The following is a 50,470-nucleotide window of genomic DNA, read 5'->3' on the forward strand; positions in this document are numbered from 1 at the left end:
GAAACCCGCGATCGACGAATGGCTGGGTGAATAGCGCGATGCAGCGCATCGCTTGAAATCCTGCGTCTTTCCGCTATTTTAGAGCCATGGCCATTCTTCCCATCCTTGAGGCGCCGGACCCGCGCCTGCGCACCATTTCGACCCCCGTGGAGTCGATCGACGCCGATCTGCAACGGCTGATCGACGACATGTTCGAGACGATGTATGACGCGCCGGGCATCGGCCTGGCCGCGATCCAGGTCGGCGTGCCAAAACGGGTGCTGGTGATGGACCTTCAGGAGCCGGAATCGGACGCGGAGGATGCGCCCCCGGTCAGGAAGCCGATGGTGTTCATTAACCCCGAAATCCTCAAGGAATCGGAGGATCTGTCGGTCTATAATGAGGGCTGCCTCTCCGTTCCCGACCAATATGCCGAGGTGGAGCGCCCTGCAACGATCCGCGCCAGCTGGATGGACCGCGACGGCCGCATCCATGAAGAACAGCTTGAAGGGCTGCTCGCCACCTGCCTCCAGCATGAAATGGATCATCTGGAGGGCGTCCTCTTTATCGACCATCTCTCGCGCATGAAGCGCGACATGCTGATGAAGAAACTGACCAAGGCCCGCCGCGCCGCCTGACTGGCGCCCGTCATCCCGGCGAAAGCCGGGATTTCGCTCCTTCTGGCGCGACGCTGGAAAGACAAGGGAGATGCCAGCCTTCGCTGGCATGACGGGGTACTGTGTCAGCTCACCCCATCGGTATCCAGCGCATAGCCCGCCGATCGCACGGTGCGGATGATGTCCTGAAACTGGCCATCGCCGTTGATCGCCTTGCGCAGGCGGCGGATATGGACGTCGACGGTGCGCAGCTCGATGTCGCTGTCCTGTCCCCACACGCTGTCGAGCAGCCGCTCGCGCGAGAATACCCAGCCGGGATGCTCCAGAAAATGGCGCAGCAGGCGGAATTCGGTGGGACCAAGCGGGATCACCTGTCCGCCGCGCCGCACCTTGTGTCCCACTGTGTCCATCTCGACGTCGGCAAAGGTCAGCGTCTCCCCCGCCAGCGCCGGACGCACCCGCCGCAGTACCGCGCCGACCCGCGCCACCAGTTCGCGCGGGGAGAAGGGCTTGGTCACATAATCGTCCGCGCCCGTCTCCAGCCCGCGCACCCGATCCTCTTCTTCACCGCGTGCGGTCAGCATGATGATCGGCACATTGGCGGTGCCATTGGCGCGGCGCAGGCGGCGGCACACTTCGATCCCCGACAGGCTTTCCACCATCCAGTCGAGCAGCACGATGTCGGGCACATTTTCCTGCGCCATCAACAAGGCTTCCTCGCCATCGACCGTATGGGCGACCTCGAAATCCTCACGCTTGAAATGCCAGATCAGCAATTCGGCCAGCGCCGCGTCATCCTCGACCAGCAGCATTTTTGCACGGGCCATGGTCTTTATTCCTCCGCCGCCGCGCCGCCGCGGTCGCGGTCGGGCAGGGTCTGGCCCGTGGCCGCATAATAGACCATCTCTGCGACATTGGTCGCATGGTCGCCGATCCGTTCGATATTCTTGGCAATGAACAGCAGATGCGCACATTCGCTGATCGTCTTGGGATTTTCGACCATATAGGTCACCAGCGTGCGAAACACGCTGTTGTAGAAATCATCGACCACCGTGTCGCGCTCCACCACGGCCACGGCCAGATCGGCATCGCGCGCGGCAAAGGCGTTGAGCGCGTCATGCACCATTTCGCTCGCCACCTGTGCCATGGATGGCAGCAGCGACACCGGTTCCAGCGTGCGCTGGTTGGCGGTGATTTGCGGCACGCGCTTGGCGATATTCTTGGCATAGTCGCCGATGCGCTCGACCACGCCGACGATCTTGAGCGCGGCGATCACGTCGCGCAGATCGTTCGCCATCGGCGCGCGCAGGGCAATCACCTGAATGACCAGCTTCTCGACTTCCGCCTCGATCGCGTCGATGCGCTTGTCGTCGGCTACCACCTGCGCCGCCAGCACCAGATCCTGCCGTTGCAGCGCCGTCATCGCGCTTTCGATGGCCGCTTCGGCCCGCCCGCCCATTTCCGCGATCAGGCCGCGCAGCCTGTCGATATCCTCGTCGAACGCTTTGATCGTATGTTCAGCCATATTCGTCTCTCCCGCTATCAGCCCCAAAAATCAGCCATAGCGACCGGTGATATAATCCTTGGTCCGCTCCTGCGTCGGGTTCGTAAATATGTCGCTCGTCACGCCATATTCGACCAGATCGCCGAGGTGGAAGAAGGCGGTCCGTTGCGACACGCGCGCGGCCTGCTGCATATTGTGGGTCACGATGACGATCGCATAGCGGCCGCGCAGCTCGTGGATCAGCTCCTCGATCTTCGCCGTCGCAATCGGGTCCAGCGCGGAACAGGGTTCGTCCATCAGGATGACCTCCGGCTCCACCGCAATGGCGCGGCCAATGCACAGCCGTTGCTGCTGCCCGCCCGAAAGCGCGGTGCCGCTGTCATGCAGCCGATCCTTCACTTCCTCCCACAGGCCAGCGCGGCGCAGCGATTTTTCGACCACCACGTCCAGGTCCGCCTTGGCATGGGCCAGGCCATGGATGCGCGGCCCATAGGCGATATTTTCGTAGATCGACTTGGGGAAGGGATTGGGCTTCTGGAACACCATGCCGACCCGCGCGCGCAGCTGCACCACGTCCATCGACGGGGAATAGATATCCTCGCCATCCAGCGTGATCATGCCTTCTACCCGCGCGCTGGCGACGGTGTCGTTCATGCGGTTCAATGTCCGCAGGAAGGTCGACTTGCCGCAGCCCGACGGGCCGATGAAGGCGGTGACATGGTCCATGTCGACATCAATGGACACGCCCTTGATCGCCTGCTTCGCGCCGTAGAATACCTTGACGTCGCGGGCCGACATTTTTGGGTTGGCAATGGCCAGAGGATTTATTGCTTCGGTCATGGGTGCGTTTACCACCGTGTTTCAAACTTGTTGCGCAGATAGATGGCCAGACCATTCATCGCGAGGAGGAAGGCCAGCAGCACGATGATCGCGGCCGACGTCTTTTCGACAAAGCCCTTGGACACTTCATCGGACCACAGGAAAATCTGCACCGGCAACACCGTCGCCGGATCGCTGATCCCGCCCGGCGGGGTCGCGATGAAGGCGCGCATCCCGATCATCAGCAGCGGCGCGGTTTCGCCCAGCGCGCGCGCCATGCCGATGATCGTGCCAGTCAGAATGCCCGGCAGCGCCAGCGGCAGTACATGGTGGAACACCACCTGCACCGGCGACGCACCAATGCCGAGCGCCGCGTCGCGGATGCTGGGCGGCACCGACTTGATCGCGTTGCGCCCGGCAATGACGATGACCGGCATCGTCATCAGCGCCAGCGTCATGCCGCCGATCAGCGCCGCGGATCGCGGCAGGTGCAGGAAGTTGAGAAAGATCGACAGGCCCAGCAGGCCGAAGATGATGGAGGGGACAGCGGCCAGATTGTTGATCGATACTTCGATAATGTCGGTCCACCACGCCTTGGGCGCATATTCCTCCAGATAGAGGGCGGTCGCCACACCCACCGGGAAGCTGAGCGCCAGCGTCACCAGCATCGTCAGCAACGATCCCTTGAATGCGCCCCAGATGCCTACCTGGGTCGGATCGGTGCCGTCGCTTGCCGTCAGGAAGCTCCAGTTGAAACCGGTGGTCAGCAGGCCCGCCTTGCGCAGCCGTTCGACCGCCGCTTCCGCTTCTGGCGCGCCTTCATGCTTGGCGGCGAGGTCAATGGTGGTGGAGGCCGGGACGCGGATCGTCACCGTCCGCCCCAATATCGCCGGATCGGCCTTGATCGCGTCGCGGATGCTGATCCAGGCGGTCGATGACAGCAAGGCATCGGCGTCGGCACCCAATGCTTCCTTGGCGACCTGTCCCGTCACCATCGGCAGGTTGGCATTGGCCAGCGCCGCGTCGGTGATATTGGCCGGATCGAGCAGCAGCGGCGAGGCCGGGAAGTCGATCTGGAGCGCAATCTCGGTTCGGGTGAAGCCGCGCAGCCCGTTGCCCATCATCGTGAACAGCAGGAAGGCCAGGAAGGCGGCAGACAGCGCCACGGCAAACAGCCCGGCGAATTTGAACCGCCGCTCCGCCGCATAGCGCCGCGCAATGCGCTTGCGCATGTCGTCCGACTTCCAGTCGGTAGGGTTGCGAGTTGTCATGATATGCTTTCCCCGTTCGGGCTGAGCGAAGTCGAAGCCCTCTGTTGAGCGCAGCGAAGCACAGAGCCTTCGCTGCGCTCAGGTGAACCCTTCGACAGGCTCAGGGCGAACGGATGTTGGGTGTTGCGGCTCATTCGTAAGCCTCGCGATATTTCTTCACGACCCGCAGGGCCACGATGTTGAGCAGCAACGTGACGACGAACAGCACCAGTCCCAGCGCAAAGGCCGCCAGCGTCTTGGCACTGTCAAATTCCTGGTCGCCGGTCAGCAGCTGGACGATCTGGGTCGTCACCGTGGTCACGCTGGCAAAGGGATTGAGCGTCAGGTTGGCGGCCAGACCAGCGGCCATCACCACGATCATCGTCTCGCCGATGGCGCGGCTGACCGCCAGCAATACGCCGCCGACCACGCCGGGCAGGGCGGCGGGGATCAGCACCTTGCGGATCGTCTCGCTGGTGGTCGCGCCCATCGCCAGGCTGCCGTCGCGCATCGACTGCGGCACGGCGGCGATGCTGTCGTCGGCCATGGAGGAGACGAAGGGAATGATCATCACCCCCATCACCAGACCCGCCGCCAGCGCGCTTTCCGACGAAGCGCCATGGATGCCGATCATCACCGCAAAGTCGCGGAGGGCCGGCGCAATGGTGAGCGCCGCGAAATAGCCATAGACGACCGTCGGCACGCCGGCGAGCATCTCCAGCGTCGGCTTCATCCATTTGCGCACGACGGGCTTTGCATATTGGGTCAGGTAGATGGCGCTCATCAGGCCCAGCGGAATGGCGACGACCATGGCGATGATCGCGCCGATGAAGATGGTGCCCCAGAACAGCGGCACCGCGCCGAACGCATCTTCATTGCCATAGCCCATCGCGGCTGACTGCGGCGACCATTTGGTGCCGAACAGAAAGTCCAGCGGATTGACCATGGAGAAGAAGCGGAAACTTTCCCACAGCAGCGAGGCGACAATCCCCACCGTAGTCACGATCGCCAGCAGCGACGCGACCAGCAGCGTCGCCATCACCAGCCGCTCGACCCGTGTGCGCGCCCGGAAATCGGGGCGGACGCGGGTGAAGGCATAAGCGCCGCCGGCAAAGGCCAGCACGATCGCCAGCACCGCGCCCGCGACGCCATATTTGTTGATCGCAGCGCGATAGGGTTCGACCAGTCCCTGCGCCAGCGGGTTGAACGCCCCGGCCTGCGCGCCCGTCGCGATCGACCGCGCCTCGCCCAATATGGCGGAGCGCGAGAAATCGTCCATCGGCAGGCTCTGCGCCGCCGGATCGGCCAGCACCGCCTGCGTTACCAGACCGGGCGCGATATTGGCCCAGACGGTGAGGAACAGGATGGCCGGGGCCAGCGTCCACAAAGCCACATACCAGCCATGATAGCCCGGCAGCGAGTGAACGGCATCACGCCGCCCGGTTGCCCGCGCCACGGTCTGCAAACGCAGCGCGCGGGCGCGGGCGCTGACCCAGGCGATAGCGCCCAGGCCAGCGAGCAGCAGGAAAAGTGCGGGACCGGTCATTATGGCCCTTACTTCAGCTTGGAGCCGTCAAGCACGGTCAGCGCCTTGACCGTTTCGGCACTGGCCTTGCGCACATCTTCGGGTGCCGCGACCATGCCGCGCTTGGTCAGCGCGCCGTCGGGCGACCAGTTGGCGGCAAAGGCGTTGAGGAAGCCCTGCAAGCCCGGAATGGCCGCGATATGCGCCTTCTTCACATAGATATAGAGCGGACGCGCACCGGGATATTGGCCGGTCGATACCGTCTCATAGGTCGCCTCGACGCCGTTGATCGGCACGTCCTTGAGCGTATCCTTATTCTCTTCCAGGAAGCTGTAGCCGAACACGCCGACCGCATTGGGGTTTGCGCCCAGCTTTTGCACGATCAGATTGTCATTCTCGCCCGAATCGACATATTTGCCGTCCTCGCGGACGCGGGTGCAGGTCGCCTTATATTCGTCCTCGTTCTTTTCCTTCAATTCCTTCATCGCCGGGTCGGACTGGCATCCCTTTTCCAGGATCAGTTCGGCCAGCGAATCGCGCGTGCCGCTGGTGGACGGCGGGCCAAAGACGGAAATCGCGATGGCGGGCAGGGTGGGATCGACATCCTTCCACGTTTCCGCCTTGTTCGGGCCCTTGCCATAGGGGTTGGCGGCCAGCGCCTCATAGACGATCTTGGGGGTCAGCTTGTAGCCGGGGCCGTTCTTGGCTTCGGCAAAGGCCAGGCCGTCGACGCCGACCTGCACTTCGATGATGTCCTTGACGCCATTGGCCGCGCACATATCAAATTCGGACTTCTTCATCCGGCGCGATGCGTTGGCGATGTCGGGATGCTGCGCACCCACGCCCGCGCAAAACAGCTTCATGCCGCCACCGGTGCCGGTCGATTCGATGATCGGCGACTTCATGCCGGGATTGCCTTGAACGAACAGTTCGGCAACCGCCGTGGCGAAGGGATAGACAGTCGACGAACCGACCGCGCGGATCTGGTCGCGGGTCTGGCCTGCACCGCCGCTGCCGCTCTGGTCGCCACAGGCGGACAGGGAAACAACGCTCAATGCCGTTGCGGCGAACAAGGTGAATCTATTCACGGGAACCTCCATCATGCAAGGCCGCGATTCGCTGCTCGCCGCCCCCTTTGACCGGCGCTATAGGGCCGCTCCATCGCGGCATTGTGACATTCAGGTTGCAGTTTGATGACATAGCAAAAGGCGATGATGACAGGGCCGCCATTTTGGTCAAACCTGCCCGCCATCCGCCTCATGCATCAGCGGCAGCAATACGGTCACGGTCGTCCCCTTGCCAAGCACGCTCGCCACGTCCAGCCGTCCGCGATGCCGCTCGACAATATGTTTGACGATCGCCAGCCCCAGCCCGGTGCCGCCCATCGCCCGGCTGCGTCCCGAATCGACGCGATAGAAGCGTTCGGTCAGGCGCGGCAGATGATCCGGGCCAATGCCTTCGCCCTCGTCCGCGACGGACAGGCGGCACATGCGACTGCCTCCCTCGGTCAGCGTGACGCGGATCGGCGTGCCGGGGCGGCCATATTTCACCGAATTGCCGATCAGATTGTGGAGCAGTTGCGACAACTGTGCCCGGTCGCCCTGCACCGCCTGCCGCCCCGGCGCGACCTCCATCTCCACCTCGCGGCCCCGCTCGCCATGGCTGGAGCGGAATACATTGACCGCTTCGGCCACCAGTTCGCCCAGATCGACCGATGCGTCCGGCGCGCGATATTTTTCCGCCTCGATGCGCGAGAGGGAGATGAGATCGTCGACCAGCCGCTGCATCCGCCGCGCCTCGCCATCCATGATCTTGAGGAAACGCTGCCGCGTCTCGTCATCCTTGCCCAGTTCCGGGTCGGCCAGTGTCTCGATAAAGCCCAATATCCCGGCCAGCGGCGTGCGCAGTTCGTGGCTGGCATTGGCGACGAAATCGACACGCATCCGCTCGGCGGCATGGGTGCCGCTATGGTCGACCAGATGGACCAGGCGGCGCATGTCGGCCACTGCACCCACCGGCGCGACCCGCATCTGCCAGCGCTGATCGCGCGATCCCAGCCCCACCAGCTCGATCATGAACGGCTCGGCCAGCGGCGCGAGGCTCGCCAGCCGTTCGGCGGCGGCAGGGTGGCGGATGGCGATCCGCGCATCCTCCCCCTCGATATGCGCGCCCAGCAGGCGCAGCGCCGCCCGGTTCGCCCGCGCAATCCGCCCGCGTTCCACCAGCATCAGCGGATCGGAAATCCCCTCCAGCAGGCTGGCGAAATCGGGATGGTCGATCAGGTCCGGCTCGTCCATTGCGGCGTCCGGCACGTCGGGCGGTGGCGTTCCGGCATCCGCCGTAATGGCCAGGACGATCACCCCGGCCAACACCGGCAGTGCGATGGCAAAGGGGGATGCACCCATCATCAAGGCAGCGCCCGTACTCAGCAAGAGGACGGCGAAGGACGCGATGATCTGGGAAGGACTGAGTCGATTCATGGTTACCGCACTGGATTTGTCGCGTATTTGCTGCGATGTCAGGTCCAATAGCGTGCAATCATGACGCTTTGGCAAGCCCGATAGCGGATCAGGATCAGATGAGCGAGCCGATGACCGGACAGGATGATGACCAGCAGCCCGAATTGGCTGCGCCGGCCGATACGCCCGATCTGGCTGTGCCGTCGCGTCGCCAGCTGCTGATGGGGGGCGCAGCGGCGGCCTCCGCGATTGTGTCGATCCGCCCGGCGCTGGCCAATACCGCAGCTTCTGTCCTCAACTGCACCATTCCCGTCCCGGACGCCAGCCGGGCGGGCAATCTGATCGCCCCCAATGGCCAGCTGGTTCCCGTCGGGACGCCGGGTGCCTTTCCCGGCACTGGCCGCGCTTTCACTGGTGAGCAGGTCAAGCAGGCGCTGCGCGGCCGCCCGCTGCCCGGCACCAGCTATCAGCAGAACCAGGCCTATCTCAACTATATCCGCCGCCTCCAGTCCGGCACCAGCGGCTTCACCTGCTACGCCTCGCTCCAGATGCCACGTTAGGCACTTGGCTACCCCTCTGCGTTAGGGCAGGGCGGACGGTGCGAGGTGGCGATAGTGACAGCAACGAAACTCTATCGGCGGGACGGGGCGGACGCGGTGACCGCCTGCGCGCTCGACGATATCGTTTTGCTCTATCACCCCCGGTCGGGCCAGACCCATATGGTGATCAGCCCGGTCCCCGAAATTCTCGATCAACTGGCCGACTTCACCCCCGCCAGCGTGGCGCAGATCCATGACCGGCTGGCGCGCAGCTTCGACCTTGGCCCGGCGGACGACGCCATGCGCGAAATCGCCGCCCATCTCGACGCGCTGGTGGCGCTCGGTCTGGTGCGCCCGGCATGAGGCACCAACTGACCCTGCGCATTGGTCCTGCGACCTTCCGCATCGGCTCCGCGTGGCCCGCGCCGGTCAGCCAGTTGGCCAGCCTCTACGCCGCCTATCCGCAACCCGCCGACGCCATCGCAGACTTCACCGTCCGGCTCCAGCCGACCAGCCTGGCGCGCCGCTTCATCCGTCCGTCCATCTTCATCACTGGCGACCATGGCCTGGCCGACGCTGCGCCGATGAGCCTAGCCCATGGCCTGCTCGCGGCGGAAATGGGCATGAACCTGCAAATGGCGCTGGGCTGGCGGCGGCATTTGCTGCTTCACGCCTCCAGCGTGGAGAAGGATGGCCGCGTGCTGGTGATGACCGGCGAGTCCGGTTCCGGCAAATCGACCCTTGCCGCCTTGCTGGGGGAGCGCGGCTGGCGCTTCATGGGCGATGAATTTGCCCTGCTGGACCTGGACAGCGGCGCGATCCTGCCCTTTCCCCGCCTCGTCAGCCTCAAGAATCGCGCGATCGAGGTGGTGGCGGGCGAAGTCGGGGCGGGCCGCATGGGTCCGCTGCTCGCTGCCACGGCCAAGGGCGATATTCGCCACATGCTCCCCCGTAATGATGCGGTCGCGCGCATGGGGCAGGGGGCGATGCCCGCGCTGCTGCTCTTCCCCCGCTTCGGCCATGCCGCCGACATGCGTGCCGTCGGTCAGGCGGAAATCTTCATGCGCCTGACCCAAGCCTCGACCAATTATGTCGCGCTGGGCGAACCGGCTTTCACGGCACTGACCCGGTTCGTCCGCGATGTTCCCGCCCGCGCAATCGACTTCCCGACCGGCGAGGAGGCCATCGCCATGGTCGAACGGCTGTGGGAGGATATGGCATGAGCGCCGCGCTGCTGGTGCGGACGCTGCGCGATCCCGCGTCCGTCGCCGCGCTGGACGCATCCGGCTGGAACGGCCTGATCGCCGCCGCGCGTGCCGAACGGCTGATCGGGACGCTGGCCTTTCGGCTTGATGGGGTCACGGTGCCACCAGCCGTCACGCCGATCCTGTCCGACGCGCAGGCCGACGCCGCCCGCGAAGCGCGCCAAGCCTTGTGGGAAGCCGACCGCGCGGCGCAGGCGCTTGGGGCTTTGGGTGTCCGCGTCGTGCTGCTCAAAGGCACCGCCTATGCCGCTGCCGGGCTGAAGGCCGGGCAGGGCCGCTTCATCGGCGATCTCGATATTCTCGTTCCGATGGAGGCGATGGCGGCGGTCGAACAGGCGCTGATCGCGGCAGGCTGGGAATGGGTGAAGGATGATCCCTATGACGACGCCTATTATCGCCAGTGGATGCACGAACTCCCGCCGATGATCCACGCGACGCGCGACCGGATGATCGACGTGCATCATACGATATTGCCGCTGACCGCGCGCCAGACCCCGGACGCCGCCGCGATGATCGCCGATGCTGTGTCGCTGGCCGATGGCTTGTACATCCTCTCGCCCGAAAATCGCGTCGTCCATGCCGTCGCCCATATGCTGGCCGATGGCGATTTGCAGGGCGGCCTGCGCAACCTGTGGGACATATATCATCTGCTGGCCGACACTGACCCGAACATAGTGGCGACCCGCGCCGCCCATCACGGTTTGTTGCCCCATGTCCGGCAGGCGCAACGCCTCGCCGCCGCGCTCTACGGTCCCGGCGCGCGCCTGACGCTATGGGACCGCCTGATCCGCGCCCGCCTGCTGGCCCGCGACGGCTGGGGCCGCGAAACCCGCAAGGCGCTGGTGTTCGCCTTCTTCCTGCGCTCTCATTGGTTGCGGATGCCGCCGCTGATGCTGGCCCGGCACCTGTGGACCAAATGGCGCAAGGGGCATCGGCCGCAATAGGCGCACCTCACCCTTGTCAACAGGCGAGCGACGTCATATGTGTATAAATCCATAAATGGATACACATTATGCGCACCAATATCGTGATTGACGACGATCTGATGGCCCGTGCCATGCAGGCGACCGGGATCAAGACCAAGAAAGAAGCGGTAGAACAAGGGCTTCGTACCCTTGTTCGCCTGACCGAGCAGGCCGAATTGCGGTCGCTTCGTGGTGCCGTGTCGTGGGACGGTGATCTCGATGCCATGCGCCGCGATCCATGATCCTGGTCGATAGCAGCGTCTGGATCGACTATTTTCGCGGCATCCCGACGGCGCAGGCCGACCGGCTCGACGGGTTGCTGGGGCGCGAGCCTTTACTGGTCGGCGACATCATCCTGACCGAGATATTGCAGGGCATCGCTGCCGACCGCGAATTTGATCGCGTCCGGCGCCTGCTGCTGACCATGGACGTCATCGTCATTGGCGGCATTGGCGTGGCGATCGAGGCTGCCCGCCACTTCCGCCACCTGCGCGCGCTGGGCGTCACCGTCCGCAAGACCATCGACACGCTGATCGCCACCCGCTGCCTGCATGACGACCATGCACTGCTCTACAGCGACCGCGACTTCGATCCCTTCGTCACGCATCTGGGGCTGCGATCGGCGATGGATTGATCCCGTTGGCCAATATTGCATCGGATCATTGGTCGCGCATTTTCGGCATTCCTCCCCTGCAAGGGGATCATTGCGAAAATCACCATCCATAGAATTTCACGTCATCCCCGCGCAGGCGGGGATCCATCTCCTGACCTAAAATCAAGACGATAAGGTAGGAGATGGATTCCCGCCTTCGCGGGAATGACAAAGATTTGTAAGGCCAACCGAATTTCGCAACGATCCCCTTACAGGAGAGGATGTGGAGTCACTGAGTAAATCGACCCTCCTACCCCTTCTTCAATATATCCAGCGCCAGTACCGTCATCGCCTCGCTGGCCGACCCGATCACCTTGTCGGCTTGCGGCGCCCAGAAGGGGCTGTGGAGGGAGGGGAGGGTTGCCTGTCCGGCCTGCGCCGCCGCCATCTTGTCGGCAGGTACGCCGCCGACCCAGAAGATGAAGCTGTTGATGGCCTTGTCCGCGCGATAGAAGCGGCCGAAATCCTCGCCGCCCATCACCGCCGGGGTCTTGACCACCTGGCCTTGCGGGAAATGCCCCCGCAGCACGCCTGCCATCTGTTCGGCAAATTCGGGCGGGTTGTAGGTCGATGGCGTAAACTCATCCTTCACCGTCACCACCGGCATCCGGTCGTCCGGCACCCCCGCCGCAATCGCCTCACCGCGCGCAATCCGCTTGATCCCCTCGATCAGCTTGGCCCGCGTCTCGTCCGAATAGCTGCGGATCGTCAGCAGCAATTTCGCCTCGTCGGGGATGATGTTATGCTTGGCCCCGCCCTGAAAGCTGCCCACCGTCACGACCGCCGGGTCGGAAGGTTCCTGCTCGCGGCTCACCAAGGTCTGGAGCGCGCCCACGATCCGCGATCCCAGCACGATCGGGTCCTTGGTCGTCTGCGGATAGGCACCATGGCCGCCGACGCCCCGCACCAAAATGTCGACGCTGTCGACATTGGCCAGCGCATAGCCCGGCGTATAGCCGATCTTCCCCGCTTCCAGATTGGCCGCGTCGTGGAAGGCGATGGCGTGGGTCGGCTTGGGGAAGCGGGTATAAAGCCCATCCTCCAGCATCAGCCGCGCGCCGCGCCCGACCTCCTCGGCGGGCTGGAGGATCATCACCAGCGTGCCTTTCCAATCGTCCTTGGCCGCCGCCAGCAGCTTCGCGGTTTCGATGAAGGCGGTCATATGCGTGTCATGGCCGCAGGCGTGCATCACGCCGGTCTCCACGCCTTCGGGGGTCTTGGTCCGCACTTTCGATGCGAAGGGCAGGCCGGTCTGCTCCACCACCGGCAGGCCGTCCATATCGGCGCGGATCAGCAGCACCGGGCCGGACCCGTTCTTCATCACCGCCACGACACCGGTGCCACCGACCTTCTCGGTCACGTCAAACTTCATCGCTTTCAGGCGCTTGGCGAGCTTGGCGGCGGTATTTACCTCCTGCTCCGACAGTTCGGGATTGGCGTGAAGATCGCGGTAGAGCGTCATCAGCCCGTCCATATCCTTGGCGATCGTCGCGCCGATCGCGCTTTGCGGCGCGGCAATCGGTGCGGGGGCGGGGGCTGGAGCCGTCGGTTCGGTCTGGGCGGCGGCGATGGACGACAGGCTGGCGGCGGCCAATATGGCCGTGAGCGCATGGCGCATGGTGAAGTCTCCCTTGGTTGCCCGCAGCATAAGGGGATTTTACGCCTGTTAAAGGGGGCAGCGCGGCGGACAGCTAAAAAGCGGCTGCCCTTGTAAAGTCATGCAATCCAACCTATTTCACATGTGAAAGGAACGATCCGCCGCACTGCGCGGCCCCATGATCGTCCGCCCCCTTGCGACATGACTCATCTGCGCGTCCGATGAAGCGCCTCCTGTCGCCCTGCTATCCCGATTTTCCTCGTGCAAAGGAGCCTGCTCCATGGCCCAGACATCCGCCTTCTGCCTTGCCCAGCAGTCGATCCATCACGCCCGTTCTTTGTCCGAAACCCTGCCCAACGCTCGCCGCGTCGCGGTCGCCGCCGCCAACGCCTGGGGCCGCGAAGCCAAGCTCGCCGCCAGCGCCGAACGCCGCCGCGCGACGCGCACGGTGGAGACGGAGGATGAAGCGATCGCCGCAGAATTCCGTGCCGAGGATGATGCCGAAGCGGCGCTGCTCTCAGCGCATCAGCAGCCCACGTCCGCAAACTGAAAGACCCAGATCATGGCCAAAAGTCAGAAGAAATCGAGCCGCGAGACCCGCAAGCCCAAGGCGGAAAAGCCACCCAAGGCCAATGCGTCCAACCCATCGACCAAGCCCGGCCCGGTCGGCATCGTGACGCTGAAAAGCTGACAAGATGACGACCGATAGCCCCGTTCAGCCAGCGCCAGCCCCCAACCGCACACCGCCGGGCCGCCGCTTCGTTCCGCATAACGCCGTGCGCCTGTCCCCGGCGCAAGCCGAACGGCAGGGCCGAGTCACCCGCATCGCGATCGAGAAACTGGGCGCGCCTGCCGCGATCCTGTTCCTCAACAGCCAGCATGACGGCCTGCCCGATCGCCCGCTGCCGCTCGCGACGACGAGCGAGGACGGCCTGCAATCGGTCCTGCGCCTGCTGGAGCCGAATGCGGCCTGACTTTGTGCCAAGATGCGTTGAACGTGACCTACTCCAACCCCTCCCCCTTTAGGAGGAGGTTGGGTGGGGGTGCACCGCCGCCAGCGTGGACGCGCGGCTTCGCCTTGCTCCCCCGACCCCTCCCCGCCGGGGAGGGGAGATCAGTCACAATCAACGTTATTTGGTATTACACAGGACCGCGTTTCACTGCGCCGTCCATCCGCCGTCGATGCTCATATTCGCGCCGGTGATGTTGGCGGCGGCGTCGCTGCACAGGAACATCGCCATCGCCGCGACCTGTTCGACCGTCACGAACTGCTTGGTCGGCTGGCCTGCCAGCAGCACGTCGTTCATCACCTGCTCGCGTGTCATGCCGCGTGCCTTCATCGTGTCGGGGATCTGGTTTTCAACCAGCGGCGTCCAGACATAGCCGGGGGAGATGCAGTTGGCGGTAATGCCGAAGGTCGCGACTTCCAGCGCCACCGTCTTGGTGAAACCGGCCAGGCCATGCTTGGCGGTCACATAGGCGCTCTTGAACGGAGAGGCGGTCAGCGAATGGGCGCTGGCGGTCTGGATGATCCGGCCCCATTTCTTGCCCTTCATATAGGGCACCGCCAGCCGCGTCGTGTGGAATGCGCTGGTGAGGTTCAGCGCGATGATCAGGTTCCATTTGTCGACCGGAAAATCCTCGACCGGGGCGACATGCTGCATCCCGGCATTGTTGATCAATATATCGACCCCGCCAAAGGCCGTGGCGGCCTCAGCCATCATCGCCTCGATCTGGTCCTGCTTGGTCAGATCATGGCCGCTATAGAGCGCCTTCGCGCCGCTCAGCGCCTCCAGCCCCAGCCGCTCCTGCTCGATCGCATCCTTGTCGCCAAAGCCGTTGATGACGACATTCGCGCCTTCGCCCGCCAGCGCCTTGGCATAGGCCAGGCCAATGCCGGAGGTCGATCCGGTGATCAAAGCGGTCTTGCCCGTAAAAGCCTTGCTCATGCCTTTTTCTCCTTGAGATGATCGGGCGCGTCGAGGTCGAAGGTCGCGCTCTTGCCGTCCAATATGTTGCGGGCGATCAGGTCGCCCTTGTGCATCACTTCCTCCACTGCGTCGCGGCCCTGGCTCCAATGGTCCAGCATCGTGGCGCGGGAAAATTCAAAATCCTTCGCCCCGCTTTCCCAGTTGCGGCTGCGGTAGATGAGGTGGACGATGTTAACCGATCCGCCATCCAATATATCCCGCAATGTCTGCGCTTCCGGTTCGTTGCGCAGTTCGGGCGGCAGCTTTTCGAGCAAGGCCTTGATCGCGCCGTGCTCACGCCGCAGACGCAGATATTGGTCGGTCACCTGCCGGGTGCGGCTGGAAAACTGAATATCCTTGGCGCGCGAATAGACGTCGGTCATCTGGCGCGGCATCGGCCCTTCGGCGGGGAACAGGTCGACCTGAAACACCAGCATATCTTCGGTCTGATGGTCCAGCACATGGGCCAGCGGGGTGTTGGACACGATGCCGCCATCCCAATACCAGCGCCCGTCAATCTCGACCGGGGGCAGGCCCGGTGGCAGCGCGCCCGATGCCATGATGTGGCGCGCGTCGATCCGGGTGTTGCCGCCCGGCCCGCGCGTGTCCCAATAGGCGAAATTGCCGGTCTCGACATCGACCGCGCCGACCGACAGCCGCACCGGCCCGTCATTCAGCAAATCCCAGTCGATACAGGCGTCCAGCGTGTCTTTCAGCGGTGCGCTGTCGTAAAAGCTGATCGCGCCGGATGATCCTTCGGGCATCATCGTGGCTGGCCACAGGCGCGGGCGGAACATGCCGGGCACGCCGAAGGTCGCGACCGTGCCGGCGGCGGCCAGATGCGCAATCTCGCGAATATGGTCAATGTCGGGCAGCAGCACATTGGGCATCCCGCCCGACACGGTGTACCAGAATTTCTTGAGGCGGCTGATCCGCCGGTGCGGCGGGTTGCCCGCGATGATCGCGGCATTGACCGCGCCGATCGAAATACCCGCAACCCAGCTGACATCGACTCCCAGTTCGTCCAGCCGTTCATAGACGCCCGACTGGAAGGAACCGAGCGCGCCACCCCCCTGAAGCAGCAGCGCGACTTCGCGGGGGAGGGGCAAAGGCGTGCGGGCGCGGCGGAGGGGCTTGGGCTGATTATCCATGATGCGGTGCAATATAGTCTTTGCCGACCGCAATCCAACTTTATGTCGCCAGATAAAATTTGCTTTGTCCGCAACCCTCTGGCCATCCCGGCGGTTTGCAGCATTCCGTGAATCGGGTAGGCAATGGCCTAAACAGGGAGGGCGTCATGCGTCTCGACGACGAACAGGAAAGCAGCCATTTCGAGGTGCAGGACGGCCGGGGTGGCGGCGGTGGTGGCCTTGGCGGCGGGCTAGGAATGCTCCTGCCGCTGATCGGCAGCAAATTCGGCTGCGGTGGCATTGCCGTGGTGCTGGTGATTATGGTGGTGATGGGCATCAATCCGCTCAGCCTGATCGGCGGGGGTGGCGGCGGGCAGCCGGTCCAGACGCAGCGCCCTGCGACGACCGAACTGACCGACATTCAGCGCACGTCACTCAAAGTGCTGGGATCGACCGAGCGCCGCTGGGACGAGATATTCACGGCGTCAGGCGAGCAATATCCGCCGCCCACTTTGGTATTCTACAGCCAGAATGGCCAGTCGGGCTGCGGCGCGGCGCAGGCGGCGATGGGGCCGTTCTACTGCCCGGCCGATCAGCGCATTTATATCGACACCGATTTTTTCAACGAAATGGAAACACGCTTCAACGCGCCGGGCGATTTCCCGATCGGCTATATCATCGCCCATGAAGTGGGCCATCATATCCAGACGATCACGGGGCAAGCGGACCGGATTCGCAAGGCGCAGCAGAGCGCGTCGGAAGCCGAAGGCAATGCGTTGCAGGTGCAGATGGAATTGCAGGCGGACTGCTATGCCGGGGTTTGGGCGGCGCGCGACACCAATTTGATGGAAGCGGGCGACCTGGAAGAAGGGATGCGCGCAGCCGAGGCGATTGGCGACGATACGCTGCAAAAGGCGGCGGGGCGTCGGCCTGTGCCCGAAAGCTTCACCCATGGCAGCAGCGCCCAGCGCATGGCCTGGCTGCGCAAGGGGCTTTCGACCGGCGATCCGGCCCAATGCGATACGTTCAAGGGGGTGGTCTGACGCTTATTCCGCGTTGGGCGATCCGGCCGGGGCTGCGTCCGGGCTAAACATCTGGCCAGTGACGACCGTCGGCGCGACCGTTGTTTCAGGCAGGCCAGCGCCGGGGGCCAGCATGGGCTTTCCGGCTTCGGCCATAGGCTGACCAAAGGCGGGCGCGTCCACTCCTGCCGATGGCGGGGCGACGGGAATGATGACGGGCGGCGGCGGCGCATCGGCAATAATGGGCTGGGTCGGCGCAGGTTCGGGTGCCTTGGGCAACATGCTTTGCACGGCCAGCACGATCAGCGGTGCGGCGATCAGCGTGCAGATGGCGAAATTGCGATATATCATCAGGCGAACTCTTAGTGGCGACCGTCCATCAATTCCGTAAGGGAAATGGGTAAATAAAACCCTATCATCCATCAGTCCGATACTGAATTTCCCCGGTCCAGCCGCGCCAGCAGCGCCGCGATATCATCCGGCAGTCCATCGCGCTGCGGTGTATAGGTGGAGCGCAGGGCGTTACCCAAGCCCTCATAGGGCAGGGGAAGCGCGACGGTCACGATCCGCCCGTCGCCGCTTTTGCGACCCGGTGCCGATCGGCCGGAAGATTTGCGCTGCATTTCCATGTCAGTAAGAACGGACGGCGCGCACAAAAGTTTCTGGCGTTCGTCGCAAGCCCAAGCGATAGCGCCCCAAAGAACGCCCGCCGCGAGGGGAGAGACGATGGTGACGGATTGGCCCGAAACGCAGGCGCGGATACGCGGTCATTCGCCTTTCCTGACGCGCGCGCTCGACCGTTATCCAGAAGTTGCGGAGGCGCTGGCGACCGGTGACATGGACGCGGCGCTGGCCGTGGCGCAGGCGCTGGGCCAGCCAGAGGATGGCGTCGCCCGGTCGCTGCGGCGGCGGCGCACGGGGATCGCGCTGGTAACGGCGGCGGCTGACCTGTCGGGGGTCTGGGGGCTGGACCGGGTGACGCGCACCCTGTCCGACTTCGCCGATAGCGCGGTGGAGGAGGCGCTGGCCGCCGCCATGGCCGAACGCTATCCCGACGCCGAGCATAAGGGCTTTGCCGTGCTGGCGCTGGGCAAGCATGGCAGCCGGGAACTCAATTATTCGTCGGATATCGACCCGATCCTGCTCTATGATCCGGCCACCCTGCCGCATGGCCCGCGCGAAGATCCGGCCGATGCGGCGGTCCGAATCGGGCGGCGGATGAGCGAATTGCTGACTGCCCGTGATGCTGACGGCTATGTGTTCCGCGTCGACTTGCGCCTGCGCCCCTCGCCCGAAGCCACGCCGATCGCGCTGCCGGTGGAGGCGGCGATCGGCTATTATGAATCGACCGCGTTGGGCTGGGAGCAGGCCGCCTTCATCCGGTCGCGCGCGGCGGCGGGCGACATCGCGCTGGGCGATTATTTCCTGCGCCAGATTCGCCCCTTTGTCTGGCGGCGGCATCTGGATTTCAGCGCGATCGACGCGATCGTCGATATTTCACGCAGGATTCGCGACCATTATGCGCAGGGCCAGGCGTTCGGGCCGGGCTATGATCTGAAGCGCGGGCGCGGCGGCATTCGCGAGGTCGAATTTTTCGCGCAGGTTCATCAGCTGATCCATGGCGGGCGCGATCCGGCTCTGCGATCGGGCAATACGCGGCAGGCGCTGGCCGCGCTGGCGCAGGCGGGCGTGATCGAGCCTGATGTCGCGGCGCAGCTGGACGAGGCTTACATCCTGTTCCGCACGATCGAACATCGGCTCCAGATGGTCGAGGATTTGCAGACCCATGAACTGCCCAAATCGGCCGCCGCCATGGACAATGTCGCGCGGCTGCATAGCCTGGCCGATGGCGACGCGCTGCTCGACCTGTTGCGGCCCCAGGTCGAATGGGTGGGGCGCAATTATGACCGGCTCAGCCCGGAACAGGACGACGCCTCGCTGTCGCAGGATGAGGCGCTGCTGGCGGCGCAACTGGCCGAGATGGGCTTTGCCGATCCGCAAACCGCGCTGGCGCGGATCGCCCACTGGCGTGGCGGAAAGGTGCGGGCGCTGCGCAGCGGTCCCTCGCGCGAGGCGCTGGAGAGCCTGCTCCCCGGCCTGATGCGTGCGCTGGCGAGTGCGCCCGATCCGTCGCGTGCGCTCAACCGGCTGGACGACATGATCGGGCGGCTGCCCAGCGCGATCAACTTCTTCAAGCTGCTGGCTGCGCGGCCCGCTTTGGTCGCGTTGCTGGCGGAGATATTGAGCCATGCGCCGACGCTGGCCGATGCGCTGGCGCGGCGGGCGGAGCTGATCGACGGGCTGATCGACGCCACCGCCTTCGATCCGCCGCCGCCGGTCGATGTGCTTACGGCGCAATTGGCGGCGCTGGAGCCGGGCGAGGATTATCAGGCCTTGCTCGACCGGGTGCGCCAGCGGGTGGGCGATCGCCGCTTCGCGCTGGGCGCGCAGATCATCCGGGGCGGCGATCCGCTGGAGGCCGGACGCGGTTATGGCCGGGTGGCGGAGGCCGCGATCGAGGCGCTGGCGGCTGGGACGGTGGCCGAGTTTGAGGCAGTGCATGGCAAGGTGGCGGGTGGAGAGATCGTTATCCTCGCGCTGGGGCGGCTGGGCGGCGGGGTGCTGACCCATGCGTCGGACCTGGACGTCATCTTCCTGTTCACCGGCGATTTCCGCGCCGAATCCGATGGACCCAAGCCGCTGGGCGCGACCCAATATTTCAACCGGCTGGCGCAGCGCATCGTCAACGCGCTGTCGGTGCATACCGCGTCCGGCCCGCTCTATGAGGTCGATACGCGGCTGCGCCCGTCCGGTGCGCAGGGCTTGCTGGCGGTCAGCTTCGACAGTTTCGCCAAATATCAGCGTGAAGAAGCCTGGGCGTGGGAGCATCTGGCGCTGACGCGGGCGCGGCCGATATTCGGGTCGCCGCAAGCGCGCACGGCGCTGGCCGCCATTCTGACCGAAACGCTGGAAAAAGACCGTGATATCAATGATTTGGAGCAAGAAGCGGTCAAGATGCGCGGCGACATCGCCACCCACAAGCCGCCCGCCAGCGATCTGGACGTCAAGCTGGTGCCGGGCGGTCTGGTCGACCTGGAATTTTTGATCCACATCACCCAATTCCGCTACGGCATGGCCTTTGATCCCGACCTGGGCAAGGCGCTGGCCATGCTGGTCGCGGCGGGGCATCTGCCCGCTGACCTCATTGCTGCCCATGACCTCATCACACGCTATCTGATTGTGTCCAGGTTAGTGTCGCCTTCGTCGACCGAGCCGCCCGAAGCGACCCGCCCGCTGGTTGCGCGGGCTTGCGGGGCTGACCATTGGGACAGCCTGCTTGAAAGCTATGCCAAGGCGCGGCAAAGCGTGAGGAAAGCCTGGGCCGCGCTCGCCGCGCCCTATCAGGAGGACAAATGATGCTGGTACAAGGCGACAGCGCGCCCGACGTCGCGCTCAAGGATAGTGATGGCGCGGACTTCACCCTGGCCCGCTATCGCGGCAAGCCGGTGGTCGTCTATTTCTACCCCAAGGCCGATACGCCCGGTTGCACCAATGAGGCGAAGGATTTTTCCGAACTGGCCAGCGACTTTGCCGCGATCGGCGTGCCGGTCGTCGGCATATCGAAGGACAAGCCCGCCAAGCTCAGGAAATTCGCCGACAAATATGGCCTTACCGTCACTTTGGCGTCGGACGAGCCGGGCGACGCCTGCGAAGCGTTCGGCACCTGGGTCGAAAAGTCGCTCTATGGCCGCAAATATATGGGGATCGAGCGGGCAAGCTTCCTGATCGACGCGGACGGCACGATCGCGCGGGTCTGGCCCAAGGTGAAGGTCAAGGGCCATGCTGCCGAGGTGCTGGAGGCGGCGAGGGCGCTTTGATCCTGCCTGACAGCGTCGGCGCGGCGTGCCGCCATGTCCTGCTGACCGCCGATCCCCATGCCAAGGTCATGGCCGCGCGCGCCGTGGCGCGGGCGTGGCGGCTGGGTCGGCTGGCGCATCGGTTCGACGGGACGATGCCCGACCAGCCTGCGCGCCCGGACGCGCCGATATTGCTGCATCCGGGGCAAATGCCCCGGCGCGGCAAGATGGGGTCGGAACGGTCGCGCATCGCGATGCTCCATGCGCTCGCCCATATCGAATTTGTCGCGATCGACCTCGCCTTCGACCTGATCGGCCGCTTCGGCGATCAGTTCCCGGCGGCCTTCACGGATGAGTGGATGCAGGTCGGCGCGGAGGAGGCGATGCACTTCGCCCTGCTCGACCGGCGGCTGCGCCAGTGCGGCAGCCATTATGGCGCGCTTCCCGCGCATGACGGGCTGTGGCAGGCGGCGGAGGAGACCGCGCATGATGTCCTCGCCCGGCTGGCAATCGTGCCGATGGTGCTGGAAGCCCGCGCGCTCGACATCACGCCAGCGACCGTCGACCGGTTCGAGGCGGCAGGGGATTTTGCGTCTGCCAAATTTTTGCGCCGCATCATGGCGGATGAGATTCGCCACGTCGCCGCCGGGACGACATGGTTCCTCGCGGCGACGAACCGATTGGGCCTGTCCGCCCCAAATCATTATCAAATGCTTGTGAAAAGGCATTTTCGCGGTTCGGTTAAGCCGCCGTTCAACGACTCAGCGCGTCGACAGGCCGGTTTAACGCGCGAATTCTACGCCGCGCTTGCAACATGACCGCCGATTTGCAGTCTGCATGACTGCGGGGGCGATCCAGGTCGCCAAAAAGTAACACGGGAAGCGCCGAGGGGCATAAGCCTCCGGTGACACAGTCGGGGTCGGCATGTTTGAACTTGATATGATCAATACTCGTGGTGCGCGTTTGTTCCATTCTGCCGTCAAGGCAACACAGATTTTTGCAGGGCTGGGTATTGCAGGCGCGCTCTGCGCCGCTGCCCCGGCCCATGCAACCGAAACAGACGATCCCTATGGCGATGCGTCGGAAATCAACACCAGCGCCCTTGGGCCGCAGGACGTCGGTTTCTCCAACCTCTTCTCCAGCCTCCAGCGCCTGGATGGCAATGCCAAGACCGCAGCCTATATCCCGTCGGGCCGCCCGGTCGAAAAACTGTCGCTGACCTCCAATTTCGGCGTCCGGTCCGATCCCTTCAACGGCGGCGCACGGATGCACAAGGGGATCGATATTCCAGGTCCCATCGGCACCCCGATCCACGCCACCGCCGACGGCATCGTCAACCGCGCCGGCTGGGCCAGCGGCTATGGCAACCTCGTCCAGATCTCGCACGGCAGCGGCATGGAAACGCGCTACGGCCATATGTCCAAGCTGCTCGTGCCAGCCAACAGCTTCGTCAAGCGCGGCCAGATCATCGGCCTGATGGGTTCGACCGGCCGCTCGACCGGCAGCCACCTCCACTATGAAGTCCGTGTCGACGGCGCCGCGATCAACCCGCTCCCCTTCGTCGCCGGTCCCGATTATCTGGTGGCGATGAACAGCAAGCCCCCGATCGCCATGGGTGGCCCGACCAAGGCGCAGGAAAAGAGCGTCGACTGATCGCGCTTTTATCGACATTCGCAAAAGCCCCGGCACCCCATGGGTTGCCGGGGCTTTTGCGTGCGCCTATCTAGGGTGCCATGACCGATATTGATCTTACCCCATCTGCCGCTGCCCGTGTCGCCGCGATCGCCGCCAAGCAGGGCAAGCCTGCGATCCTGCGGCTGGCGGTGGAGGGTGGTGGCTGTTCGGGCTTCCAGTACCGTTTCGGCCTGGCGGATGCGATCGAGGCGGACGACCTGTCGGTCGAACGCGATGGCGTGACGCTGGTTGTGGATGACGTCAGCCTTGATCTCGTGCGCGGTTCGGCGGTGGATTTCGTCTCCGATCTGGGCGGCGCAGCGTTCAAGGTGACCAATCCCAACGCGACCGCCGGTTGCGGTTGCGGCACCAGCTTCTCGGTCTGATAGCCAAAAGCCGATCTTCCCATTAGGGACTTGGACGAGGAGAATCGTCCATGCGTATCGCCACCTTCAACATCAACGGCACCAAGGCGCGCCTGCCGCGCCTGCTGGAGTGGCTGGACGAAACGCGGCCCGACATTGCCTGCCTGCAGGAAATCAAGACATCCGACGAAACCTTCCCGGCCAAGGATATCGAGGACGCGGGCTATGGCGTCATCTGGCACGGACAGAAAGGCTTTAACGGCGTCGCCATCCTCGCGCGCGGCGAAACCCCCGTGGAACTGCGGCGCGGCCTGGATGGCGAGCCGGAGGATGAGCATAGCCGCTATCTGGAAGCGGACGTAAAGGGCGTGCGCGTCGCCAGCATCTATCTGCCCAACGGCAATCCGCAGCCCGGCCCCAAATTCGATTACAAGCTGCGCTGGATGAAACGACTGCGCGTCCGCGCGGCGGAAATCTGGGCGGAAGAAGTCCCCGCGATCCTGGCGGGCGACTATAATGTCATCCCGCGCGACGATGACGTCTATTCGGTCAAGGCGATGGCCAGTGACGCGCTGATGCAGCCCGAAAGCCGCGCCGCCTATCGCCGCCTGCTGGCCGACGGCTGGACCGACGCGCTGCGCAGCCGCCATCCGGCGGGCGGGGTGTGGACCTATTGGGACTATCAGATGAACGCCTGGCCCCGCGACGCGGGTTTCCGCATCGATCATCTGCTGCTCAGCCCCGCCGCCGCCGACCGGCTGGTCGATGCGCAGGTGGACAAGGAATTTCGCGGGAGAGAGAAGGCCAGCGACCATGCGCCGACCTGGGTGGAATTGCGGGGGTGAGGGGGAGGATTCTATTTTCCTATTCCCCTCCCGTAAACGGGAGGGGCAGCGAGACTTAATGACCCCGGCCTTGAGCCGGGGGAATTTAGTCGCAGCGGGGTGGGCCTGCGCTACGTAGCACAGGCCCACCCCCTAACCCCCTCCCACCTGCGGGAGGGGGAACAAGGTTAGTTCCCCCCGCGCCTATGCCGCCAGCCTCAAAAACGGCACTGGTTGGGTCGAACGCAGCACGATCGGCTTGCCCTCGGACGCCTCGAACAGTTCGCCGTCCAGAATGACGCTGCTATGGTTGCCCTCGATGCGGATGGTGTCGCCCTGTTCCAGGTGGATGCCCTGCATCTGGCTCTTGCCCACCCGCTTGAAGATGCTCGCGAAGATCAGGCGCAGCAGGGCGGGCAAATTCTGTTCGACTGCCATCAGTTTCATATTACCGCGGCGGCTGTCGCCCGGTTGCACGCCCAGCAGCAGCCGCTCCAGCGTGGTGACGATCAGCACGGAGAATCGCCCGGCCAACTGCCCGTCGCGGATCAGCGAGATGCTGACCGGCTTGCTCGACGGCGGCAGGAATTTCGCGCGGATGCCGAAGATCAGCGAGACCAGCACTGCCATCGCCGTCAGGAAATGGCTAAGGCCATTGGACAGGCCCAGCGGATAGATCTGGTTGCGGCAATAGAGCATATAATCGGCCAGCCCCGCGCCGCCCAGAAACATGCCCAGCACTGGCCGACTGCCGACCTTGCCGTCCGACAGGGCGATCAGTTCGCGTGCGACGACATGGTCGTCCACGCCTGCCTTGGCCAACGCGACGATCCGCTCCAACGCCTTGATCGGATCGCCATGGATGCCAAGGTCGAGCGCGATCAGGTTGGTCTTGCCGTTGGGCAGCACTGCGATCGGCGGCACCCGGCCTTTGAAATGTTCGCCCTGATACAGTTCGGTCAGCGCCGCCTGCACCGTGCCGTCGCCGCCATTGATGACGATGACGACGGGATCGACACGGGCGATCGTCTGGAGCGCCCGGCCGATCTGGTCGACATGCTCCACTTCATAATGGAAGATGTCCGGGTTGCTGGCGCAATAGCTGCGCACGCGCGGCAGGGTCTGGCGGTTGCCCGTGGATTTGGGATTGGACAGGAGCGCGACGCAGACCATGGCTTGGGATCACATATATTTGAGGGTGATGGTGATTTTCGTCACGCCGGGACCGGCATAGAAAGCGGCCTTTTCGACCGCAGGCTTGCCCAGGTTGAAGATGCTGATCGACGGATTGTTGGAAAAACCGCCGCCGTCGCGGCTGATGTCGGTCTTGCCATTGCCATCGCGATCGTGGCGCACGGCGATGCCATATTTTCCCGGCTGCGGCACCGGCACGCAAAAGCGCATCGCGCCATTGGCCGGGCGAACCGGCGTGTCGATCCGATTGAGCCATTCGCCCTTGGTCAGCCAGGCGGATTTGGTCGCCGGGTAGGACTGAACGCGCACCTTGCCTGTCGCGGCGGCAAAGCCGCGCACATCGACCAGCACGGCCGGACCATTCCCGCCGCTGGCGCAGCGTTCCAGATCGTTGGCGATTTCCTGGCCATGGGCCATTGCCGGGACGGCTGCGACCATCGCTGCCACCGACATCAGACCCACTGCAACTTTTACCATGACCATTAGACTCCTGGAAGCTATAGCCGCCCGACCGGGTCGGACGGACAGCCCCTGTTCGCCCCGCTACTTTCCCTGATTCCGATATGGGATGGGTTTGCGGCCAAAACATGGTGATGGGACGACGACTTAGAGAATGCTGACCGCCACCGACCGTTATCTCGCCCGCCTGATCGCGGTGCCCATGCTGGGCACATTGGTGATCGCCGCGATGCTGCTGGTGCTGGACAAGATGCTCAGCCTGTTCGATTTCGTCGCGGCGGAAGGCGGACCGGTCAGCGTCGTGTGGCGGATGCTGGCCAACATGCTGCCCGAATATCTCTCGCTTGGTATTCCGATCGGGCTGATGCTGGGCATATTGCTGGCCTTCCGCAAACTGGCGCTGTCGTCGGAGCTGGACGTGATGCGGGGCGTGGGCCTCTCCTACGGACGCCTGCTGCGCGTGCCCTATATGTATGCGATCGCGCTGGCGCTGCTCAATTTCGGGATTGTCGGTTTCGTCCAGCCGCTCTCCCGCCACGCCTATGAAGCGCTGCGATTCGAGCTGCGGTCGGGCGCGCTGGGCGCATCGATCAAGGTCGGCGAATTCACCAGCCTGGGCAAGCGGATGACGATGCGGATCGAACGCAGCCTGGATGAAGGGCGCAATCTGCAGGGGATTTTCGTGCGCGCCGTCAGCCGCGACGGGCAATCGGTCGCGGTCACCGCGGCACAGGGCATGTTTCTGGCGACGGACGATCCCGACACGATCATCTTCCGCCTGCGCGATGGCGTGCTGGTCAACGATGCGCCCAAATATAAGACGCCGCGAATCCTGTCTTTCTCCAGCCATGACCTGCCGATCGACCTGCCCCAGATCGAAAATTTCCGTGGGCGCGACGTGGACCGGGAAAAGACGATTCCCGAACTGATGGTCATCGGCCGCAACCCGGCGACCCCGGAAAAGCTGCGCGACGAAGTGCGCGCCAATTTCCATTTCCGCATGGTGGAGGTGGTGATGATGATGCTGTTGCCGCTGGCGGCACTGGCATTCGCGATCCCGCCGAAGCGATCGACATCGGCGCTGGGCGTGTTCCTCTCGATCATCTTCATCGTCACCTATCACAAGATCAACCAATATGGCGAAAGCGTCGGTGCGTTGGGCAAGGTCGACCCGATCATCGCGCTGTGGGGACCGTTCCTGCTGACGTCGGGCCTGATCTTCTGGATGTATCATGTCATTGCGCACCGCCCCGGCGGCCAGCCGATCGGCGCGCTGGAAGTCGCCTTCGCCAAACTGGGCAAGCAGATAGTGCGCCTGGTCAAGCTGGGCCGCCGACGCCCGCCCGTGGCGGAAGGAGCCGCCTGACCCATGCAATTTGCCTTCTTCCCCTCGCGCCAGATCAGCTGGTACATGGCGCGCCTGTTCCTCACCCGGACACTGGCGGTGCTGGCGCTGCTGGTGCTGGTGTTGCAGACGCTCGACCTGCTGGGCCAGTCGGGCGACGTCCTTGCCTATCCCGGCAATGGCGACGCGCAATTATGGCATTATGTTGGCCTGCGCTTGCCGCAGATCATCGCCCGCTTCCTGCCTTTCTCGGTGCTGCTCGGCACGCTGGTGATGCTGGCGACGCTCAACCAGAATAGCGAAATCATCTCGATGAAGGCGGCGGGCCTGTCCGCGCACCAGATATTGGCGCCGCTTGTCGTAGCGGCGCTGGGCGTCGCGGTGATCAGCTATGCCTTCAACGAACGCATCGTCGCGCGATCCACTGCGGCGCTCAGCGCTTGGCAGGCGGTCGATTATGGCCTGATCCCGCGCGACAGCGGGGTCAAGAGCAACCCGTGGGTACGCGACGGCAATAATCTGGTCAACGCCGCGATCGTCGCGGGGCGCGGCACGCAGGTGCAGTTGCGCAAGGTCGAGATTTTCAACCGCATCAACAACAGCCTGACGACCATCGTCCAGGCGCCGCGCGGCCATTATGACGCGGCGAATAAAAGCTGGGTGCTGGAAGATGCCCGCCAGTTCGACGTGGCGCGTGGCACGGTGGCCAATGTCGGCACGGTGCGCTTTGGCCGCGACATCCGCCCCGACCAGTTCACCCTGGCGAAGGTCGATCCCGACGCGCTGACCTTCAGCCAGCTTCAGGCGGCGATTTCCGACCTGCATGACGCCGGGCGACCCACAGCTGAGCTGGAGGCCAATTTGTGGCACAAGCTGTCGGGGCCGCTGTCGGCGCTGCTGATGCCGATATTGGGATCGGTCGCGGCCTTCGGGCTGGCGCGCTCTGGCCAGCTGTTCGTCCGCGCGGTCATGGGCATGGCGCTGGGCTTTGCCTATTTCGTCGCCGACAATTTCTCGCTCGCCATGGGCAGCCTTGGCGCTTACCCGCCATTCCTGGCGGCCTGGGCGCCCTTCTTCCTGTTCCTGCTGGTCGGTGAAACCGTGCTGTTCAGGACGGAGGAATAGCTCAGCGCGCCGCCATGGTGCTGCGCGCAATCTTGCCGACCAGCGGCATCATCCCGCGATAATTGCCGCGATGATAGGGCGATTGCGGGTCGAGCGTGGTGATCAGCTTGCGGTGCGCGGCGGCCAGATTGTGGTAAGGCACGCTGGGCAACAGGTGGTGCAAAGCATGATAGCGCAGGCCGACCGGCGCCCAGAGTGCAGGCAGGCTGCCGGGCGGCGGCACATTGACCGAATCGAGATATTGCGCGGTCACCGTCATCGGATCGCCCTCATTCTCCCACAGATGCGCGACCAGGGTGCGCAGCTGGTTGATGACGGTCATCGCCGAATGGATCGCCATATAGACCAGTAGGGGCTTCCATCCGAAGGCAAACACGCTGCCGACCAGCGCCAGCGCGAACAGGCACGCGCCTGCCTCCTGCCACGCCCACATCCGTGCAAACGGGCCTTCGGGCGGGCGGCGACGATAGGCCGGGTTGATCGACAGGGCCGACAATTCCGCCACCAGCTTGGCGCGCAGCGGCGGGATGATCAGCGACAGCGGCGTCAGCACGCCAAAGCGCAGGATCAGGCCGACCGGGGCCAGCGAGGCGACAAGGATGAACAGCGGCAGCGACCAGGGCTTCATCAGCGCCAGCGGCAGATATTCCGGGTCCTCCGCCGTGCCGTACCGGGTGCGGGCATGATGCTGGGTATGGACGCCTTCATAGAGGAAGGACGGGATCATCAGGGGCAAGCCAACGATCAGGTTCCAGCCCGCCCGGAAACCGGGCAACGCACCGGCGCGAATATGGGTGAGTTCGTGGATGAAGCTCGCCGCGCGATACAGCGCCAGCATCGCCACGATGCCGCAGGTGATGGCCAGCGGCACGGTGTCGACCAGCACCGCACCCGCCAGCGCACCCCAGCCGATCAGCGCCGACGCCAGCATATCGGGCCAGTAGATACGCGCATCGGCGGTGGACAGGTCGCGGGTCAGTTCGGCCGCCGCGCGCAGCATCGCCACGTCATCAGGAATGGTCGCCCGCGCGCGCTGCGCGGCGGCAAGTATGGGATCATGCACAGTCATGGCAGGCGTCCTAATCTCCAAATGCGCTGATATCGTGGCAGCACGATGACATTATCTACCCGATAGCGGGTTGGCGGCGGCCTGTGATTGACAATCCGCAAACAAGCGGCGAACTGCTCCCCCTGTTCTGGTGAAAGCGGCTGCCGTGGCACATGATGATCTGGTGATTACCCCCGTTTCGGGCAAGGGCGACCTCAAGGCCTTTATCGACCTGCCCTGGTCGATCTACGCCAAAGACCCCAATTGGGTGCCGCCGCTGAAGGCGGAAATGCGCGAGCTGCTGACGCCGGGCAAGAACCCGTTTTTCGAACATGCCAGGGCGCAATATTTCCTGGCCCGCCGCAATGGCCGCGTCGTTGGCCGCATTTCGGCCCATTATGACGAACTGGCGCTGGCGATGCCGCGCGAACAGGGGATGGGGCCTGGAACGGGCAATTTCGGCCTGTTCGAGGCGGAGGATGAGGCGGTCGGCGCGGCGCTGATCGCGCAAGCCGAACAATGGCTGCGCGAACAGGGCATGACCCGCGTGGTGGGACCGATTTCGCTGTCGATCTGGGAGGAGCCGGGGCTGCTCATTGCGGGGCATGATCATCCCCCCACGGTGATGATGGGGCATGACAGCCCGGCCTATCAGGCGATGGTCGAGGGCGCGGGCTATCAGCCGGTCAAGACGCTCAACTGCTTCGAGCTGGACATCACCCAAAGCTTCCCGCCGCTGATCCAGCGGATCGTCGCGTCCGGCCACAAAAATGACCGCATCCGCATCCGCAAGGTCGACAAGTCGAAATTCGACGCTGAAGCGGCGATCATCCTCAACATCCTCAACGATGCCTGGGGCCGCAACTGGGGCTTCGTGCCGATCACCGATTCGGAAATCGCCCATACCGGCAAGAAGCTGAAACCCATCGTGTTCGAGGATCTGATCATGATCGCGGAGGTCGATGGTGAACCGGTCGCCTTCATGATGACGCTGCCGGACCTGAATGAGGCGATCAAGCCGCTCAACGGCGCGCTGTTCCCGTTCGGCTGGGCCAAGCTGCTCTGGTGGCTGCGCAAGCCCAGGGTGCGGACGATGCGGGTGCCGTTGATGGGCGTGTTGCAACGGTTGCAGGCGTCGCGGCTGGCCAGCCAGCTGGCCTTCATGATGATCGAGACGATCCGGCTGGAGGCGCTGGCCCATTATGGCGCGACGCGCGGCGAGATCAGCTGGGTGCTGGACGACAATCAGGGCATGAACGCGATTGCCGAAGCGATCGGCAGCAAGATCAACAAAGTCTATCAGCTCTACGAAAAGCCGCTCTGATCAGCTCTCGGCCGGGACCGCCACCTCGATCGCGCCGGGCGCGATCCGCGCCACCACCGGGGTTTTCGCCAGAACTTCGCCGTCGATCGAGATGCGCTGGCGCGGGTGGGTGGTCAGGGTGAAGGCCTTGCCGTGAAATTCCTCCGTATGCGCGTCGCGGTCGCGCAGTTTGAAGAATTTGGCGTACCAGTCCCATGCCAGCCGCGGCTTGCTGCGCCCGACGACCGCCTGGATGACGATTTCGCCACTGTCGACATCGGCATGGTCGGACAGCTCGACCCCGCCATGATAGGGACCGTTGAGGATGCGCACTTCGGTTGACCAGAGCCGCCTTTCCTGCTGCCCGTCGTCGATGGTCAGGCGGAAGGCGCGGAACCCCACCGAACATTTGACCGCCCACAGCAGATAGCCGATCCGCCCCAGATAGCGTTTGAGCTTGTGCGGCACCGTCTGGCCGATCATCGGTGAGAGGCCGAGCGAGGCGGCGTTGACGAAATAATCCTTGTCGATCATGCCCAGATCGACGCGGCGGCGGCGTCCGCTGGCGATGGTCGCGACCGCACCATCCAGGTCGAGCGGCAGGCCCAGCGTCCGCGCGAAGCTGTTGGCGGTGCCGAGCGGCAGGACCGCGAACACGCAATCCTTGCCCACCAGCTGATCGACCGTGCCGGACATGGAGCCGTCACCACCGCCCACGATCACCATCGGCGCACCGTCGGCGATCGCCTTCGCCACGGTTGCTTCCATCAGTTCGGGGTTTTTGATCGCATGCGCGGCAAGCAACTCCATCCCCGCCTGCTCCAGTTTTGCCTTGGCCTCCGCAAACAGCGCCTCGCCTTTGCGGCTATGGGCGTTGACGATCAGCGCGGCCTGACGCGGCAGTGGACGGGTAGTTGGGCGGGTGGGGGATTTCGTTTCCATGGCACAACAACTCGCGAGGGAGGCTTCGGGTCCGGGGAAACCATATCGTTCTTGTTCGTTACGTGACCATGGCCCGTATTGCCCACCTGTCCGACATTCATTTCGGCGCGCATGATCCCCGCATCGTTGACGCCGCCACCGCCTGGCTGGAGCAGCACAGGCCCGACCTTGTCATCATCAGCGGCGACCTGACCCAGCGGGCGCGGGTCGAGCAGTTCCGCGCTGCGTCCGCCTGGCTCAACCGGCTGCGCGCGGCGGGGCTGAAGCTGCTGGTGATCCCTGGCAATCATGACATTCCGCTCTATGACGTAATGCGGCGCTTTGCCGCGCCGCTCGACCGCTACAAGCGCTATATCAGCCCGGACCTTTGCCCCTGGTATGAGGATGACGAGGTCGCGATCCTCGGCCTCAACACCGCCCGGTCGCTGACGATCAAGGACGGGCGGATCAACCATGACCAGATGGACATGCTGCGGCAGCGGTTTGCCCCCGTCGCCAGCGCCAAGACCCGCATATTGGTGACCCATCATCCCCTGTTCGCCATGCCGATCGGCCGGGGCGGGGAGCTAAGCGAGGCGGTGGGCCAGCATGACGATGCGGTGCAGGCAGCGTCCGAGGCCGGGGTGCATCTGGCGCTGGCAGGCCATTTCCACCGTACTTACGCGCAAGCCGCGCGCAAGATGGTGGAAAAGGCGGGCGGCGCGCTCATCATCCAGGCAGGCACCGCGACATCGACCCGGCTGCGCAACGCCGAACCGCAAAGCTTCAACTGGCTGCACGTCCGACGGCATGATGAGATGGAGATACAGGTGATCGTGTGGGACGGCGCGGGGTTTCAGCGGGCCAGCCATGTTGAGTATCGGCATGATGGGCAGGATTGGGCATCGCGGGATGTGGCGGATGGGCCGGTGGTGGGGGAAGTGGCTTAGGATAAAAGGGCGCGGCGTAAGGCTGACCCTGCTGCGAATAACCTGACCCTCGGCTCGCAAGTCTTGCTCTCCGCTTACTTGGGGGAACCCGTGCGAAATTCTGATGGCCTCACAAATCTTCGTCATCCCCGCGCAGGCGGGGATCCATCTCCTGACCTAAAATTGAGACGATAGGGTGGGAGATGGATTCCCGCCTGCGCGGGAATGACGAAAATTAGTTTTCAACGATCCCAGTTGGCAGGCGCGAGGTCGATTTGCTTACCCTTTAGCCTTCAACGCCGCCGCCAACGACACGGTCGCGCTGCCCCGCCGGGCCGGGGCGGCCTGGCTGGGGTCGGGCTTCCAGCCGGAGAGATAGACGATCGCGATCTGCTCCGCCGTGCGACCATCCGGGTCGGCGGCATCGGCAAAATGGGCGGCGGCACTGATCAGCGCGTCGCCGCGCAATGCGGGCGGGCGGGCCGTCAGCATGTTGCCCGCGCCCATGCCGCGCAGATCGTGCATCAGGCGCAGCAGGTCGCCATAGCGCACGCTCAGCGTCTCCCCGTCCGCGACCGGCATTGCAAAACCGGCGCGGCTCAATAGGTCGCCAGCCGATCGCACATCGACCTGCGGGTGGATATGCTGGCCGGGCCGATCGCCTTCGCCCGCCATCAGCGCGGCGCGGAGCCGGGGCAGGCTGCCAGCGCCGGTGAAGGCCGCGAGCATCAGCCCGTCAGGCCGCAACACCCGGCGCATCAGGATCAGCGCGCCGGGCAGGTCATTGACGCTGTCGAGCGTGCCGCAGGCGAGGATCAGATCGAAACTATTGTCGGCAAAGGGCAGGGCGTCCTCATCCCCCTGCACCCCGCCCCACTGGACCCCGCCATTTGCGCGGGCGGCGAGGAAGCCGGGATCGATACAGGCGACACGCTTGCCCATCGCTTCCAGCGCCGCCCTGGCGCTGCCGTCCGGGCAGCCGATCACCAGCGCTTCGGGCAGGTCGCGCTGCACGTCACCCAGCCGGTCGAGCAATTCGTCGAGCATGGCGCGATAGAGAAAGTCGTGGGCCGCGAAATCGGCCAGCATCCGGTCCCGCCGGATGCTGCGCAGGGATCGGTCGAAGATGTCGGGGCTGCTCATGCCGGGCCTTGTGCAACGGGCGGGAAGGGGGGACAAGGCAGATGATGCCTTTCCTGCCGCTTCTCAAGAGCGCGATCCGCCCCGCGCTCGATTATGCGTTGCCGCCGCGCTGCCCCGGTTGCGGGGCGATCGTGGGGGAGGATCATGGTTTCTGCCTGTCCTGCTGGGGCGGTATGGAATTTTTGGGCGAACCCTGCTGCGCGCGCTGCGGCATCCCCTTTCCGCATGACATGGGGGAAGGGTCGGCGTGCGGCGCGTGCCTGGCCGATCCGCCGCCCTTCGACAGCGCAAGGGCGGTGCTGGCCTATGGCGATGTCGCGCGCACGGTGGCGCTGCGGCTGAAATATGGGCGACGCATCGGCCTCGCCCGGCTGGTCGCGCGGCAGATGCTGCGCCATGTGCCGGTGGCGGGCGATGACCCGCCGCTGATCGTGCCGGTGCCGCTGCATCGCTGGCGATTATGGGGGCGGGGGTTCAACCAGTCGGCGCTGATCGCCGATCATCTGGGGCGGCTGACCGGGCTGACGGTCGAGAAACATGCGCTGTTGCGGGTCAAACGGACGGTGCCGTTGCGCGGGATGCATCCGGGCCAGCGGGCCAGGGCGGTGCGCGGGGCGTTTGCGCTGGCGGACGGGCATGGGTTGAAGGGACGGCGCATCCTGCTGATCGATGATGTGCACACCAGCGGGGCGACGGCGGCGGCCTGTACCCGCGCTTTGAAGCGCGGCGGGGCAGGCGAGGTGCGGCTGCTCTGCTGGGCGCGCGCCTTGCCCCGCGAAGGCGTTGATTGACAAAGCTGCGATAAGCCCCAATTTCGGGGGAACAAGGAGTGATGACGGACAGATGGCAAAGGTCGAAATCTACACCAAGGCATTTTGCGGCTATTGCGCGCGGGCAAAGGCGTTGCTGACCGACAAGGGCGTCGCGTTCGAGGAATATGACATCAGCATGGGCGGGCCGAAGCGCACCGAAATGCTGGAGCGCAGCCGGGGCGGCAGCACCGTGCCGCAGATTTTCATCGACGGCCAGCATATCGGCGGCAGCGACGATATGGCCGCGCTCAACCGGCAGGGCATGCTCGACCCGCTGCTGGGCCTGTGACCATCATGCGCGCCGCGCTGTTCCAGATGACCAGCGGCATCGACCCCGCCGCAAACGCTGCCGCCATTGTCGAGATGGCGGCACGGGCGAAGGGGGAGGGGGCGGAGATGCTCTTCACCCCGGAAATGGCGGGCTATCTGGACCGCGACCGGGCGCGCGCCGCCGCGACTTTGCGATCGCAGGCCGAGGATGGCGTGCTGGCGGCAGTGCGCGAGGCCGCGGCGAGACATGGCCTGTGGGTCCATATCGGATCGCTGCCGCTGAAGGACGAGCGGGCCGACGGACGCTGGGCCAATCGCAGCTTCCTGATCGATGACACCGGCGCGATACGGGCGTATTATGACAAGATCCACCTGTTCGACGTCGATCTGGCCACCGGCGAAAGCTGGCGCGAATCGTCGGTCTATGGGCCGGGGGAACAAGTGGTCGCGGCCGATACGCCTTGGGGACGGATGGGCTTTTCGATCTGCTACGACATGCGTTTCCCCGATCTCTATCGCGCGTTGACCAATGCCGGGGCGACGATCCTGCTGGCGCCAGCCGCCTTCACCGTGCCGACGGGACAGGCGCACTGGCATGTGCTGCTGCGCGCTCGCGCGATCGAGGCGGGCTGTTTCGTTATTGCGACCGCTCAAGTTGGCGCCCATGCGGACGGGCGCGTCACCTATGGCCATAGTGTGGTGATCGACCCATGGGGCGAAGTGCTGCTCGACATGGGCAAGAGCGCTGGCCTGGGGCTTGTCGATATCGACCTGACGCGGCTAGGGGATGTGCGGGCGCGGGTGCCAGCCATCGCCAACCGCCGTGTCATTCCGCAGGAAGTGCAAATTTCGTGATCGTGTTCGACCTGAAATGTGAAGCACAAGGCCATGTGTTCGAGGCCTGGTTCGGTTCCAGCGCGGACTATGCCGACCAGCAGGCGCGGGGCCTTCTGGCCTGCCCGATTTGCGGTGACGCACAGGTGGTCAAGGCGGTGATGGCCCCTGCCGTTGCGGCCAAGGGCAACAGCCGCGCGGTCGCGGTGCAGGATGCGCCCGCATCGGACGTTCCCGTCGCGATCAGCGCGGGCGACGCGGCCAAGATGCGCGCAATGGTCGATGCGCTGGCGCAGGCGCAGAAAAAGGCGCTGGAAGGCTCCACCTGGGTCGGTCGCGGCTTTGCCGAACAGGCGCGCGCCATGCATTATGGCGAGCAGGCCAATAGCAGTATCCATGGCGAGGTCGCCCCGGCGGAGGCCAAGGCACTGATGGAAGAAGGCGTCCCCGTCGCGCCGCTGCCTTTTCCCGTCATTCCGCCCGAAGCGAAGAATTGACCGCGTCGTCCCCGCATAATAGAGGCCAAGCCATGGGCACCCGTAGCTCAGCAGGATAGAGCATCAGATTCCTAATCTGAGGGCCATGGGTTCGAATCCCGTCGGGTGCACCATCTCCTCCCTTCCCCCCGACAAGTCGGATAAAAGTGTGAAGGGAGAAGATGTTAGGGCGGTTCTAAAACCGCTTTCGCGCAGATATTGCAGCCGCTCGGCAAAAGCCAATTTCAGCACGAGTCTCTTGTGACTGAAATCGCCGGAAACCCATATTTTATGCGGGTTTGCGAGGAAGGTCATCGCGGTTCTAAATGATTGCTCGAAATCCTTCGGAGTTCGTCCCGTTTTGGCGATGCGCTCTTTCAGTTCGGCCTTACGCGCCTCAAGCCCGTGAATGCGGTTCTCATAGGCTTTGATGAGCGTCGGGCTTTCCGCCTCCATCGCGCGGTCGATAAGCTGGGTAACGTTGCCCTCGATTTGGCGGACTTCGGATTCCCATTCCTTCTTGCGGTTCTTGATGCCCTCCGCGCGGGTCTGCCAGAGCTTGCTGAACACGCCATAGGCCAGCACGAACATATCATGCGATGGCCGCATATCCTTGAGGATGGTTTCGAACTGCCCTTCGATCTTCTCGCGGGGCACGGACTTGCCGTAGTCGGCGCATTCCTTGTTCGGGCAGTGATAATAGGCGTAGCGTTTGGCGCGGCCCTTCGCCCAATAGCTGGTCAGGCGGGTATCGCAGCATCCGCAAATGACGAAGCCGCGTAGCGCAAAATCCTCGCCGACATTCTTGCGCGCCGGAACCTTGGCGTTGCTGGTGAGCCGCTCTCGAATTTTCTGGAAGGTTTCGAAGCTGATCAGCCCTTGATGCTGGGCCGGACGTAACGAGACGTTCCATTTCTGCACCTCGATATGGCCAGCGTAGAGAACCTGATGGAGGATGTCGTAAACCCGCTGGCCGTGGACGCGGCCTTTATAGTTGCGCGGAAATTCCGGCTGATCCTCAAAATAGCGTTGCACCTCAGCCTGCGTCTGGAAGCGGCCAGTCGCGAAGCCTTCTAATGCTTCGCGCACGATGGAAGCCAGTGGCTCCTTGGGCACCAATACCTTGTTCTTGCCCCGTCCATCGACGATCTCGGCGAACTGATAGCCAACCGGAGGCTGAAACACCCAATAGCCATCGAGGCATCGCGCGCGCATCCGGTTGAGCGTCTGCTCGGCGTTCTTCTCTCGCTGATGCTGGTAGGAGCTTGCCAGGACATTCTCAACGAAGCGACCATCGCTGTCTTCGCGGAACTGATGCGATGGCGAAACCATGATCGCGCCCGCGCGCTTCACCGCTTCGCGCAACTGCTGGTGGGCGACCACATCGCGCGCAAGGCGCGACAGGTCGTCGATGATCACATAATAGGTCTGCTTCTGGCGGCGCAGGAAGGCGAGCATCTCCTTCATCGCCGGGCGCGTTGAATGCGCGCCGGTGAAATCGTCCTGAAAGACGCGGATCACGTCATAGCCATTGCGGCCCGCATATTCGCGGCAGATGGTTTCCTGACTTTCAAGGCCATGGCCATCGGTCTTTTGTTTGGGGTCGGACACACGGCAGTATATCACCGCCTTCTGCCCGCTGGTTGCGTTGCTCATGTCTCCTTCTTTCCTGCCATCTCGTCGGTGGCGGCAGCGTTGAAATCCAGTTGCGCGATATGGCCCCATTCTAAAGCAATCAGGTCCGTATCGGAATCGAGATCGACATCGGCCCCCAGATCTTTTCCCTCAAGGCCGTTGATGACGAAAGGGTCCAGCATCTGCTCGAAAATCTCAAGCTGGGCGCGGCCATCGGCCTCCGCGATGCCGCGCGCTTCAAAGAAGCTTCGGAAATCCTCATAGGATAGCAGCATGGCGCGGAACCTCACCCGCGCGGGGCCAAGCCCGCACGGCATAATATGTTGATCTGTTTGGAAGATTAGCCGCGCATCCTGCCCGTCCAGGGGGATAGGCACGAAAAAGCCCGCTCATGGCGGGCTGCATCAAGGTGCTATTGCGGCTATGTGGCGCGATTAGAACATAAATGGAACAAAAAGTCGAGACATTTCATGCGCGCTGCATTATATCAACGTTCAATGGTAATGGTGCTGGATGCTTACGGTATATCTCGACACATCGGACTATTCCCGTTTCGGCGACGTTTTGCGGGGAAAAGGCGATCCTCAAACTGAGGTGCTTTTCAATAAGCTTTTGACGCTCAAGGAGCAGGGATTTGCCAGATTTGGCTATTCCATGCCGCTTTTGGGCGAGTTACTTCAGTATGATGAAACTCATGCAGAGACCACAATCCATAAAGCTGAAGCGGTCGAAAAGCTTTGTGGCAAAAATGCATTCATTTGGCCGGGGCGATTGATTGCATGGGAACTAGCTATTGCCGCCGCAGCGAATGGTTTACTGGATGAGCCATATCTCAAATCGGCCTTTAGCGAAAATGCTTATTGGTTTCCTAACGTTGAAGATGCGTTAGATGATCTCAAAGGCGGATTTCAGCGAACACTGGATGAATCACTTGCGGAGATAACGCCGGTAAATCGAAAGCAGCGGCGAACGATTGAAGCCAATGTTCGTCGATTAAACGTGAGCACAATGGTCAATGCGTCCGCACCTGAACTGGCCGATAAATATGGCCTGAGAGTATCGGACGTGCAGCGATCTCTTGTTGCGGTGTTGGAGGATAAAATTTCTCCAGCCGAAGGCGCAACGAGACTGTTCTCGGCCATGGCTAAGCCTACGACGTTTATTCGGACATATTTTGTCGGATATGAAGGTGAAAAGGATTTTCCTTCATGGATTTCTGACATGGGGAGAAAGCTGCAAGCCAGTATGCTGGAAGGTCGCGAAAAGCTCAGCCGAATAGACACGTCCGTGCTCTCATCTGATTTCATGAGGACCGCTTTGGAGCAGATGGCTCCTGATTTTGGCAGGCAGATGCTGCGCCTCGCACAAACTGAGGCATCGGAATTTCGATTGGATGATCCGTTGATTGATCTTTTTGCGTCTCGGCGAGATTTGGCTGAACAAGTGCCGTGCTGGAGAAATTTCACGAGATACGTTCCAATCTTCATGCAATCCAATCTCGGTCTTCGCGGGGACGGATATAAGCCAGAGCGCAGCGCGGGCGGCGACATCATGCACTCATTTTATCTGCCGTATTGCGATCTATGGCGAGGTGATCGCCGGTTTGCACATATTTTGAAGGAAGCTTTACCGGAGCAATCCGGCAAGATTGTTGGCCGATTGTCCGAGTTGCCAGATCTGATTGAGAAAGCCGCCTATGCATCGACATAGCTTATGCGCGCATCGCAGTATTGCGGGAAATGCGCCAGTTCCGGCGGCACGTCAGCCGTTATCACGCGATACCATGACCCGCCGAACATGCCCGGCAGTTTCACGCGGTCGAGCGGTGGGTGATAGGGATTGGGCAACCACAGGCCATTGAGGCTCTTGGTCGTGTAGTAGGGATATTTGTTAGCGAGGATCGGCGGCACGTCGAGGCCGGAAATGAAGCTGATCATCTGGTTGTCGGACATACCGAGTATCTCGTCGGCGGTCATAAGCGCCCGTTGCATCTTGGTGCGTGATATCGCCGCCTCGCGGTAGTGCCTGTAGTCATAGGCCGCCTGCCGTGGGTCGTCGCCCTGAAAGAAGCGGCGCTTCGCGTCGCGCTGCATCCGCACTGCGTTCTGCTGCTGGAGCTTATCGTCAAATTCGAGCGTCTCATTGCCCAGCATGTGGGAGATAAGCTGCGCGGTCGGATAATCGCGAACTCCAAAGAAGCAGCGCCATTGCGCCGAACCGATAAATCCAGTGATAGCTTCGCGTCCGAAATTACGGGCGATCTGGTCGATGTCCTGAAACACCGCGATGGTGCGGACACCTTCGCCGCGCCCTATGGTGAAGGCGCTGAGCAATTCCTCGAAGCGCCCCAATTGCCCGGCCTCGTCGATCAGCATAGTGAGGCGGCGGGCCTGCGGCGCGCGCGCCTTGTAGAGCAGGGCGACGGTGAACATCAGCCGCAGCACGGGTGCCCATTGCGGAATGTTCCGGCGCGGCACCATCAGGAACAGACTGGTGAGTTGTTCCGATGTGAGATCGCGCAATGAGAAGTCGGGATTTTCCAACGACGCGCAAAGCGTCGGATCGTTCAGGAACGACAAGTGCGCTTTGATGGTCGAGTATATCAGCCCGAACTCATTGGATGTGGAATGGCGCTGCGCGGTCCAGATATCGACACCGGCGGCGGCCACATCGGCAAAGCGTGACTTCTCCATTGCGTCGAGCTGCTTGGCCCACACCTTTGCATCCGAACGGATCGCCTGAACCATGCGCCAGAGCATCGGCAGCGTAACATTGTCATTCTGCTCGACGAGCGATTTCAGCAACGCGGTAATCCATTCGCGCGCCTTCTTCTCGAAATGATGTCCATTGTTGCCGCCAGTGCCGACAAGCGGGATCATGCAGTTGGCGAGATCGGCGCAATCGCCGTGGAAATCGGGGCTGGAAAGCGTCAGCACGTCGAGGGGGTTGGTGGCGTGGCTGACCATGCCATGGAGTCTGGTGGGATTCCACAGATAGACGAACGCCTTCCAGCGAATGAAACTGGCGATGGTGACGGCGGCCAGTTCGCCCTTGGGATCGCAAACCAGCAGAGGGTGATTGCCCCCGCGAATAATTGTCTCGATCAACCAGTCACGGCCCTTGCCCGCGCCTGACCCCGCAATGACAATGCCGGGGCTGTCGGATTTCAGTGCAAGCTGGCGATTGCCCTTGTATCCGACGAACAAGCCGTCCTTGTCGAACAGCCCGCCGCGTTCAATTTCGGCATCGTTTGCCCAGCGCGCCACCCCATGGCGCAAATCCTCGCGGGATGGATCGATCATCGTCGCTGCTTTCATTGGGAAGAAAAAAAGGGCGGGAGTTTCCTCCCGCCCATGGCCGCGCCATTGTGCCGCCTGCCTTTACGAGCATGTCGAAAGCAGGATCAGCGCGAACAGTGCCAAAACCAGCCAGCCCCCAGAATTGCTATTCTTGTTCTTGCGGCGATAAATTCCGCCAACCAGTTCCCATTCGTCGTTATTGATGACCGTCATCGAAAGCCTCCATCGCTCAACGCCACCGCCTTGTTCGGCGGAATGGAGACTCGATAAGCGAAGTCGAAATGCGATCCGGGGAGATAGCGGATTTCGGAGGTGGTCAGCGCCGACTGCTATCAACCGGCCCTCATGCGGAAGTGGCGGATTCCCTTTCTGTGCCAAGTCGCACACCAGTCGCCGTCTGGCGTTAGATTGTGGTAGTATCTGGCCAGGTCAACCAGCGGCGATATGGGTCTATTTGATGAGTCTTCTGTCTAACGACACGATCACACAGCTTTCGTTTTCGATATATGAGAACAGGGGAGTTTTTGCCCTTCTACTTGGCTCTGGGCTATCGCGAGCTGCCGAAATCCCAACCGGCTGGGAAATTACGCTCGATTTGGTCCGGCGGATCGGCGAAGCACGCGGTGCAGAGGCTCAGAGTGATTGGGCGCAATGGTATCGTGAGGAGACTGGCGAGGAGCCGAACTATTCGACTCTACTGGAGGAATTGGCCTCGTCTCCAGAAGAACGACGCTCGATCCTTCACAGCTATATCGAGCCGACAGAGCAGGATCGAGAAGAGGGGCGGAAGATACCCACTGCGGCGCACCGCGCTATCGCGCAGTTGGTCCGCGCCGGACATTTGCGCGTCATCGTCACAACCAACTTTGATCGCCTGATGGAAAATGCCCTGCGCGAAGTCGGTGTTGAGCCAACTATCGTAGCGTCGGTTGATGCCTTGCAAGGTGCCGAGCCGATCACACACAGCACATGCTACATCCTTAAACTGCATGGCGATTACAAAGATGCTCGCATCCTCAACACAGACGAGGAACTGCGGGCTTATCCGACGCAATATGACACTTTGCTGGATCGGATTTTCGACGAGTTTGGCGTGGTTATTTGCGGCTGGTCTGGGGAGTGGGATCACGCCCTTCGCGCAGCGATGCTCCGCGCACCAAATAGGCGCTATTCGCTGTTCTGGGCCAGCCGTGGCAGGGTCGGCTCAGGTGCTCAGGAGTTGATCGATCATCGTCGGGCGCGGGTGATTGAGATCGGTGACGCGGATGCATTCTTCACCGCAGTAGCCCAGCGCGTCGAAACCCTCGAAAAATCACACCGCCAAAACCCGCGCAGCATCGAGCTTCTGGTGGGAACGACCAAGCGCTACCTAGCCAAGCCCGAATATCGCATCCAACTGGACGAATTGTTCGCGGACGAGTGCAAGCGCTTGATTGAAGTGCTCGATGCCGGTGATTTTTCTCCTCACGGATCAATCACATCTGCCGACATCGGAGCGCGTGTTCAGCGATATGAGGCGGCTACCGAAGCCTTGGCTCTGATGGCGGGTACACTCGGTCGGTGGGGCGACGGCACAGAACTGCCGCTCGTCCTTGACCTCTTGCAAACGACGAGGTCTCACGCCGGACAAGTAGGGAACGGTCTGACCGCTTGGATCGAGCTACGATCTTATCCAGCCGTATTGATTTTTACGAGCTACGGAATTGGCCTGACCCGCGCGTCGCGCTGGTCAGAGCTCCATAGACTTCTGACGGTATCATTACCGATGCCCTATCGGGACTCGGAGCCAGCGGTGAAAGTGTTGTTCCTTTCGGCTTGGTCCGGTGGCGAGAATAATTTCTGGCAGAAATTGGAGGGGCTTGATCGCCGAAAGACGGCGCTAAGCGATCATTTGCACGATGTTTTCGAGATTTGGTCGAAGAGCTTCGTTGGAATGGTGCCTGATTTCGAACTTTTGTTTGAGCGATTTGAAGTCCTTGCGTCCATCGCGTCTCTAGACACCATGGAAACCGCATCGCTCAAGGAAGCACTTGCCGATGTGTCGAGACGAGATTTCATCTGGATGCCGGTAGGTCGATCTGCGTGGCATACCGGAACGAGGGAGCGCCTGTTCAAGGAACTGGAAGCCGAGCCGATGAAGCAGGCGCTTCTTGAGGCCGGATTTGCGCGCGGTAGCTCTGAACACTACACTTCGGCGCTCACCAATTATAGCCGAATGGCGAGCCGAATTTCGTGGTGAAATTCCGGTGCCATCGCTCGATCCGTATATTCGTTCGGTCCATTCGGCCTACCGGAGCATAAACGACGCTACGCTTGGCCATTGGTCGATGGGGAAGGAACGCCGAGCGCGGTCCTTGCGGGGAGAACCGAAATCTCCCCGTTGGCGCTGATCCGGCCCTATCCATAAGGTCGCCTTTGCGCCGCTTGGACAGGGAACGGGAAGCGCCATGAGCCGGGAGGGATGCAACGGGAGGCGCGCAGCGGGCCTCCCTTGCCAAGATGCATGGTACTACCATGCACATCTTGCGATCTGCACTACAAGCAGCTCAATCCCCTGTGCACCTCTATTCCCTGACCCGCCAGAGATATGCACGTCCATCATCACAAGCCGTCATAACCGTCTTGTCGTCCTTCGAGAAATAGGCACTGTAAAGAGAATCCGGGTGCACCAATAGCGCCGCCAACTCACCGGACTCTACGTCCCAGATCGCTGCGTTTCGATCTTCCGATGCTGTAACCACTTGCTTCTGGTCATGCGAAAAACAGGCGGTCCACGTCGTATCGCCATGGACATTCGGCGCGCCGAACACCCTGATCAGTTCCCCGGTTTCAACGTCGAACAGGCCTGCCGTTCCGACCTCGCCCGATGCTGCAATCAGCTTCCCGTCCGGTGAAAAACTGGCATCGCATATGCCTTCCGACTCATATCCCTCAAACTTGCGGATTACGTTGCCCAAATCATCGACACTGACGATCATGACGCTGCCATCGGAGCAACCTATGACAAGGGACTTGGAGTCAGGAGAAAATTTTGCCGCATTCACGATATGAGTGCGAGGAAGTTTGATCTTGGTCCGGGAAACCGGGCTAAAGTCGCGTGTATGCCAAAGCTGGACCATGCTGTCCCAACCTGCCGTCACGATGAGTTTGCCGTCCGGCGAACAGTCCATGCTCGATATGTCGCGCCTGTGCGGGAGTGTCGCCAGTTCGATGGAGTGACCGCCTGTCTGCCAAACCACTGCCGCATGACCGGCAGCGACGATAATCTGCTGACTGTCGGTAGTGAACACCGCGCCGTAAATGTCCTCCTTGTGGTAAGCGATCACCTTGGGCTTGTAGCCGGAAGCAAGGGCATCGGCGGCCCACAGGAAACAATGAGATGCCCCCTGCATCTTCCCCTTCCCCGAAGTGATGATCCATTTTCCACATGGGGAATAGTCTGCTCGGCGGATACCAGCGCCATGGACAAGTCGAGCGGGCGTGAGTGCCGGAAAAATGCCATTGAGCGCCGCACGTCCATTCTCAAGGGTTGTGACTTCGGGCAGTTCGACGGACGTTTGCTGTTCTGGTCCGGCCAGACTGCCAGCGATGTATCCGCCGGGAACCGCCAGCCCATGCTGTTCCTGAAACGATTTGCCGTCAAAGATGCTACTGTCAATGAGCATGGCGGTAGACTGGCCGCGCCTTATTGTATGCAGGAAATAATAGGTCGCAATCGCCAGCGTCGAGCTTTTGCGCTTTCGCCAATTATCTACCAGATTTGAATAGGAATCACGACTCGTGCTGGCGAAACTTTCACCCGACGCCAGGCAGACATCACTGAAAAATCGGCTCAGGATTGTTTCGAGGTCATCGCCGTCGTCGCCATGCAAATCCTTCGCAATCGGCTTGATTCTCGCAGAGAGTTGCCCTGCAATTTCCATCCGGTCATTTTGGTCGATGTGATCGAGGAAGGCTTTGTAATTGTCGGTCAGCACGGCATCTTACCCCCTGTGAAAGGCGATGTGTGCTCACATTATTGCATCACATGCCCGGCGCAAGGTCGGGAGAAGGCGGGGCTGGATCGAAATTCTGCCCGTCGCGATAGTAAAGCGTCTGGGTTACTGCGCCACTCTGCGGATTCCGTATGATCAATGCCGGACCAGCATCCCGGTGCAAGGCACCGTTCACCCAATATTCCTCTTGCGTCACGATGCCGGTAACGGCGTCTTTGACCCAATATGCCGGTTTGTCGTCAGGGCGATGATTGTTGCCGTCAACGGCCCACGTTTCGGAGATGACTTCGCCTGACGAACGGTCCCGCCGAATTTCCGCTGGGCCGTCTATACGATGAAGAAGGTCATAGGCGCGATACACCTCGGATATGAGAACACCGGTATCCGAGTCCCATTTGCTCTCCGCAGGGCCGCCGACACGATGCCTGAACATATCCCAACGCCAATGCTCTGCGAGGCGGGTTCCGGCAGTGTCGTCAACAATGATCTCGACTTGATACTCTTTTTATGTCGTTCGGCATTCGTGATATAGTATATCATACGCCTCCCCGAAAAATCCATTCATCCAAATAGCTATTGTAGAACAATGCCTTGATGACGGTACCGGGCCGAACCTTCGCTTCCGGTACCTCGATGCTGTTACCTCGATGATCACTGATCAGGGCTTGGCGAAACCAAGCGCGGCCGCTCCCCACTCGCTGGAGAGCAACAATGGCAACGGTGAAAGTGTTAATGGATGAGCAGCTTCGCAGCCCGGCTTACATCCACCAACTGGCGGCCCGCATGAAGGACGAGGGCATCACCCGGATGAGCGGCTTTTTGTTTCTCATGGAAACGCTGTTCGATTTTCGTGACGATGGCGGCATGGTGCTGGATGGCGAAGGCCAAAGCATCGACCTTCACGACGACGTGATCGAGGATGCCTATGCATGGGAAGTCACCTTCTCATGGAACACCGATATGCAGGTCTTTGCTGAAAGGCTCCCACTGCGGCGCGTGAAATCATCCTTGATTGCACGATTGCGGCTCTGGGATGCCGCCTACAGGATCAGCGGCAGGCCAATCACTATCGAATGAACTGCAAGCTGGCGGGGCCGGTCTCCGGCCCCGCCTTTTTTGGTGATGACAAGCACGACACGGGCGCTACCTGTCTTCCCTCATCTTCCCGGCGACGCGCTTGGAAGAAGTGCGGAAATGGTCGGCGGACAATTCGATGCCGAGATAGTCGCGCCCTTGCCATTGCGCCGCAACGAGCGATGACCCGGAGCCGCAGAACGGGTCGAACACGATGCCGCCGGATGGGCAGAATGTTTCAACGAGCGGCGCAAGAATCTTCACGGGCTTCTGCGTAGGATGCCATCGGTTCCCGCTGGGTCTGGCGATATCAACCACGTCTGGGATGATTCCAGTCGATGATGCATTTGGCCGTCCCTTGGCGAGCAGATAGGCGCTTTCATGATGCCGGGCGAGATGCCCGCGCGACGATGCATAGGCCTTGTGGAACACGATATGCCCGACGATGCGAAAACCTGCTTTCGCCCACGCCGTCGAGAAGCGGTCGATGGCGGACCAGCCATAGAAGCTGATGGCGAAGCTATTGTGTTTCAACAGCCGGTACATCTCCGCGAAGGCTGGCTCGATCCAGTCGGTATTGTCGTCATTGAGAACCTGTCTGCCGCTACGGTCGCGATACCGCGTCACATAGGGCGGGTCGGTCAGGATGAAATCGACGCTGCGGCTGGGCAAGGTTGGCATCACTTTCAGGCAATCACCGTGGATAACGCTGTTGCGGGGCAAGGTTGAGGGGATCATGGCTGACCCCCGTTGCCTTCGCTGGTTTCGCTGGCGGCGCGCATGACGAGGCGGCCTGTCACCGGGATCGCATCGAGGCTGATCGAATAGCCCTTGCCATCCTGATGGGACCATGCGGCCCCGACCGGAATCCAGATGGCTTTTTCTCCCTCGCCGTTGACGATGTAGAGGCGGAATGCCGGTTTGCGATTGCTGGTGGTTTCTGTGGTCATGGTCTTCTCCTTCTGGTTCGATGCCGCACCATTGCGGCTTCATGGGGAGAGGATCAGGCGTAGTATTGAGGCGGACGGTCACACGCCGCGCCAGCGCCCGGCAGGGGCAAGCTGCACAAGTCATGCAATGCAATGACGCGGAAGCGCAGCGCGTTGACAGAGCGCCGGACTACGCCACGCTCCCCGAATGATTGCTGCTGATGGTGTTTGTTGGGATCGACCGGATAAGCTGACCTACAGAAAATCACCACATCCGTTCGGCAAATTCCCGTTCCTCAACGCCTACCGCGTCGAGGTAGATGGCCGTTGTCACTCCGCTGGCGTGGCCCAACCATTTCTGGATGAGATTGGGCGGCACTGATTTCCCTGCGGCGCAGATTCCGTAGCCGTGCCGAAGTCCTTTCGCGGTTGCCATCGGGCCGGAGATGTCGGCGGCAAGCATGACCTGTTTGACCTGTCGCCATGCCGTCGAGCGGTGCATGGAGAAAATGCGGCCATTGTCGTGTTGCGGCATTGCCGCCAGCATGATGATCAGCCTTCTTGGAATCGGCACCATGCGGAAGCGCAGCCTGCGGCGCTTGAGAGTCCGAATGACCAATGCCCCGCGCTCTTGGTCGATATGATCGCGCGTAAGGTTCAGCGCCTCGGAAATCCGGCAACCGGAATAGGCCAGCACATGACACAGCGCCCGCACCTCATTGCCCATCTGGTCGGCGGCGTGAAGGAAGCGTTTTCGCTCGGCTCCGTTGACATATTTTCGGCGACCAGCCTCGTCATAGGGCTGCCAATCGCCGAGTTGCATATGCGACATGAACCATCATCCCCGATTCGCAACAAAATCGGCAATAGGGTTGCAGAGATAAATTCTGGACGCCGGACTGGAATGGCTTCGTTTGCCTGGGATCGGCAGTGCGCGACGGATACCATGAGACAACCAAGAAACTTGAGCGCTGTTGTCCGGAAGGTTAGGGTGTGCGTTCTCCCAGCGTATTGGGATGGACGAGGAAATGGCACGATGGGGATCGAAGCACTCTTTCAAGCGATAGCGTCATCCCTGAATGTCGCAGGTTTTCTTGAGCGCGCCGATGGTAGCTTTAATTGGCAGCGTTTCTTTCGATTGATCGTAATTTTCTTCGTTATTGTTCTGCTTGTCCTGATACTTACCTTTGCGTGGAGAAATGTGGCTGAAACACCTCTCCCTACTCCAACTCCGGCCCTTACTCCGAGCCCTTCTCCGAGCGATAACGCAAGTGCTCCACCCGTTCAACGGGATGGAGAGAATGATACACGGCAGTTGCCGCCGATCCCCGACTCCGGCCGTAGAGATGGCGGTAAGGTTCAGCCCGACGCGGGGTCGGAAGCAGTGCCCGCCACGCCGAGCGCATCTTATGAGGGTGCAAGTCAGAAGACCGAAGGTAATTGCAGTCAAATCATTAACGGAAATGTCTCCGGCGGCATAAAATGCGACTTCTCCAGCGATTAGGCGCGCTCTGCGGGGCATTAATGGTTACTACGCAAGCTGGTGCGCAAGCTCCTGCTGGAACTTCCCGTATCAGCGAGCAGATCGAGATGCAGACGAGTGGTGCCTGCAGTCCAATTATCGCTCCCGGAGGAAGCATATCCGGAGGAATAAACTGCAGATTTTCGATCCGTGGTGAAATATTTCAGGAACTACTTCAAGAGCTACAAAACTCTTTGGAAATGAGGGAGTTTCTCAACAGCAACCACCGGCTGAATCGAGCACTGGAAAAAGGTCATTTTAAGAGGGCGGCCGAGCTCGCAATCGCAGCAAACGGCGGCCGAGAAAGGTACATTATAGTTATTTCCTGCTACTTGCTGGAAATGGAGTTCGAGAAGGCCGCCAACTACATAAGCGTCGCGCGCAGACTCTATCCAAGTGAACAATTCTTCTCGGAAATTCAAGAAGGTGCAATAAGATCCTGGGAGCTACAACGCGATACTCCACAAGTCATCGTCCATGTGGATGATGACCGGTCACCAACGGTCGGTGATCTCGCGCCAGAGCTACAAGACGCGACCGATTTCTTCAATGATTACACGATGAGGGCTGTCAGCGCGGCTAATCGCGCAAGTGCGATCGTGAGCCTCGAACTTCCAACGAATCAGGAGGTCGCGGAGTTCCGAGAGAGATGCGACACACTGACGGATGATTTGGGCGTACCTTCGGTCGTCGGACGGCCTTTATGGCCTGAACGTTCCGACCGATCGCCTCCAGTCAGAGTGCATATGGGAAGGCAAGGACCGAGCGATTGCCTCGTCAGCCTTCGGGAGGAGCGGGGCGAGCAAACTCGGTTAGCTTACTACGAAAATATACACGTCCGCGCGAAGAGTATAGCTGGTCGTATTGAAACGGGTGGCAGTTTGACGTCGATGTTGGCAAGATTCCACCTACTCATGTATTGTGCGACCTTCGCCAGACCTAGTACTGATGACACGTGCTTCGCCAGTGCAATTCGCGAACTCTATGAGATTACTGAAAGGTATGGTACTTCAAGATCCGTTTCTTTGACTCACTTATGGATGTTGTTTCTCAACGTTGCGGGCACGAACGGCCTACTCGGGGATTTTGTCAACCACACGCTTCCGCTTCGCGAACGGCTACTTGAAGGGGATGTTCGTCGCGGGATGGTGGCCCCAAAGGAAATGAATCAGATTGCGTTGAGTGAGTTTGATCTCTTCAGAATTCTAGTCGCCGAAATGAGCGTGAGATCGGCCAGCGTAATAAATCTCGGCTCGGTGCAAAACCCGCGTCCGGAAGAGGAAATTGCACAGGATAGTGAAAAATTAGAGAAAGCAAGAAATACATTAATGCAAACAATTCGAGACTCATCAAATATTAGAAAATTTCCTCAATCCAAGCTAGGGCGAATTTCAGAGTTAGCACTTCGCGTTGTCATTTTTGACATCACTGATGAATACGGACCCATGTCGGTTAATATAGATACAAGAAATATTATTCAAAAGTTGTGGAAGTCACTTTATAGAGACAGATGGATTATTCAAAATATGGGAGATGCTTTCTGTGATCGCGAAATCTTTCTCTCGGGCCTCGATTGCGCCAAATATAAGGATGTCGATTAGAATAAGGTGCCTGGGCAGTGTAATCAGCCTCTCGGCATATCCACTAATTGTCCTAATGACCTATAAACCGCAACTAGTAAGCCGACTATACCGTTGCATTTAATAGAATTAATTTGCAACACTTTTGCCGATAGTGTTGCACAGGATCATATTCTCCCCTCGGAAGGGAGAGCATGGTCATGCGTTCCATCGGGTTTCGTCGCACATTTGCGACCATCGGCATTCTGGCAGCGACGGGCATACCGTCGCAATCACTGACCGCGCAGCAGACGCACCCTGTTGCCGCTTCGAATATCGAAATTCCATTGAGCGACGCGCGGAAGATCGGTGCAAACTCTGTTCGCTTTTCCGCCGCGCAGTTGAGTAAGGAAGCTCCTACTATCGTCATATTCGGCGCGACGACGCCAAGCTGGCACAAGGGTATGCATCCGGTGAAATACGCAGATCAGGCCGCTTGGCGTTGATCGTCTGTGACGCGCCAGTTCCAGGGAAGCAGTTCGTGGAGCCGGCTCTGTGGGATGTCGGCGATGCGGCTGAGCACAT

Annotated in this window: 59 protein-coding genes, 1 tRNA gene and 1 pseudogene (1 of these 61 cut by a window edge); 34 read left to right on the forward strand and 27 right to left on the reverse strand. The window is 61.9% G+C overall.

Features of this window, described 5'->3' with window-relative positions; all coding sequences use genetic code 11:
• Both D0Z70_RS13660 and def read left to right on the forward strand, forming a co-directional pair.
• Nucleotides 1–34, forward strand: partial view of a VOC family protein gene (locus tag D0Z70_RS13660; protein ID WP_119747309.1) — the 3' portion only. The gene continues 425 nt to the left of window position 1, outside the view; the window shows 34 of its 459 coding nt (coding positions 426–459); its start codon lies off the left edge, out of view; it ends in the stop codon at nt 32–34.
• A 52-nt stretch (nt 35–86) separates the two neighbouring features.
• Entirely contained in the window at nt 87–617 is a 531-nt protein-coding gene (gene def, locus D0Z70_RS13665) for a peptide deformylase (protein ID WP_119747311.1), read from the forward strand.
• Nucleotides 618–721: 104 nt separating this feature from the next.
• Here the strand turns inward: def and phoB are convergent, their stop codons facing one another.
• From phoB to D0Z70_RS13700, 7 genes are all read right to left on the reverse strand, one after another.
• Entirely contained in the window at nt 722–1,423 is a 702-nt protein-coding gene (gene phoB / locus D0Z70_RS13670) for a phosphate regulon transcriptional regulator PhoB (protein WP_006949946.1), read from the reverse strand.
• Nucleotides 1,424–1,428: 5 nt separating this feature from the next.
• Nucleotides 1,429–2,121 carry a phosphate signaling complex protein PhoU gene (gene phoU, locus D0Z70_RS13675; RefSeq protein ID WP_119747313.1) on the reverse strand — a complete coding sequence of 231 codons (693 nt, stop codon included), beginning with the start codon at nt 2,119–2,121 and terminating at the stop codon, nt 1,429–1,431.
• Between the two features lie 30 nt (nt 2,122–2,151).
• Entirely contained in the window at nt 2,152–2,940 is a 789-nt protein-coding gene (gene pstB / locus D0Z70_RS13680; protein WP_119747316.1) for a phosphate ABC transporter ATP-binding protein PstB, read from the reverse strand.
• An 8-nt stretch (nt 2,941–2,948) separates the two neighbouring features.
• Nucleotides 2,949–4,190, reverse strand: coding sequence for a phosphate ABC transporter permease PstA (gene pstA, locus D0Z70_RS13685; protein ID WP_119747318.1), 1,242 nt, complete (start codon nt 4,188–4,190; stop codon nt 2,949–2,951).
• Nucleotides 4,191–4,320: 130 nt separating this feature from the next.
• Nucleotides 4,321–5,715 carry a phosphate ABC transporter permease subunit PstC gene (gene pstC / locus D0Z70_RS13690; RefSeq protein ID WP_119747320.1) on the reverse strand — a complete coding sequence of 465 codons (1,395 nt, stop codon included), beginning with the start codon at nt 5,713–5,715 and terminating at the stop codon, nt 4,321–4,323.
• An 8-nt stretch (nt 5,716–5,723) separates the two neighbouring features.
• Entirely contained in the window at nt 5,724–6,794 is a 1,071-nt protein-coding gene (locus D0Z70_RS13695; RefSeq protein WP_119747322.1) for a substrate-binding domain-containing protein, read from the reverse strand.
• A 135-nt stretch (nt 6,795–6,929) separates the two neighbouring features.
• Nucleotides 6,930–8,174, reverse strand: coding sequence for a sensor histidine kinase (locus D0Z70_RS13700; protein WP_119747324.1), 1,245 nt, complete (start codon nt 8,172–8,174; stop codon nt 6,930–6,932).
• Nucleotides 8,175–8,272: 98 nt separating this feature from the next.
• Between D0Z70_RS13700 and D0Z70_RS13705 the strand changes: the two genes are divergently transcribed.
• The 6 genes from D0Z70_RS13705 to vapC all read left to right on the forward strand — a co-directional run bounded on the left by D0Z70_RS13705 (nt 8,273) and on the right by vapC (nt 11,556).
• Nucleotides 8,273–8,713 carry a hypothetical protein gene (locus tag D0Z70_RS13705; protein ID WP_119747326.1) on the forward strand — a complete coding sequence of 147 codons (441 nt, stop codon included), beginning with the start codon at nt 8,273–8,275 and terminating at the stop codon, nt 8,711–8,713.
• Between the two features lie 54 nt (nt 8,714–8,767).
• Nucleotides 8,768–9,055, forward strand: coding sequence for an HPr-rel-A system PqqD family peptide chaperone (locus D0Z70_RS13710; RefSeq protein WP_119747422.1), 288 nt, complete (start codon nt 8,768–8,770; stop codon nt 9,053–9,055).
• Nucleotides 9,052–9,915, forward strand: a complete 864-nt coding sequence (locus D0Z70_RS13715) for an HprK-related kinase A (RefSeq protein WP_119747328.1) — start codon at nt 9,052–9,054, stop codon at nt 9,913–9,915. Before D0Z70_RS13710 ends, D0Z70_RS13715 begins: the two co-directional genes overlap by 4 nt.
• Nucleotides 9,912–10,901: a nucleotidyltransferase domain-containing protein gene (locus tag D0Z70_RS13720; protein ID WP_119747330.1), complete on the forward strand. Its 990-nt coding sequence runs from the start codon at nt 9,912–9,914 to the stop codon at nt 10,899–10,901. The genes D0Z70_RS13715 and D0Z70_RS13720 overlap by 4 nt, the downstream gene beginning before the upstream one ends.
• A gap of 68 nt (nt 10,902–10,969) precedes the next feature.
• Entirely contained in the window at nt 10,970–11,164 is a 195-nt protein-coding gene (locus D0Z70_RS13725; protein ID WP_119747332.1) for a type II toxin-antitoxin system VapB family antitoxin, read from the forward strand.
• Complete coding sequence (vapC, locus tag D0Z70_RS13730; protein WP_119747334.1) at nt 11,161–11,556, forward strand: type II toxin-antitoxin system VapC family toxin; 396 nt, start codon at nt 11,161–11,163, stop codon at nt 11,554–11,556. Before D0Z70_RS13725 ends, vapC begins: the two co-directional genes overlap by 4 nt.
• A gap of 268 nt (nt 11,557–11,824) precedes the next feature.
• Here vapC and D0Z70_RS13735 read toward each other — a convergent pair whose 3' ends face one another.
• Nucleotides 11,825–13,192: an amidohydrolase gene (locus D0Z70_RS13735; RefSeq protein ID WP_119747424.1), complete on the reverse strand. Its 1,368-nt coding sequence runs from the start codon at nt 13,190–13,192 to the stop codon at nt 11,825–11,827.
• 259 nt (nt 13,193–13,451) lie between these two features.
• Here D0Z70_RS13735 and D0Z70_RS13740 point away from each other — a divergent pair, with 259 nt between their 5' ends.
• From D0Z70_RS13740 to D0Z70_RS13745, 3 genes are read left to right on the forward strand one after another with little or no spacing between them, the layout of a single operon-like run.
• Nucleotides 13,452–13,721 (forward strand): hypothetical protein, encoded by a 270-nt coding sequence (locus tag D0Z70_RS13740; protein WP_239018922.1) that lies wholly within the window; start codon nt 13,452–13,454, stop codon nt 13,719–13,721.
• A 12-nt stretch (nt 13,722–13,733) separates the two neighbouring features.
• Complete coding sequence (locus D0Z70_RS25675) at nt 13,734–13,862, forward strand: hypothetical protein (protein ID WP_275402215.1); 129 nt, start codon at nt 13,734–13,736, stop codon at nt 13,860–13,862.
• 4 nt (nt 13,863–13,866) lie between these two features.
• Nucleotides 13,867–14,145: a hypothetical protein gene (locus D0Z70_RS13745; RefSeq protein ID WP_119747336.1), complete on the forward strand. Its 279-nt coding sequence runs from the start codon at nt 13,867–13,869 to the stop codon at nt 14,143–14,145.
• Between the two features lie 183 nt (nt 14,146–14,328).
• On the opposite strand, the gene D0Z70_RS13750 is transcribed toward D0Z70_RS13745, so the two are convergent.
• Together D0Z70_RS13750 and D0Z70_RS13755 are read right to left on the reverse strand one after the other, a co-directional pair.
• Nucleotides 14,329–15,120, reverse strand: a complete 792-nt coding sequence (locus D0Z70_RS13750; protein WP_119747338.1) for a 3-hydroxybutyrate dehydrogenase — start codon at nt 15,118–15,120, stop codon at nt 14,329–14,331.
• A complete protein-coding gene (locus tag D0Z70_RS13755) occupies nt 15,117–16,292 on the reverse strand; it encodes a DUF3734 domain-containing protein (protein ID WP_119747340.1) in 1,176 nt (391 codons plus the stop codon). Before D0Z70_RS13755 ends, D0Z70_RS13750 begins: the two co-directional genes overlap by 4 nt.
• 146 nt (nt 16,293–16,438) lie before the next feature.
• Between D0Z70_RS13755 and ypfJ the strand changes: the two genes are divergently transcribed.
• The gene (gene ypfJ / locus D0Z70_RS13760) at nt 16,439–17,314 is read left to right on the forward strand and encodes a KPN_02809 family neutral zinc metallopeptidase (RefSeq protein WP_119747342.1); all 876 of its coding nucleotides are present in this window, start codon (nt 16,439–16,441) and stop codon (nt 17,312–17,314) included.
• A gap of 3 nt (nt 17,315–17,317) precedes the next feature.
• Here the strand turns inward: ypfJ and D0Z70_RS13765 are convergent, their stop codons facing one another.
• Nucleotides 17,318–17,644, reverse strand: a complete 327-nt coding sequence (locus D0Z70_RS13765; RefSeq protein ID WP_119747344.1) for a hypothetical protein — start codon at nt 17,642–17,644, stop codon at nt 17,318–17,320.
• Nucleotides 17,645–17,715: 71 nt separating this feature from the next.
• Nucleotides 17,716–17,916 carry a hypothetical protein gene (locus tag D0Z70_RS13770; protein ID WP_239018923.1) on the reverse strand — a complete coding sequence of 67 codons (201 nt, stop codon included), beginning with the start codon at nt 17,914–17,916 and terminating at the stop codon, nt 17,716–17,718.
• A gap of 103 nt (nt 17,917–18,019) precedes the next feature.
• Between D0Z70_RS13770 and D0Z70_RS13775 the strand changes: the two genes are divergently transcribed.
• From D0Z70_RS13775 to xth, 6 genes are all read left to right on the forward strand, one after another.
• The gene (locus D0Z70_RS13775; protein ID WP_119747348.1) at nt 18,020–20,710 is read left to right on the forward strand and encodes a bifunctional [glutamine synthetase] adenylyltransferase/[glutamine synthetase]-adenylyl-L-tyrosine phosphorylase; all 2,691 of its coding nucleotides are present in this window, start codon (nt 18,020–18,022) and stop codon (nt 20,708–20,710) included.
• Nucleotides 20,710–21,171, forward strand: coding sequence for a thioredoxin-dependent thiol peroxidase (gene bcp, locus D0Z70_RS13780; protein ID WP_119747426.1), 462 nt, complete (start codon nt 20,710–20,712; stop codon nt 21,169–21,171). Before D0Z70_RS13775 ends, bcp begins: the two co-directional genes overlap by 1 nt.
• A complete protein-coding gene (locus D0Z70_RS13785) occupies nt 21,168–21,968 on the forward strand; it encodes a ferritin-like domain-containing protein (RefSeq protein ID WP_119747350.1) in 801 nt (266 codons plus the stop codon). Before bcp ends, D0Z70_RS13785 begins: the two co-directional genes overlap by 4 nt.
• Before the next feature lie 106 nt (nt 21,969–22,074).
• On the forward strand, nt 22,075–22,803 hold the full coding sequence (locus tag D0Z70_RS13790; protein WP_182913964.1) for a M23 family metallopeptidase: 729 nt from the start codon (nt 22,075–22,077) through the stop codon (nt 22,801–22,803).
• An 80-nt stretch (nt 22,804–22,883) separates the two neighbouring features.
• Entirely contained in the window at nt 22,884–23,210 is a 327-nt protein-coding gene (erpA, locus tag D0Z70_RS13795; protein ID WP_119747352.1) for an iron-sulfur cluster insertion protein ErpA, read from the forward strand.
• Nucleotides 23,211–23,260: 50 nt separating this feature from the next.
• Nucleotides 23,261–24,034 (forward strand): exodeoxyribonuclease III, encoded by a 774-nt coding sequence (xth, locus tag D0Z70_RS13800; protein WP_119747354.1) that lies wholly within the window; start codon nt 23,261–23,263, stop codon nt 24,032–24,034.
• A gap of 183 nt (nt 24,035–24,217) precedes the next feature.
• Here the strand turns inward: xth and D0Z70_RS13805 are convergent, their stop codons facing one another.
• Entirely contained in the window at nt 24,218–25,186 is a 969-nt protein-coding gene (locus tag D0Z70_RS13805) for a diacylglycerol/lipid kinase family protein (protein ID WP_006963431.1), read from the reverse strand.
• Nucleotides 25,187–25,195: 9 nt separating this feature from the next.
• Nucleotides 25,196–25,690, reverse strand: coding sequence for a DUF2141 domain-containing protein (locus tag D0Z70_RS13810; RefSeq protein WP_119747356.1), 495 nt, complete (start codon nt 25,688–25,690; stop codon nt 25,196–25,198).
• Nucleotides 25,691–25,820: 130 nt separating this feature from the next.
• Between D0Z70_RS13810 and lptF the strand changes: the two genes are divergently transcribed.
• Both lptF and lptG read left to right on the forward strand, forming a co-directional pair.
• Nucleotides 25,821–27,032 (forward strand): LPS export ABC transporter permease LptF, encoded by a 1,212-nt coding sequence (gene lptF, locus D0Z70_RS13815; protein WP_119747358.1) that lies wholly within the window; start codon nt 25,821–25,823, stop codon nt 27,030–27,032.
• Between the two features lie 3 nt (nt 27,033–27,035).
• Nucleotides 27,036–28,136, forward strand: coding sequence for an LPS export ABC transporter permease LptG (gene lptG / locus D0Z70_RS13820; protein ID WP_119747361.1), 1,101 nt, complete (start codon nt 27,036–27,038; stop codon nt 28,134–28,136).
• A 1-nt stretch (nt 28,137) separates the two neighbouring features.
• On the opposite strand, the gene D0Z70_RS13825 is transcribed toward lptG, so the two are convergent.
• On the reverse strand, nt 28,138–29,205 hold the full coding sequence (locus tag D0Z70_RS13825) for a fatty acid desaturase family protein (protein WP_119747363.1): 1,068 nt from the start codon (nt 29,203–29,205) through the stop codon (nt 28,138–28,140).
• 145 nt (nt 29,206–29,350) lie between these two features.
• Between D0Z70_RS13825 and D0Z70_RS13830 the strand changes: the two genes are divergently transcribed.
• A complete protein-coding gene (locus tag D0Z70_RS13830; protein WP_119747430.1) occupies nt 29,351–30,508 on the forward strand; it encodes a GNAT family N-acetyltransferase in 1,158 nt (385 codons plus the stop codon).
• On the opposite strand, the gene D0Z70_RS13835 is transcribed toward D0Z70_RS13830, so the two are convergent.
• A complete protein-coding gene (locus tag D0Z70_RS13835) occupies nt 30,509–31,429 on the reverse strand; it encodes a diacylglycerol/lipid kinase family protein (RefSeq protein WP_119747365.1) in 921 nt (306 codons plus the stop codon).
• A 68-nt stretch (nt 31,430–31,497) separates the two neighbouring features.
• On the opposite strand from D0Z70_RS13835, the gene D0Z70_RS13840 reads away from it, so the two are divergent.
• Nucleotides 31,498–32,358: a metallophosphoesterase family protein gene (locus D0Z70_RS13840; protein WP_119747367.1), complete on the forward strand. Its 861-nt coding sequence runs from the start codon at nt 31,498–31,500 to the stop codon at nt 32,356–32,358.
• A 258-nt stretch (nt 32,359–32,616) separates the two neighbouring features.
• Here the strand turns inward: D0Z70_RS13840 and D0Z70_RS13845 are convergent, their stop codons facing one another.
• Nucleotides 32,617–33,480, reverse strand: coding sequence for a class I SAM-dependent methyltransferase (locus D0Z70_RS13845; RefSeq protein WP_119747369.1), 864 nt, complete (start codon nt 33,478–33,480; stop codon nt 32,617–32,619).
• 41 nt (nt 33,481–33,521) lie between these two features.
• On the opposite strand from D0Z70_RS13845, the gene D0Z70_RS13850 reads away from it, so the two are divergent.
• From D0Z70_RS13850 to D0Z70_RS13870, 5 genes are all read left to right on the forward strand, one after another.
• Nucleotides 33,522–34,271 (forward strand): ComF family protein, encoded by a 750-nt coding sequence (locus D0Z70_RS13850; RefSeq protein WP_119747371.1) that lies wholly within the window; start codon nt 33,522–33,524, stop codon nt 34,269–34,271.
• 52 nt (nt 34,272–34,323) lie between these two features.
• Nucleotides 34,324–34,581, forward strand: coding sequence for a glutaredoxin 3 (gene grxC / locus D0Z70_RS13855; RefSeq protein ID WP_119747373.1), 258 nt, complete (start codon nt 34,324–34,326; stop codon nt 34,579–34,581).
• A 5-nt stretch (nt 34,582–34,586) separates the two neighbouring features.
• Nucleotides 34,587–35,417, forward strand: a complete 831-nt coding sequence (locus tag D0Z70_RS13860) for a carbon-nitrogen hydrolase family protein (RefSeq protein WP_119747432.1) — start codon at nt 34,587–34,589, stop codon at nt 35,415–35,417.
• Nucleotides 35,414–35,893 (forward strand): DUF1178 family protein, encoded by a 480-nt coding sequence (locus D0Z70_RS13865; RefSeq protein ID WP_119747375.1) that lies wholly within the window; start codon nt 35,414–35,416, stop codon nt 35,891–35,893. The genes D0Z70_RS13860 and D0Z70_RS13865 overlap by 4 nt, the downstream gene beginning before the upstream one ends.
• A 36-nt stretch (nt 35,894–35,929) precedes the next feature.
• Nucleotides 35,930–36,006: transfer RNA gene (locus D0Z70_RS13870), tRNA-Arg, on the forward strand.
• Here the strand turns inward: D0Z70_RS13870 and D0Z70_RS25820 are convergent.
• A complete protein-coding gene (locus D0Z70_RS25820) occupies nt 35,957–36,793 on the reverse strand; it encodes a recombinase zinc ribbon domain-containing protein (RefSeq protein ID WP_420820383.1) in 837 nt (278 codons plus the stop codon). The two genes, D0Z70_RS13870 and D0Z70_RS25820, sit on opposite strands and share 50 nt — an antisense overlap.
• 6 nt (nt 36,794–36,799) lie before the next feature.
• Here D0Z70_RS25820 and D0Z70_RS25385 point away from each other — a divergent pair, with 6 nt between their 5' ends.
• On the forward strand, nt 36,800–36,949 hold the full coding sequence (locus tag D0Z70_RS25385) for a hypothetical protein (RefSeq protein ID WP_239018925.1): 150 nt from the start codon (nt 36,800–36,802) through the stop codon (nt 36,947–36,949).
• A gap of 183 nt (nt 36,950–37,132) precedes the next feature.
• Here the strand turns inward: D0Z70_RS25385 and D0Z70_RS25825 are convergent.
• Both D0Z70_RS25825 and D0Z70_RS13880 read right to left on the reverse strand, forming a co-directional pair.
• Nucleotides 37,133–37,597, reverse strand: a pseudogene (locus D0Z70_RS25825) (recombinase family protein); the annotation flags it as partial.
• A complete protein-coding gene (locus D0Z70_RS13880) occupies nt 37,525–37,782 on the reverse strand; it encodes a hypothetical protein (protein ID WP_119747377.1) in 258 nt (85 codons plus the stop codon). The pseudogene D0Z70_RS25825 and the gene D0Z70_RS13880, both read right to left, overlap by 73 nt.
• 238 nt (nt 37,783–38,020) lie before the next feature.
• Here D0Z70_RS13880 and D0Z70_RS13885 point away from each other — a divergent pair, with 238 nt between their 5' ends.
• Entirely contained in the window at nt 38,021–39,217 is a 1,197-nt protein-coding gene (locus D0Z70_RS13885) for a hypothetical protein (protein ID WP_119747379.1), read from the forward strand.
• Here the strand turns inward: D0Z70_RS13885 and D0Z70_RS13890 are convergent.
• Nucleotides 39,202–40,809, reverse strand: coding sequence for a type IV secretory system conjugative DNA transfer family protein (locus D0Z70_RS13890; RefSeq protein ID WP_182913965.1), 1,608 nt, complete (start codon nt 40,807–40,809; stop codon nt 39,202–39,204). The genes D0Z70_RS13885 and D0Z70_RS13890 overlap by 16 nt on opposite strands.
• Before the next feature lie 78 nt (nt 40,810–40,887).
• The gene (locus tag D0Z70_RS25680; RefSeq protein WP_275402216.1) at nt 40,888–41,019 is read right to left on the reverse strand and encodes a hypothetical protein; all 132 of its coding nucleotides are present in this window, start codon (nt 41,017–41,019) and stop codon (nt 40,888–40,890) included.
• A gap of 244 nt (nt 41,020–41,263) precedes the next feature.
• Between D0Z70_RS25680 and D0Z70_RS13895 the strand changes: the two genes are divergently transcribed.
• Nucleotides 41,264–43,045 (forward strand): SIR2 family protein, encoded by a 1,782-nt coding sequence (locus tag D0Z70_RS13895; protein ID WP_119747383.1) that lies wholly within the window; start codon nt 41,264–41,266, stop codon nt 43,043–43,045.
• A gap of 325 nt (nt 43,046–43,370) precedes the next feature.
• Here D0Z70_RS13895 and D0Z70_RS13900 read toward each other — a convergent pair whose 3' ends face one another.
• Together D0Z70_RS13900 and D0Z70_RS13905 are read right to left on the reverse strand one after the other, a co-directional pair.
• Entirely contained in the window at nt 43,371–44,783 is a 1,413-nt protein-coding gene (locus D0Z70_RS13900) for a WD40 repeat domain-containing protein (protein ID WP_119747385.1), read from the reverse strand.
• Nucleotides 44,784–44,829: 46 nt separating this feature from the next.
• Nucleotides 44,830–45,234, reverse strand: coding sequence for a hypothetical protein (locus D0Z70_RS13905; protein ID WP_119747387.1), 405 nt, complete (start codon nt 45,232–45,234; stop codon nt 44,830–44,832).
• 278 nt (nt 45,235–45,512) lie between these two features.
• Here D0Z70_RS13905 and D0Z70_RS13910 point away from each other — a divergent pair, with 278 nt between their 5' ends.
• A complete protein-coding gene (locus D0Z70_RS13910) occupies nt 45,513–45,878 on the forward strand; it encodes a hypothetical protein (RefSeq protein WP_147418765.1) in 366 nt (121 codons plus the stop codon).
• 66 nt (nt 45,879–45,944) lie between these two features.
• Here D0Z70_RS13910 and D0Z70_RS13915 read toward each other — a convergent pair whose 3' ends face one another.
• From D0Z70_RS13915 to D0Z70_RS13925, 3 genes are all read right to left on the reverse strand, one after another.
• Entirely contained in the window at nt 45,945–46,613 is a 669-nt protein-coding gene (locus D0Z70_RS13915; RefSeq protein ID WP_119747391.1) for a DNA methyltransferase, read from the reverse strand.
• Nucleotides 46,610–46,825 (reverse strand): hypothetical protein, encoded by a 216-nt coding sequence (locus D0Z70_RS13920; protein WP_119747393.1) that lies wholly within the window; start codon nt 46,823–46,825, stop codon nt 46,610–46,612. Before D0Z70_RS13920 ends, D0Z70_RS13915 begins: the two co-directional genes overlap by 4 nt.
• Before the next feature lie 244 nt (nt 46,826–47,069).
• Nucleotides 47,070–47,636: a tyrosine-type recombinase/integrase gene (locus tag D0Z70_RS13925; protein ID WP_119747395.1), complete on the reverse strand. Its 567-nt coding sequence runs from the start codon at nt 47,634–47,636 to the stop codon at nt 47,070–47,072.
• A gap of 204 nt (nt 47,637–47,840) precedes the next feature.
• Between D0Z70_RS13925 and D0Z70_RS24625 the strand changes: the two genes are divergently transcribed.
• The 3 genes from D0Z70_RS24625 (at nt 47,841) to D0Z70_RS13935 (ending at nt 50,391) form a co-directional block, all read left to right on the forward strand.
• A complete protein-coding gene (locus D0Z70_RS24625; RefSeq protein WP_147418766.1) occupies nt 47,841–48,308 on the forward strand; it encodes a hypothetical protein in 468 nt (155 codons plus the stop codon).
• Nucleotides 48,287–49,927, forward strand: coding sequence for a hypothetical protein (locus tag D0Z70_RS13930; protein WP_147418767.1), 1,641 nt, complete (start codon nt 48,287–48,289; stop codon nt 49,925–49,927). The genes D0Z70_RS24625 and D0Z70_RS13930 overlap by 22 nt, the downstream gene beginning before the upstream one ends.
• 173 nt (nt 49,928–50,100) lie before the next feature.
• Entirely contained in the window at nt 50,101–50,391 is a 291-nt protein-coding gene (locus tag D0Z70_RS13935; protein ID WP_119747399.1) for a hypothetical protein, read from the forward strand.
• The last annotated feature ends 79 nt before the right edge of the window (nt 50,392–50,470 follow it).

It is taken from the genome of Sphingobium terrigena (assembly GCF_003591655.1).
Lineage (GTDB): Bacteria > Pseudomonadota > Alphaproteobacteria > Sphingomonadales > Sphingomonadaceae > Sphingobium > Sphingobium terrigena.

Excerpts from the sequence above, each read along its gene's own strand:
- def (WP_119747311.1), top strand. The coding sequence starts at position 87 with ATGGCCATTCTTCCCATCCTTGAGGCGCCGGACCCGCGCCTGCGCACC.
- phoB (WP_006949946.1), bottom strand. The coding sequence starts at position 1,423 with ATGGCCCGTGCAAAAATGCTGCTGGTCGAGGATGACGCGGCGCTGGCC.
- phoU (WP_119747313.1), bottom strand. The coding sequence starts at position 2,121 with ATGGCTGAACATACGATCAAAGCGTTCGACGAGGATATCGACAGGCTG.
- pstB (WP_119747316.1), bottom strand. The coding sequence starts at position 2,940 with ATGACCGAAGCAATAAATCCTCTGGCCATTGCCAACCCAAAAATGTCG.
- pstA (WP_119747318.1), bottom strand. The coding sequence starts at position 4,190 with ATGACAACTCGCAACCCTACCGACTGGAAGTCGGACGACATGCGCAAG.
- pstC (WP_119747320.1), bottom strand. The coding sequence starts at position 5,715 with ATGACCGGTCCCGCACTTTTCCTGCTGCTCGCTGGCCTGGGCGCTATC.
- D0Z70_RS13695 (WP_119747322.1), bottom strand. The coding sequence starts at position 6,794 with ATGGAGGTTCCCGTGAATAGATTCACCTTGTTCGCCGCAACGGCATTG.
- D0Z70_RS13700 (WP_119747324.1), bottom strand. The coding sequence starts at position 8,174 with ATGAATCGACTCAGTCCTTCCCAGATCATCGCGTCCTTCGCCGTCCTC.
- D0Z70_RS13705 (WP_119747326.1), top strand. The coding sequence starts at position 8,273 with ATGAGCGAGCCGATGACCGGACAGGATGATGACCAGCAGCCCGAATTG.
- D0Z70_RS13715 (WP_119747328.1), top strand. The coding sequence starts at position 9,052 with ATGAGGCACCAACTGACCCTGCGCATTGGTCCTGCGACCTTCCGCATC.
- D0Z70_RS13720 (WP_119747330.1), top strand. The coding sequence starts at position 9,912 with ATGAGCGCCGCGCTGCTGGTGCGGACGCTGCGCGATCCCGCGTCCGTC.
- D0Z70_RS13725 (WP_119747332.1), top strand. The coding sequence starts at position 10,970 with ATGCGCACCAATATCGTGATTGACGACGATCTGATGGCCCGTGCCATG.
- vapC (WP_119747334.1), top strand. The coding sequence starts at position 11,161 with ATGATCCTGGTCGATAGCAGCGTCTGGATCGACTATTTTCGCGGCATC.
- D0Z70_RS13735 (WP_119747424.1), bottom strand. The coding sequence starts at position 13,192 with ATGCGCCATGCGCTCACGGCCATATTGGCCGCCGCCAGCCTGTCGTCC.
- D0Z70_RS13740 (WP_239018922.1), top strand. The coding sequence starts at position 13,452 with ATGGCCCAGACATCCGCCTTCTGCCTTGCCCAGCAGTCGATCCATCAC.
- D0Z70_RS25675 (WP_275402215.1), top strand. The coding sequence starts at position 13,734 with ATGGCCAAAAGTCAGAAGAAATCGAGCCGCGAGACCCGCAAGCCCAAG.
- D0Z70_RS13745 (WP_119747336.1), top strand. The coding sequence starts at position 13,867 with ATGACGACCGATAGCCCCGTTCAGCCAGCGCCAGCCCCCAACCGCACA.
- D0Z70_RS13750 (WP_119747338.1), bottom strand. The coding sequence starts at position 15,120 with ATGAGCAAGGCTTTTACGGGCAAGACCGCTTTGATCACCGGATCGACC.
- D0Z70_RS13755 (WP_119747340.1), bottom strand. The coding sequence starts at position 16,292 with ATGGATAATCAGCCCAAGCCCCTCCGCCGCGCCCGCACGCCTTTGCCC.
- ypfJ (WP_119747342.1), top strand. The coding sequence starts at position 16,439 with ATGCGTCTCGACGACGAACAGGAAAGCAGCCATTTCGAGGTGCAGGAC.
- D0Z70_RS13765 (WP_119747344.1), bottom strand. The coding sequence starts at position 17,644 with ATGATATATCGCAATTTCGCCATCTGCACGCTGATCGCCGCACCGCTG.
- D0Z70_RS13770 (WP_239018923.1), bottom strand. The coding sequence starts at position 17,916 with ATGCAGCGCAAATCTTCCGGCCGATCGGCACCGGGTCGCAAAAGCGGC.
- D0Z70_RS13775 (WP_119747348.1), top strand. The coding sequence starts at position 18,020 with ATGGTGACGGATTGGCCCGAAACGCAGGCGCGGATACGCGGTCATTCG.
- bcp (WP_119747426.1), top strand. The coding sequence starts at position 20,710 with ATGCTGGTACAAGGCGACAGCGCGCCCGACGTCGCGCTCAAGGATAGT.
- D0Z70_RS13790 (WP_182913964.1), top strand. The coding sequence starts at position 22,075 with ATGTTTGAACTTGATATGATCAATACTCGTGGTGCGCGTTTGTTCCAT.
- erpA (WP_119747352.1), top strand. The coding sequence starts at position 22,884 with ATGACCGATATTGATCTTACCCCATCTGCCGCTGCCCGTGTCGCCGCG.
- xth (WP_119747354.1), top strand. The coding sequence starts at position 23,261 with ATGCGTATCGCCACCTTCAACATCAACGGCACCAAGGCGCGCCTGCCG.
- D0Z70_RS13805 (WP_006963431.1), bottom strand. The coding sequence starts at position 25,186 with ATGGTCTGCGTCGCGCTCCTGTCCAATCCCAAATCCACGGGCAACCGC.
- D0Z70_RS13810 (WP_119747356.1), bottom strand. The coding sequence starts at position 25,690 with ATGGTCATGGTAAAAGTTGCAGTGGGTCTGATGTCGGTGGCAGCGATG.
- lptF (WP_119747358.1), top strand. The coding sequence starts at position 25,821 with ATGCTGACCGCCACCGACCGTTATCTCGCCCGCCTGATCGCGGTGCCC.
- lptG (WP_119747361.1), top strand. The coding sequence starts at position 27,036 with ATGCAATTTGCCTTCTTCCCCTCGCGCCAGATCAGCTGGTACATGGCG.
- D0Z70_RS13825 (WP_119747363.1), bottom strand. The coding sequence starts at position 29,205 with ATGACTGTGCATGATCCCATACTTGCCGCCGCGCAGCGCGCGCGGGCG.
- D0Z70_RS13835 (WP_119747365.1), bottom strand. The coding sequence starts at position 31,429 with ATGGAAACGAAATCCCCCACCCGCCCAACTACCCGTCCACTGCCGCGT.
- D0Z70_RS13840 (WP_119747367.1), top strand. The coding sequence starts at position 31,498 with ATGGCCCGTATTGCCCACCTGTCCGACATTCATTTCGGCGCGCATGAT.
- D0Z70_RS13845 (WP_119747369.1), bottom strand. The coding sequence starts at position 33,480 with ATGAGCAGCCCCGACATCTTCGACCGATCCCTGCGCAGCATCCGGCGG.
- D0Z70_RS13850 (WP_119747371.1), top strand. The coding sequence starts at position 33,522 with ATGATGCCTTTCCTGCCGCTTCTCAAGAGCGCGATCCGCCCCGCGCTC.
- grxC (WP_119747373.1), top strand. The coding sequence starts at position 34,324 with ATGGCAAAGGTCGAAATCTACACCAAGGCATTTTGCGGCTATTGCGCG.
- D0Z70_RS13860 (WP_119747432.1), top strand. The coding sequence starts at position 34,587 with ATGCGCGCCGCGCTGTTCCAGATGACCAGCGGCATCGACCCCGCCGCA.
- D0Z70_RS25385 (WP_239018925.1), top strand. The coding sequence starts at position 36,800 with ATGGCCAGCGTAGAGAACCTGATGGAGGATGTCGTAAACCCGCTGGCC.
- D0Z70_RS13880 (WP_119747377.1), bottom strand. The coding sequence starts at position 37,782 with ATGCTGCTATCCTATGAGGATTTCCGAAGCTTCTTTGAAGCGCGCGGC.
- D0Z70_RS13885 (WP_119747379.1), top strand. The coding sequence starts at position 38,021 with ATGCTTACGGTATATCTCGACACATCGGACTATTCCCGTTTCGGCGAC.
- D0Z70_RS13890 (WP_182913965.1), bottom strand. The coding sequence starts at position 40,809 with ATGATCGATCCATCCCGCGAGGATTTGCGCCATGGGGTGGCGCGCTGG.
- D0Z70_RS25680 (WP_275402216.1), bottom strand. The coding sequence starts at position 41,019 with ATGACGGTCATCAATAACGACGAATGGGAACTGGTTGGCGGAATTTAT.
- D0Z70_RS13895 (WP_119747383.1), top strand. The coding sequence starts at position 41,264 with ATGAGTCTTCTGTCTAACGACACGATCACACAGCTTTCGTTTTCGATA.
- D0Z70_RS13905 (WP_119747387.1), bottom strand. The coding sequence starts at position 45,234 with ATGTTCAGGCATCGTGTCGGCGGCCCTGCGGAGAGCAAATGGGACTCG.
- D0Z70_RS13910 (WP_147418765.1), top strand. The coding sequence starts at position 45,513 with ATGGCAACGGTGAAAGTGTTAATGGATGAGCAGCTTCGCAGCCCGGCT.
- D0Z70_RS13915 (WP_119747391.1), bottom strand. The coding sequence starts at position 46,613 with ATGATCCCCTCAACCTTGCCCCGCAACAGCGTTATCCACGGTGATTGC.
- D0Z70_RS13920 (WP_119747393.1), bottom strand. The coding sequence starts at position 46,825 with ATGACCACAGAAACCACCAGCAATCGCAAACCGGCATTCCGCCTCTAC.
- D0Z70_RS13925 (WP_119747395.1), bottom strand. The coding sequence starts at position 47,636 with ATGTCGCATATGCAACTCGGCGATTGGCAGCCCTATGACGAGGCTGGT.
- D0Z70_RS24625 (WP_147418766.1), top strand. The coding sequence starts at position 47,841 with ATGGGGATCGAAGCACTCTTTCAAGCGATAGCGTCATCCCTGAATGTC.
- D0Z70_RS13930 (WP_147418767.1), top strand. The coding sequence starts at position 48,287 with ATGCGACTTCTCCAGCGATTAGGCGCGCTCTGCGGGGCATTAATGGTT.
- D0Z70_RS13935 (WP_119747399.1), top strand. The coding sequence starts at position 50,101 with ATGGTCATGCGTTCCATCGGGTTTCGTCGCACATTTGCGACCATCGGC.